General features: G+C 37.1%; 43 protein-coding genes and 4 pseudogenes. 30 read left to right on the forward strand and 17 right to left on the reverse strand.

Features of this window, described 5'->3' with window-relative positions; all coding sequences use genetic code 11:
• Positions 1–132 (reverse strand): annotated as a pseudogene (locus H9631_RS17070) (IS110 family transposase); the annotation flags it as partial.
• Positions 133–295: 163 nt separating this feature from the next.
• The gene (arsR, locus tag H9631_RS17075; protein WP_191814936.1) at positions 296–607 is read right to left on the reverse strand and encodes an arsenical resistance operon transcriptional regulator ArsR; all 312 of its coding nucleotides are present in this window, start codon (positions 605–607) and stop codon (positions 296–298) included.
• Positions 608–1,335: 728 nt separating this feature from the next.
• Between arsR and dapA the strand changes: the two genes are divergently transcribed.
• A complete protein-coding gene (gene dapA / locus H9631_RS17080; RefSeq protein ID WP_191814937.1) occupies positions 1,336–2,235 on the forward strand; it encodes a 4-hydroxy-tetrahydrodipicolinate synthase in 900 nt (299 codons plus the stop codon).
• On the opposite strand, the gene H9631_RS17085 is transcribed toward dapA, so the two are convergent.
• The gene (locus tag H9631_RS17085) at positions 2,232–2,750 is read right to left on the reverse strand and encodes a hypothetical protein (RefSeq protein ID WP_191814939.1); all 519 of its coding nucleotides are present in this window, start codon (positions 2,748–2,750) and stop codon (positions 2,232–2,234) included. The two genes, dapA and H9631_RS17085, sit on opposite strands and share 4 nt — an antisense overlap.
• A gap of 155 nt (positions 2,751–2,905) precedes the next feature.
• Between H9631_RS17085 and H9631_RS17090 the strand changes: the two genes are divergently transcribed.
• From H9631_RS17090 to ccsB, 3 genes and pseudogenes are all read left to right on the forward strand, one after another.
• A complete protein-coding gene (locus tag H9631_RS17090) occupies positions 2,906–3,523 on the forward strand; it encodes a histidine phosphatase family protein (RefSeq protein ID WP_191814941.1) in 618 nt (205 codons plus the stop codon).
• 243 nt (positions 3,524–3,766) lie between these two features.
• Positions 3,767–4,351, forward strand: a complete 585-nt coding sequence (locus tag H9631_RS17095) for a GNAT family N-acetyltransferase (protein WP_191814943.1) — start codon at positions 3,767–3,769, stop codon at positions 4,349–4,351.
• Positions 4,352–4,354: 3 nt separating this feature from the next.
• Positions 4,355–5,351: pseudogene (ccsB, locus tag H9631_RS22985) on the forward strand (c-type cytochrome biogenesis protein CcsB); the annotation flags it as partial.
• Between the two features lie 631 nt (positions 5,352–5,982).
• Here the strand turns inward: ccsB and H9631_RS17110 are convergent.
• From H9631_RS17110 to H9631_RS17120, 3 genes are read right to left on the reverse strand one after another with little or no spacing between them, the layout of a single operon-like run.
• Positions 5,983–7,107 (reverse strand): Ger(x)C family spore germination protein, encoded by a 1,125-nt coding sequence (locus tag H9631_RS17110; protein ID WP_191814945.1) that lies wholly within the window; start codon positions 7,105–7,107, stop codon positions 5,983–5,985.
• Entirely contained in the window at positions 7,104–8,201 is a 1,098-nt protein-coding gene (locus H9631_RS17115) for a GerAB/ArcD/ProY family transporter (protein WP_191814946.1), read from the reverse strand. The genes H9631_RS17110 and H9631_RS17115 overlap by 4 nt, the downstream gene beginning before the upstream one ends.
• Entirely contained in the window at positions 8,191–9,750 is a 1,560-nt protein-coding gene (locus H9631_RS17120; RefSeq protein ID WP_191814948.1) for a spore germination protein, read from the reverse strand. The genes H9631_RS17115 and H9631_RS17120 overlap by 11 nt, the downstream gene beginning before the upstream one ends.
• Positions 9,751–11,056: 1,306 nt before the next feature.
• Here H9631_RS17120 and H9631_RS17125 point away from each other — a divergent pair.
• From H9631_RS17125 to H9631_RS17155, 7 genes are all read left to right on the forward strand, one after another.
• Positions 11,057–11,281 carry a hypothetical protein gene (locus H9631_RS17125; protein ID WP_191814950.1) on the forward strand — a complete coding sequence of 75 codons (225 nt, stop codon included), beginning with the start codon at positions 11,057–11,059 and terminating at the stop codon, positions 11,279–11,281.
• A 4-nt stretch (positions 11,282–11,285) separates the two neighbouring features.
• Positions 11,286–12,515, forward strand: coding sequence for an efflux RND transporter periplasmic adaptor subunit (locus H9631_RS17130; RefSeq protein ID WP_191814952.1), 1,230 nt, complete (start codon positions 11,286–11,288; stop codon positions 12,513–12,515).
• Positions 12,516–12,520: 5 nt separating this feature from the next.
• Entirely contained in the window at positions 12,521–13,222 is a 702-nt protein-coding gene (locus H9631_RS17135) for an ABC transporter ATP-binding protein (protein WP_225221126.1), read from the forward strand.
• Entirely contained in the window at positions 13,209–14,363 is a 1,155-nt protein-coding gene (locus H9631_RS17140) for an ABC transporter permease (RefSeq protein ID WP_404801754.1), read from the forward strand. The genes H9631_RS17135 and H9631_RS17140 overlap by 14 nt, the downstream gene beginning before the upstream one ends.
• 72 nt (positions 14,364–14,435) lie before the next feature.
• Complete coding sequence (locus tag H9631_RS17145; RefSeq protein WP_191815012.1) at positions 14,436–15,107, forward strand: response regulator transcription factor; 672 nt, start codon at positions 14,436–14,438, stop codon at positions 15,105–15,107.
• 11 nt (positions 15,108–15,118) lie between these two features.
• Entirely contained in the window at positions 15,119–16,393 is a 1,275-nt protein-coding gene (locus H9631_RS17150) for a sensor histidine kinase (protein ID WP_191814954.1), read from the forward strand.
• 164 nt (positions 16,394–16,557) lie between these two features.
• Entirely contained in the window at positions 16,558–16,890 is a 333-nt protein-coding gene (locus tag H9631_RS17155; RefSeq protein ID WP_191814955.1) for a hypothetical protein, read from the forward strand.
• Positions 16,891–16,958: 68 nt separating this feature from the next.
• Here H9631_RS17155 and H9631_RS17160 read toward each other — a convergent pair whose 3' ends face one another.
• The 4 genes from H9631_RS17160 to H9631_RS17175 all read right to left on the reverse strand — a co-directional run bounded on the left by H9631_RS17160 (position 16,959) and on the right by H9631_RS17175 (position 20,094).
• On the reverse strand, positions 16,959–17,981 hold the full coding sequence (locus H9631_RS17160; protein ID WP_191814957.1) for a glycosyltransferase family 2 protein: 1,023 nt from the start codon (positions 17,979–17,981) through the stop codon (positions 16,959–16,961).
• Positions 17,978–18,475, reverse strand: coding sequence for a hypothetical protein (locus H9631_RS17165; RefSeq protein ID WP_191814959.1), 498 nt, complete (start codon positions 18,473–18,475; stop codon positions 17,978–17,980). The genes H9631_RS17160 and H9631_RS17165 overlap by 4 nt, the downstream gene beginning before the upstream one ends.
• Before the next feature lie 56 nt (positions 18,476–18,531).
• Entirely contained in the window at positions 18,532–18,912 is a 381-nt protein-coding gene (locus H9631_RS17170) for a hypothetical protein (protein ID WP_191814960.1), read from the reverse strand.
• A gap of 210 nt (positions 18,913–19,122) precedes the next feature.
• A complete protein-coding gene (locus H9631_RS17175) occupies positions 19,123–20,094 on the reverse strand; it encodes an exosporium glycoprotein BclB-related protein (protein ID WP_191814962.1) in 972 nt (323 codons plus the stop codon).
• Positions 20,095–20,766: 672 nt separating this feature from the next.
• Here H9631_RS17175 and H9631_RS17180 point away from each other — a divergent pair.
• Genes H9631_RS17180 through H9631_RS17200 form a run of 5 tightly spaced genes read left to right on the forward strand, consistent with a single transcriptional unit; the run spans position 20,767 to position 25,911 of the window.
• On the forward strand, positions 20,767–22,080 hold the full coding sequence (locus tag H9631_RS17180) for an NtaA/DmoA family FMN-dependent monooxygenase (RefSeq protein ID WP_191814964.1): 1,314 nt from the start codon (positions 20,767–20,769) through the stop codon (positions 22,078–22,080).
• On the forward strand, positions 22,077–23,069 hold the full coding sequence (locus H9631_RS17185; RefSeq protein WP_318246829.1) for an ABC transporter substrate-binding protein: 993 nt from the start codon (positions 22,077–22,079) through the stop codon (positions 23,067–23,069). The genes H9631_RS17180 and H9631_RS17185 overlap by 4 nt, the downstream gene beginning before the upstream one ends.
• 11 nt (positions 23,070–23,080) lie before the next feature.
• On the forward strand, positions 23,081–24,088 hold the full coding sequence (locus H9631_RS17190) for a FecCD family ABC transporter permease (RefSeq protein WP_191814966.1): 1,008 nt from the start codon (positions 23,081–23,083) through the stop codon (positions 24,086–24,088).
• Positions 24,081–25,118: a FecCD family ABC transporter permease gene (locus H9631_RS17195; protein ID WP_191814968.1), complete on the forward strand. Its 1,038-nt coding sequence runs from the start codon at positions 24,081–24,083 to the stop codon at positions 25,116–25,118. The genes H9631_RS17190 and H9631_RS17195 overlap by 8 nt, the downstream gene beginning before the upstream one ends.
• Before the next feature lie 16 nt (positions 25,119–25,134).
• Positions 25,135–25,911, forward strand: a complete 777-nt coding sequence (locus tag H9631_RS17200) for an alpha/beta hydrolase (RefSeq protein WP_191814970.1) — start codon at positions 25,135–25,137, stop codon at positions 25,909–25,911.
• Positions 25,912–26,020: 109 nt separating this feature from the next.
• On the opposite strand, the gene H9631_RS17205 is transcribed toward H9631_RS17200, so the two are convergent.
• Entirely contained in the window at positions 26,021–26,536 is a 516-nt protein-coding gene (locus H9631_RS17205; RefSeq protein ID WP_191814972.1) for a GNAT family N-acetyltransferase, read from the reverse strand.
• A 323-nt stretch (positions 26,537–26,859) separates the two neighbouring features.
• Between H9631_RS17205 and H9631_RS17210 the strand changes: the two genes are divergently transcribed.
• Positions 26,860–27,930 carry a D-alanyl-D-alanine carboxypeptidase family protein gene (locus tag H9631_RS17210; protein WP_191814974.1) on the forward strand — a complete coding sequence of 357 codons (1,071 nt, stop codon included), beginning with the start codon at positions 26,860–26,862 and terminating at the stop codon, positions 27,928–27,930.
• Positions 27,931–28,198: 268 nt separating this feature from the next.
• Here H9631_RS17210 and H9631_RS17215 read toward each other — a convergent pair whose 3' ends face one another.
• Entirely contained in the window at positions 28,199–28,603 is a 405-nt protein-coding gene (locus H9631_RS17215) for a DUF1801 domain-containing protein (protein ID WP_225221122.1), read from the reverse strand.
• A gap of 324 nt (positions 28,604–28,927) precedes the next feature.
• Here H9631_RS17215 and H9631_RS17220 point away from each other — a divergent pair.
• The 6 genes and pseudogenes from H9631_RS17220 (at position 28,928) to H9631_RS17245 (ending at position 34,594) form a co-directional block, all read left to right on the forward strand.
• A pseudogene (locus H9631_RS17220) lies at positions 28,928–29,850 on the forward strand (IS1595 family transposase).
• Positions 29,851–29,938: 88 nt separating this feature from the next.
• Positions 29,939–30,166 carry a hypothetical protein gene (locus H9631_RS17225; protein WP_191814976.1) on the forward strand — a complete coding sequence of 76 codons (228 nt, stop codon included), beginning with the start codon at positions 29,939–29,941 and terminating at the stop codon, positions 30,164–30,166.
• Positions 30,167–30,915: 749 nt separating this feature from the next.
• Positions 30,916–31,285, forward strand: a pseudogene (locus H9631_RS17230) (SMI1/KNR4 family protein); the annotation flags it as partial.
• Positions 31,286–31,504: 219 nt separating this feature from the next.
• Positions 31,505–31,744, forward strand: a complete 240-nt coding sequence (locus H9631_RS17235) for a hypothetical protein (RefSeq protein ID WP_191814980.1) — start codon at positions 31,505–31,507, stop codon at positions 31,742–31,744.
• 540 nt (positions 31,745–32,284) lie between these two features.
• Positions 32,285–33,253, forward strand: a complete 969-nt coding sequence (locus H9631_RS17240) for a helix-turn-helix transcriptional regulator (RefSeq protein ID WP_191814982.1) — start codon at positions 32,285–32,287, stop codon at positions 33,251–33,253.
• Positions 33,254–33,403: 150 nt separating this feature from the next.
• On the forward strand, positions 33,404–34,594 hold the full coding sequence (locus H9631_RS17245; RefSeq protein WP_191815017.1) for an MFS transporter: 1,191 nt from the start codon (positions 33,404–33,406) through the stop codon (positions 34,592–34,594).
• 432 nt (positions 34,595–35,026) lie between these two features.
• On the opposite strand, the gene H9631_RS17250 is transcribed toward H9631_RS17245, so the two are convergent.
• The 3 genes from H9631_RS17250 to H9631_RS17260 all read right to left on the reverse strand — a co-directional run bounded on the left by H9631_RS17250 (position 35,027) and on the right by H9631_RS17260 (position 37,796).
• Positions 35,027–35,869 carry a fumarylacetoacetate hydrolase family protein gene (locus H9631_RS17250; RefSeq protein WP_191814984.1) on the reverse strand — a complete coding sequence of 281 codons (843 nt, stop codon included), beginning with the start codon at positions 35,867–35,869 and terminating at the stop codon, positions 35,027–35,029.
• A 1-nt stretch (position 35,870) separates the two neighbouring features.
• Positions 35,871–36,776, reverse strand: coding sequence for a VOC family protein (locus H9631_RS17255; RefSeq protein ID WP_225221123.1), 906 nt, complete (start codon positions 36,774–36,776; stop codon positions 35,871–35,873).
• A 282-nt stretch (positions 36,777–37,058) separates the two neighbouring features.
• A complete protein-coding gene (locus H9631_RS17260; protein WP_191814988.1) occupies positions 37,059–37,796 on the reverse strand; it encodes an IclR family transcriptional regulator in 738 nt (245 codons plus the stop codon).
• Positions 37,797–38,037: 241 nt separating this feature from the next.
• Between H9631_RS17260 and H9631_RS17265 the strand changes: the two genes are divergently transcribed.
• The 7 genes from H9631_RS17265 (at position 38,038) to H9631_RS17295 (ending at position 44,558) form a co-directional block, all read left to right on the forward strand.
• Positions 38,038–38,808, forward strand: coding sequence for an SDR family NAD(P)-dependent oxidoreductase (locus H9631_RS17265; protein ID WP_191814990.1), 771 nt, complete (start codon positions 38,038–38,040; stop codon positions 38,806–38,808).
• 28 nt (positions 38,809–38,836) lie between these two features.
• Positions 38,837–39,868, forward strand: coding sequence for a TRAP transporter substrate-binding protein (locus tag H9631_RS17270; protein WP_191814992.1), 1,032 nt, complete (start codon positions 38,837–38,839; stop codon positions 39,866–39,868).
• Between the two features lie 22 nt (positions 39,869–39,890).
• On the forward strand, positions 39,891–40,409 hold the full coding sequence (locus tag H9631_RS17275; RefSeq protein ID WP_191814994.1) for a TRAP transporter small permease subunit: 519 nt from the start codon (positions 39,891–39,893) through the stop codon (positions 40,407–40,409).
• Position 40,410: 1 nt separating this feature from the next.
• Positions 40,411–41,724 (forward strand): TRAP transporter large permease, encoded by a 1,314-nt coding sequence (locus H9631_RS17280; protein ID WP_191814996.1) that lies wholly within the window; start codon positions 40,411–40,413, stop codon positions 41,722–41,724.
• Between the two features lie 317 nt (positions 41,725–42,041).
• On the forward strand, positions 42,042–42,728 hold the full coding sequence (locus H9631_RS17285; protein ID WP_191814998.1) for a CoA transferase subunit A: 687 nt from the start codon (positions 42,042–42,044) through the stop codon (positions 42,726–42,728).
• Entirely contained in the window at positions 42,721–43,371 is a 651-nt protein-coding gene (locus tag H9631_RS17290; RefSeq protein ID WP_225221124.1) for a 3-oxoacid CoA-transferase subunit B, read from the forward strand. Before H9631_RS17285 ends, H9631_RS17290 begins: the two co-directional genes overlap by 8 nt.
• Entirely contained in the window at positions 43,368–44,558 is a 1,191-nt protein-coding gene (locus H9631_RS17295; protein WP_191815000.1) for a thiolase family protein, read from the forward strand. The genes H9631_RS17290 and H9631_RS17295 overlap by 4 nt, the downstream gene beginning before the upstream one ends.
• 267 nt (positions 44,559–44,825) lie before the next feature.
• On the opposite strand, the gene ctaG is transcribed toward H9631_RS17295, so the two are convergent.
• Together ctaG and H9631_RS17305 are read right to left on the reverse strand one after the other, a co-directional pair.
• Positions 44,826–45,752 (reverse strand): cytochrome c oxidase assembly factor CtaG, encoded by a 927-nt coding sequence (gene ctaG / locus H9631_RS17300; protein WP_191815002.1) that lies wholly within the window; start codon positions 45,750–45,752, stop codon positions 44,826–44,828.
• A 64-nt stretch (positions 45,753–45,816) separates the two neighbouring features.
• Entirely contained in the window at positions 45,817–45,978 is a 162-nt protein-coding gene (locus H9631_RS17305) for a hypothetical protein (RefSeq protein WP_191815004.1), read from the reverse strand.
• Positions 45,979–46,351: the final 373 nt, after the last annotated feature.

Below are 46,351 nucleotides of genomic sequence, written 5' to 3' on the forward strand. Positions count from 1 at the left end.
GAATGATTTTTGGAGCACTCGTCCTCGATCATCTACAAAACAAGCGTAATGTGTGCGCTTAGCAATATCGATTCCGACGACTAGCGTTTTTTCGGTAACTTGATTTATCTTTTGATTTTGTTTAAAATCCATTATGAGTCCTCCTTGGTTACAAATTAGGGGTCAATTCGACGTGATTTGACACCCCGCATCATACCAAGAGGGCTTTTTCTGTTCAAGTCCCCGAAAATCCTTCTAACAGGAATGCTCCTTATTTTTAATAAATCAAAAAAAATTGATGTATAGTGCGGAAAAATTAGCAACAGCTTCCTTTTCCTGTTTTTCTAAAAATGCAGCACAATTCTTCTGATAATAATTTGTTTACTTCCGTATCATTTAAATCGTAATAACTCCATGTACCTTTTGTTTCTTTAATAACTAATTCTGCATCCAACAAAATTTTTAAGTGATAGGAAAGTTTGGATTGTGTCATTTCAAAAATATCTGTTAAGTCACATACACATGTTTTTCCCCTTTGACAAAGCTCATACATGATTTCTAATCTTTTCTCATCTGCAAGAGCTTTAAATTTTCGTTCATACTGTTTAAAAGTTGGTCTCGTAGTCATTGAAATAATTACCCCTATTAATCAATTTTTTTTGATGTATTCATTATATGCAGGCTCAACATTAAATGCAACTAATAAATCAATTTTTTTTGATTAATTATTGTTTATGTAGGCTAACAATTTAATAATACCTTTAAACTCTAAACGTGATTATCATTATTAATGAGCTAAAACATCCCGTAGCAGGCTTTTGGCAATTCTTATGATGTGGTGCAAAGTAAAAACAATCATATTTTCTGAAAAGCTCAAAGTTTATTTTGATACTATACATATCAACTGAAAGGGAAAAAGTTCATGTGGAAATCAAGGTACTGTAAAAGTTAGTGTTTTATATTAAGCAGTCAAGTTATTTGTGTGAGACGCCACTAAACCAGACTCATGCCAGCCAATTTCAGTTTAATGCGTTTACTGTTTTAGTAATGCATTCATATCTTGATTTTCCTTTTTAATTCTTCATATATGCAAGTTGCTTCTCCTCATACATCTCCTGTTTCAATAGGTCAAACTGTAGATGTCAAAAGTAGTTCCCATTCTTGTATGCCCGCTTTTGCATTGCTTTTAGCCGTATCCCTCTAGGTTTTCCAGCTAATAACGGTATAATACTTCTTGGATAAAGTGGACGGGAAAAAAATCACTGAAGTGGGCGGTGAATGCTACAAGTAAATAAGATATGATTATACCGGAAATGAAACAATTTTGACTATTCAAGCGAAAGGAGGCCGATAATAATGAGTGATTTTGGGCGTCTATTGACAGCGATGGTTACACCTTTCAATGCTGAGTTTGAAATTGATTATGAAAAGACTGAGGAATTGATTGAGCATTTAATCAAAACAGGAACTGATACGATTGTTGTCGGTGGATCTACTGGTGAGCCAGCCAGTTTATCAATGGATGAAAAGTTAAGGTTATTTAAATTTGCAGTTGAGCGAGCACAGGGGAGGGTGAAGATTATTGCGGGGACTGGGACAAACGATACTCGTTCCTCCATTCGTTTAACTCGAAAAGCGCAACAAACTGGTATTGATGGAGTTTTACTTGTTGCACCTTACTACAATAAACCATCCCAGGAAGGTTTATACCAGCATTTCAAATCTATAGCGGCGAATACTGATCTCCCAGTCGTGCTTTATAATATTCCTGGAAGGTCTGCTGTCAACATATCTACAGAAACGCTTTTGAGGCTTTCTCGTATCGAAAATATTACAGCGATAAAGGAAGCAAGTGGTGATCTTTCAAAAGTGGGTTACCTAATAGAAAACGTTCCACCGGGATTTAAAATATATTCGGGGGATGATAGTTTAGCTCTGCCAATCCTTAGTATTGGAGGATATGGAGTTATAAGTGTGGCGAGCCATATTGCCGGGTCCGAAATCAAAGGTTTGATCACGGCTTATTTGAAAGGGCGAGTGAAGGAAGCTGCGGAAACACACCGTCAATTGCTTCCAATTTTTGAGGGTCTCTTTATCGCCGCTAATCCCTCACCAGTAAAATTTGCTTTAAGTGAACATGGTATCAATGTTGGGACAGTGAGGTTACCGCTTGTTTCATTAACTGAAGGCGAGGCTAAACATATCACAGAGATCATGGGACAATTGAAAGAGGTTGGGAGGGGTATCTCCCGCTAAGAGTGATTCTCTATTAAGAAAAATTCAGGGCAAGCAAAAACAGTCTTTTCTGTTTTTGCTTGCCCTGTCCTTTTGATAGTAAGTAATAGACCTTTACGCTTAGTAATTTTAGCAGGGTACGAATGATAGATTTTTGCCTGTGAGAGGTAGATGATAACAGCAAATCCGAGAACCATCTTCACATTGAATAGTGGCATTGTTCCGTTTGTGAAGTCGATGTTTTGGTTTTTCACTGGATTTGGATTTAGCTGGCATTGGTTAACTATATCCGGCCTAGTAGCAGTTGTATGCTTGTTCATTCTAAAAATAGCTCTTATTCCTATTGGTGTTGGATATGTCATATTTGTGCTGAGGGCGGGGAATGGTTTTCTTTCCGAGCTAGCCCATAAAAATCGGTTGAGTCTAAAGAAAAATGATTGGATGGTTACGTAAGAAAAAAAAGGACTTACACTAAAAATAAGTAAATAAGCTTGGAAATTTATTTTCTGAGTAGACATGTTAATATCTGAAAACATAAACGACACAGCCACGTAACTGATAGCAAATATTTGGTAAGTGAAGCCTATCAACGGCGTAGGGACGTAGGATCGTTACGAGGTATTGATTCAATAGAACCAACATCCTGTATTAGCAAGGATAACAAGAATAGCTCATAGGAGGTCTCTTATTCATGGAAACTACACTTTATTTGACCCGTCACGGCCAAACTGAATGGAACCTAATAGATAAAATGCAAGGGCATATGGATTCCCCTCTTACAGAATTAGGTATACAACAGGCTGTATGGTTAAAGGTGCGTCTAGAAGATGTTCACTTTGATGCAATTTATTCTAGTTCAAGCTCAAGAGCAATAAACACCGCTCGAATTCTATCGAACAACCGACCAATTGAAATTCAAACAATTGATTCACTAAGAGAAATTAACCTAGGACTGTGGGAAGGTCAACAAATAGAGCATATTCAAAGAAAGTGTCCTATTCAATATGCTCAATTTTTAACCAAGCCTCATTTATACAGTCCTATTGGTCATGGGGAAAGTTATCTCGAATTACTCGAAAGAACGATTCCATTACTTGAAGACATCATTTCAAAACATAAAGGAGAACAAGTACTTATAGTCACTCACCGTATCACGTTAAAAGTGATTATGAGTTTCTTTATGAAAAAACGGTTGCATGAAATTGGAGACATGCCTGACATCTATCATACAGCATTGTGCAAGATTAGTATAAATGATGGTTCGCCAAAAGTGGTTTTGTATGATGACATCTCTCATTATCAGGAATAGATCTTACTAAACATGTCTCAATGGTGCTTGTTTTGCCATGATTTAAAAGAGGCGAGTAAATTATCCACCAGAATTGTCCAATTTACAATGCTACTGTTCCATATGAAAAGCTTCTTTCTAGGTGAACGAATGCAATTAAAGCAACAAACGAATATTTTAATGTAAATACTAACCTAAATATGTAAGGGTTTTTCATATAATCATGTTAATATATGTTTAAAAATAGATGGGAGAACGAACAATATGTTTGATGAATTGGTAGGAGAGAAAGTTCGAATTGTTCCAATGGAAAAGAATCATGTTCGAGGTCTATATGAAATCGGAAATGATCAAAAAATTTGGAATCATTTACCAAAAGCTATTTTTACACCAAATGATATGCAAGATTTTGTGGAAGAAGCATTATGCCAAAAAGAAGCGGGAACAGAATTTCCATTTATTGTGTTGCAACGTGAAAATGATAAAATTATTGGTACTACACGATTTTTTGATATTTCCATCCAAAATAAAAGTTTAGAAATAGGGTGGACTTGGTACACTCCAGCTGTATGGGGAACACATATTAATACAGAATGTAAATACTTGTTACTAAAATATTGCTTTGAAACATTGAAACTTATACGAGTTCAATTTAAAACCGATGAACGAAATATTAGGTCTCAAAAAGCAATCGAGAAAATAGGAGGCGTAAAAGAAGGGGTTTTAAGGAATCATATGATTCGTAAGGATGGAACTTTCCGTAACTCCGTATTTTATAGTGTTATTGAAAGTGATTGGATTTCAGTCAAGAATAAATTAACAAATATGTTAGAAAACCCCTCAGATTAGAATATTTGTAGGTGGATAGCAATTGAACATGCGCCTGTTAGTAATATGAGTTTATGACGTTTTTTAGCGTTATGTTGGTTGGTGCAGTCCTTATCATTCATTTTTTATATAGACAAACGATTATATGATTATTTGCTATTCCAATATCTTTATTAATACTAGGTTACGGGAACGCTTTTTCAAATGAGGTGTCTCCGCTAGTACCTAGTCTTCAAAGTAATTGGTTAACTATCCATGTCATTACAGTTGCTGCTTCAAGTGTCATTTTATCTATTGTATTTGTAACGGGTGTTATTTATTTACTATCTACACTAGATACACATAAAAAATCAAAAAGCGCAAGCAGCTTAGAAGCTGTCATGTATTTTTTAGTTGTTGTTATCGGTTTTATTTTAAGTTTATTTATAATTATTTATATTTAAATTTATTTTTAGATCCGCAGACTGTTGAGGTGAAAAATATCGAAAATGGTATAACTGAAGAAGCAACTTATACAATGCCAATTATTGTGGTGAACAAAGAGATTTTACACAATGTGCAGGCGGGTATGATTTTCGTATCGAATACAATTGATGCGAAAAAGTTAAACACGATTCTTTGGTCTTTTATCGTGGGAAGTGTTTTATATCTTCTTATCAGAATAATGACGCGTAAAAGAATAATTGAACTCTTAAAAAACAAACATTAAAAGTAAATCCTTTATGAATGGATGAAATTTCATACCGTGTTGTCTTAATCGGTTTTCCAATGTTTTCTCTAGGCGGACTATTTTTTGCTATGATTTGGGCTCAAACTGCTTGGGGAAAGTTCTGGGGATGGGACCCAAAAGAAGTTGGGGCTTTAATTACCTGGCTTTTGTATGCTGCTTTACTGCACTTACGTCTGTCTAAGGGGGGAGGACGAACGTACAGTCTGGCTTGCGATAATTGGATTTGGTACGATTATCTTTAACGGAGTGTTTGTTAATTTAGTAATCGCAGGCCTTCATTCGTATGCCTAAACTATATAGAATGTTCGCATAGGTTTTTATACGAGTATTTGAAGGTTCTCGGAATATCCAACAAGGGTAAGTGACCAAACGATAAGTGGCTAATTACTAAAAGAACACCTGCTTAACAAACTAGTCGCTCTCTGTTCAATCGTTTATATTTACAATGTTCTTACAAACCCTCCTTATATTTCAATATGTCTTACATCTTTTGATGGGCTTCTAAAACAAAATTTGATTTAAAAATTTAAGAAGATGCTGTTTATAGAATAATAAGGTCATCAAAAAGGATGAATCTCAAGTTGGATTTTCTTAAATCAGATAAAAAATCTACATGAAATCTATAATTACATTGCATTGAATAACCCTCGTCTTGGCGAATCAATATGTACTAACTACATTAAAATTGAAGATGAGGTCGCAAGCATACGGATACACCCCATGCAGAATCATATCCGTCAGATATCAAAGTGCTCCAATGAATAAAAGTCATTACTCATAAACGGTTTCTGATACTGATTGTATTATTAAACAAGACCGTAAGTGTCACAGCACTTGCGGCTTCTTTTATTTTGTATTTAATTTTATTGATATTACAAATTTGTAAAAAATTCCCAAAATAGAATAACGTAGCCTTGAACAATCAATTAATAATCCCGTGTCGGACGATTTTAACGTTAAATGTTGCATCAATCGGAGTTTCAGGGTAAATTTTTTTCCAATCGATTTTTTTCCATGTGGAATGATGATAGGCTTTGACTCTCTCTCCTAACCCTAAGGAATCATTTTTGGCTTCTTGCATTTTCGTCAACGTTTTATTCGCCAATTTACTTAATCGGCTTTCTATACGTTTAGCCAGGGCTTTCACTTCTTTTTCCTCATTTAAATGATCTAATGCATATTCATCAACCTCCACCTCAAGATCTACAATTACTTTTGCAGTAATATGCCCTTTATTTGTGTTTATATCTACTTTTCTCGTGTTTTTACGTACGGCGACGTTCACAAAATTTTTATCAGGGTCTTTTTGATCATTCCTTATCTTAAAGTTTAATGTTACGCCTTTTGTCTTTTGATCCGATAATATCAGGAATATGCCTGTTTCCTCGATATTTAATTGGCCTGTCAGACGATCACCATGAAACAAAGCCAATCCTTTTACAATTACTTCTTTTTCGTTTCTTAAGCCAACATAAGGCAGCACAAGATCTTTGCCTTTTGATAAAATAATCGGACAAGCGGTTTGCACATTTTCATTTTTGGTAACTCCTCCTTTTTCAGCACTGTCAAGAAGCTCTGAATAAACATCACTGACAAGCATAGAATTACCTGTCTTAACTGACAAGCCATCTTTTGCATTTCCGTCAAAGATAGCCAAATTGGCATTTAATGGACCTCTCAAATCCCGATAGATGGAATCCAAAGTTGAAAAAATACCTTGGGAAGCCAAGCGTTTGCCCAAAAGTATGACTTTTGCTTTGGACCTGTCAAATTTTTCGGGAATGCTTTGGTCCATATGTTTTTCGGCATCTTTGACTGTATCCCCAGTCATGGATAAAACGTTACTTTTATTTACAGGTGCATTTAGTTGGCTCGTATCACTATTATTTTTGGGAAAAGTCACAGTTTTGATTAATTTGTTGTCGTTTCCCCGGTCATATCCAATAGCTAATACTAAGCTGTGTTCTTTTAATAAGCGCTGATCCCAGCATCCAGCAAGAATGATGGATAATATGGCTGCCCAAATAAAGGTTAATCGATAATTCATCCGCTATCCCCTCGCTCTTTTTTGTTGAAAATGATGGATATAAGTAAAAATAAAATGGGTAGACCTAAAGCGAAAGTAAAAACCAGGAATTGATTATAAATCATGAATTTGGATGTTATCTCATACTTGCCATGTAAAAACATCGCTAACCCAAAGCATAGGGCTGCAGTGAGAATGACGAATTTTTTTATTTTATTTGAATTCATGGCGACCGAGAGCCCCAATGAGGAAGCGTATAACGCAGTCATAAGTGTAGTGGCAACCAAGACAATCCACATGGAGGTAAAGAGTAAATCCGGCCTTTCAATAATTCTGAAAGTAAATGCCTTTATTAGATATAAAACCGGTTCAGGTACAAGCTTAAATTCTTCCGGACTAAAAAAAAGCAAGCATGTTAAGGTCAAAAACAAATAAAAAAATGTGACAAAGATATTGGCAATCGTTGCGGCTTTTATTACTCCCTTTTTATCTGATTGAACAAAAGAATGGGTGATAAGTAATAACTCGAATCCCTGAAATGCATAAAAACAGGGGAGGATTCCTTGAATCATTGGCATGACTCCACTGGTTCCAACAGGCAAAATAAATGTAAGATTTGCATCTTTTAACGCATAAGCAGCGAAGCCTATAAATCCGATTAAAACAACAGAGGCAAGAAGAAAGAAACGAGCTATGAGCTGAAGATTTCCTATTACAATATAAACCGCAGTAACCACCATTAGTATGAGCAGCAGCCATTTTGGTGTCAGCGGCATCATCCAAGCCTTGAGGATATAGGAAAAATTCTCTAGAACCAAACTCCCGAAGTAAATAAAATATATGCTATATAAGATGACGATCGTTTTTCCGATTATGTTTCCAAAAAGAGATTGGGCAATCCCATACAAATGTTTTGAAGGAAAACGCACTATTAATGCTCCAAATAAAAGAATTGCAATTTGGATGATGACACCCGTTAGCAATATAGATATCCAACTATCCCCCTTTGCTTTTATAAAAACATCGAAAGGTAAAGAAACCACACCTACTCCTACTTGGCTGTGAATTAATAAAAATATCAACTGAAACTGAGTAATTTCTTTTTTACTGCCCATTCTTTTCCCAATCCCTTGATGCCCTTTGCTTTAACTGCTTTTGAGCTCGTACATTTTTTGAGCGGCTGTTAAGCGCCCAAACTGGAAAACGCACTATAGCATCTTTTAAATCTTTCACATCTAAAGGGGCCAGAGGAGCAATATACGGCGTCCCAAAGGAGTCCAATTTACACATATGGATGATGATCATCATCAGAACAAACACAATCCCCACAAATCCAAGGGTGGCAGCGGCAATCATGATTGGCAATGACAGAATACGGACGGTGTTTCCCATTTCATAAGAAGGGATACAAAATGACATAATCGCAGTTAAAGCAATAACAATGATCATCATGTTTGACACTAGACCAGCATTAACGACCGCATCCCCGATAATCAGGCCTCCGACTATGCCAATCGTCTGACCAATTGGGGATGGAAGCCTTATTCCCGCTTCCCGTATTAGTTCAATGGTAATTGCCATGAAAAGAGCTTCGAAAAATGGGGGAAATGGAATATTTTCAATCGAACTTTTTACAAGTGTTATCAGATCATATGGAATGATTTCAAAGTGAAAGCCGACAACAGCAATGTATGTGGCCGGAAAAGTGAGTGCCCCCCAAAAACTGAATAACCGGATCAAACGAAAAATGGATCCCCCGTAAAATCTGATATTGTAATCATCAGGCGTCTGGAAGAAGGAAAAAAACGTGACGGGTACAATCGATGCATCTGCCGAACCTTCGCTCAAAATGACTACTCGTCCCTCCATTAAATGAGCTTCAGCTCGATCAGGTCTTTCAGTAAATAGAATTTGCTGAAACGGGGAAAGCGGATAGTCTTCAATGAACTCTTCAATATATCCAGGACTGAAAACCATGTCGGTTGAGATCGATTCAATACGTTTTTGAACTTCCTCAACGACCGAAGGGTTTGCGAGCCCATTCATATAAACAATCGCTACTTTCGAATCTGTTTCCTTTCCCAATGTAAAATATTTGATCATCAGTTGGGTGTTTTTCACACGTTCCCTGATCAAGTTTAAATTGATGTTTAAATTTTCTACAAATCCTTCGTGGGACCCGCGCACAACTTTTTCATTTTCGGGCTCCTCTGGTGTCCGGACATTCACTTGAATTGTATTGGATAAAAAAAATTCAGTCCTATCCATAAAAAAAAGGGCACAGCTTCCCATCAGCAGCGCAGATACCGCCTCGTTTAAGTTGTTTGAGAATTTGAGCTCAGGGCTCGTTATGATCTCTCTGATGTTTCGAGTTCCCTCAGCTTCAGATAACGGAATGAGAATGCTTTTCTGAATTTCTTTTGTGTCAGCCATTGTCTCCAAATAGATAAGCTTACCCTTACTGCCATCGAGGGTCATATCACGCACTTTTAAATCATTCGTATAGCAAAAGGCCTCGTAAATATATTTGATATTATCCTCAAGAACAGGATGAACTGTGGCTTCAATTTCTTGGAGGGTATTCTGTTGTTCCGGAATTTGCACGATATTTTTCTGTTGTTTTTTTCGTTTTTTCTTCAATAGCTTTTGTATATTCCGAATCATGTCAGCCCTCTCCTCACAAAATTTTTATTATCTTTTCCCAATTCAGCAGGCTGCATACAAGAAATTGCAATGAATAAATATAGTTATGACACAGCAATGTTGCTTAGGAGCGGAAATATAAAAAGGATCAATTCAAAATGTAATCTTTTAAGTTATTGTAAAAATAAAACGAATGATAAAGAGACTTTTAACAATATACAGCAAGAAGAAACGGTTGAATTGAAGAAGCTAAAGTTATAGAAATTCTGGTTTGCTAAAGGATTTAATGTGGAAACAGATACAAAATCATATAGATTTGGACAAAAAGTTTTTTGACGACAATATACTTGTTATCTAAATTGTAATCGAATGGTGAGAATTAGAAGGGGAAACTATATAAAGGTAGATGATAGATCACATTTCATGTGATGAAGAAGAGACTGTTTGATAATTTTGCCCACTGATGCGACGAAATGAGTTTCGGGTCGAACTTTCGGGGGAGGTACCTGGTACCATCTTGCTTCACAGTTTAGTTTTTTATTTTGCGCTACACAGGAAAGGGAGGTATAAATCTTAACAAGAAAAATGAATGAGCGTACCAACGCCGAGGGAAATTATAAGACTTGATAGGTTTCAAAAGTATCATTTATTTTAAAGTCATTTGTGTTCATTTAAATAGATCCAATTGAAAATGATTATCATTTTTTATAATGATATTGTTAGTTTCTTACCTTAATCCAATTTTGATAATGAGGGATATTATGAATGAAATGTATTATTTGTAGGAGTTATCGACTGCATTCGAACAAGGAAAATTAATCGTAAACAATGTAGTTAAATTTGATATAAAGTTAACAGAACAAATTCCAGAGTATCAAACAGTTGTTTATCCCATTTCGAACAGGTTTGTCAATCAAGCCAGCCAAAAAAGACTAAGTAAGTTTAGTATGAAAGCAAGAGGGAAACGATTCCCGTAAACTGCTTTGGGTCAGATCAACAGAGATCTGAAATCTGCTATAGTAGTGGACTTCATCTTGGTCACGAAAGAACATATTATCGTTGCACCTTACAATTGAAAAATCCTCAATAACATCAGTTTCCGTAATAAATCGCGGGTTTTAAGCACATTAGACCGAAAATAATCCAAGACACCTCCAAAATGAAGGCTTTCTCGATTTTATTGAGGAAGCCTTCACTTATCTGTTTAGAGATCCTTTGAAGCTCTTTGCTGCAAAAAACTTCCGTATAATTACAGCTGAAATTTTAAGGGAAAATTAAGGAACGAATTTCATAATGGGTTCACCAACAACAGTAAGGAGGAATCAAAATGGAACAAACCAAACAAAATCTAATAAAAATTTTACTCATGGTAAATTTGGTGATAAGTACGTGCACAGCTGTTGGGGTAGGATATATAGCTTATAAACAAAGCACAAGCCCTGATTTTTCAGAAATGGGGCCAAGAGAGGATGGTCAGATGTTTCCGGGCAATGGTCAATTTCAACCAAATCAAGATCAATCAGACCAAACTCAATCAGGGGGAGGAGAATAGAAATTTGAAAAAGTGGATGGTGATATCAGTCATTATAGTTGTTATAGGGGGAGCGATTGCTTGGTTCTTATTAGGCAAAAAAGACGAACCCCAAGATGTTGCGGTTGCAGCACAAACAACGGTGCAAAAAGGAAAATTAGAAGTAAAAGTCAGCGGTTCAGGTTCAGTTACAGCCAAGACAGATCAAGATGTAACAGCAGAAAATACAATACTTAAAGTAGATAGCGTGAGTGTAGTACCTGGAAATACAGTAGATAAAGGAGCAACACTCGTAACGTTTAAAAATGGTGATGTTGTTACGGCACCATATGGTGGAGAAATCGTATCGGTTAGTGTTAAAAGCGGAAGTGGAGCTTCACAAGGAACCATCCTTCTTCGGATGGAAGATGAGGATGGATTCATATCACCTATAACAAGAGGAAACAGTAGTTCAGATATGGAAGTTGGTGGAAGTAGCTTGACTGTGGATACTGTCAGTGTAAAGGAAGGGGATGTGGTAAAAAAATTTTCAACGCTTGTCACTTTTACAGATGGAAGTATCATACAAGCTCCTGTAGCTGGTACAATCACAAGCCTTTCTGTTGCGAGCGGGGATTCTGTGCCAACTACTGAGACAGTTGCACATATAACAAATTTCAGCACGTTGCAAACAACTATTAGTGTTGATGAATTAGATATATCTAAAGTAAAAGAGGGTCAAACGGCTGAAATAACAGCAAGTGCATTTGAAGATGAAACATTTAATGGCAAAGTTATGAATGTAGCATCAGCAGGTACATCAAATAATGGAGTTTCTTCATTTGATGTAACGATTCAAATCACAGAGCCAAAAGGTTTGAAGATTGGTATGTCTACGGAAGCTAGTATTTTAATTGAAAGTAAAGAAAATGCACTATACGTTCCAGTTGAAGCAGTATATACAAATGGAGATGAAAAGTATGTAATCGTTCCGGAGTCTTCAGGAAAATCTACACAATCACAATCACAAAATAAAGTAACGGTAAAAACGGGTATTTCAAATGATACTTATGTAGAAATTACAAGCGGTTTAGCAGAAGGAGATACTGTGCAAATACCGAGAGTTCAATCTAGTGGTAATTCTTCTCAAGAACCTATGATGATGCCTGGCGGCGGTGACTTTCCAAATGGCAACTTCCCAGGGGGGCCTAGCGGTGACTTTGGAGGAAGAAATGGAGGCGGGCCTCCATCAGGCAGTGGACAAGGAGGAAATTAATGACTATGGCAGAGCCAATTATTCAAATAAAAAGCCTGAAGAAAGTGTATAGACTGGGTGGTGAAACAGTAGTGGCTCTTCAAAGTGTTTCTCTCGATATCCAAAAGGGCGATTTTATCTCTATTATAGGTCCGTCTGGCTCCGGAAAATCAACATTTATGAATATGATAGGTTGCTTAGATCGACCGGATTCAGGAAAATATCTATTAGATAATGAAGAAATTGGGAGAATGAAAAGTTCCCAGCTTGCGACCATTCGAAATGAAAAAATAGGTTTTATTTTTCAAAACTTCAATCTTATACCGAAGTTAACAGCATTTGAGAATGTTGAACTTCCCCTCATTTATCGAGGAAAGAAGGTTTTGGAGCGAAGAGAAACTGCATTAGAAGCATTAGAAAAAGTAGGGTTGGCAGATAGAGCCGGTCATTTGCCTTCTCAACTGTCTGGTGGGCAGCAGCAACGTGTCGCAATCGCACGAGCGTTGGTTGGACACCCTCCAATATTACTGGCAGACGAGCCCACTGGAGCACTTGACAGTGAAACAAGTAAGGAAATTTTGGCGATTATGAATTCGCTAAATGAACAGGGGCATACCATCATTCTCATTACACATGATTTAGATGTTGCCAAAAAAGCCAAACGTGTTATTCGTATTCACGATGGACAACTCTATGAAAATGGAGGTGAATGGTTTGCAAACAGTTAAAATGGCACTGAAAAGCATAAAAGCAAATAAAATCAGAGCATTCCTAACGATGCTGGGGATTATTATCGGTGTTTCCTCTGTTATAGTCATGATTGCGATAGGGCAAGGGTCAACAAAAGAAGTACAAAATCAAATTGGCAGCCTGGGTACAAATGTATTAACTGTAACAGTTACGGGTTCAGATGTGACATTTAAAGAAGAGGACGCGGAACAAATTCAGGATATTAATGGTATTGAAGAAACTGCACCAACAGTCTCAGGAAGAGTAACAGTCAAAAATGGAAAAACAACCGCCCAAGTCTCAATGATCGGAACTACTTCTTCTTATATAGGTGTCCGTGATTTACAGCTGCAATCCGGTCGCTTTCTTGCAGACTTGGACCATGATAATTATTCAAAAACTGCCGTGCTTGGCTCAGATACAGCACAAACATTATTCGGTTTAGGAGATCCAGTGGGTGAATCAGTAAAGGTGAACGGAACGTCTTATAAAGTTGTTGGAGTTCTTGAGTCAGTTGGAAGTTCATTAGGAACAAGCGGAGATAATACAATTATTGTATCTCTTAGCACAGGGCAACGTTTAGCTTCTACTACTAATATCGGGACAACATATGTGAAGATAGAAAATGAGGATATGATAAATTTCATATCAAGCCGTATCGAAAGAACGATGTATTCAATTGTGGGTGATGCGGATAGTTATAGTGTTTCAAGTCCAAAGGATTTAATGGAAACAGCATCATCTGTCAATAACACCATGACATTGATGTTAGGTGGAAGTGCGGCGATTTCTCTTATCGTTGGTGGGATTGGTATAATGAATATTATGCTTGTATCAGTTTCTGAACGTACAAAAGAAATAGGTATTAGAAAAGCAATTGGAGCAAAACGTAAAAATATTCTTCTCCAATTTCTTATTGAAGCTGTTGTAATAAGTGCATTCGGTGGGATTATTGGAGTAGGAATTGGGTTAATCAGCGCTCAAATATTTGCTTTGGCCACTAGTACAGCAATAGCATATTCCATACCTGTTATGTTGTTATCATTTGTCTTCTCTTTATTAGTTGGAGTTGTATTCGGTGTATTTCCAGCGAATAAAGCATCCATGCTTGATCCAATTCAAGCTCTTCGGTATGAATAGAAAAAACAAAGCGATTCGTTTATGCGAACGCTTTGTTTGTTTTGTTGCTATGTAAGAAAGGAGTGACATATGGTGCGTATATTAGTTGTAGAAGATAACGTAGCCTTGCTGCGATCTATTAAACAAATTTTATCTGAAGAATTTGAAGTGGATTGCGCGGAAAATGGAGAAGAAGGCCTGTTTATGGCCATGCAAGATATATATGATTTGATTGTCCTTGATGTTATGCTTCCGGGAATGAACGGATTTGAGGTTATACAGAAGATACGCGGGGAGCGCATTCAGACGCCTGTTTTGTTTTTGACTGCAAAAGATTCATTAGAAGACCGGGTCAGAGGATTGGACTTTGGAGGAGATGATTACCTGATTAAGCCATTTCAAGCACCGGAACTTGAAGCGCGTATTCGGGCGTTGTTAAGAAGGAGCGGCAGTCTAACGACAAATCAAACGATTCAATATCGAGGGATTGAACTATATGGAAAAGAAAAAGCTATTTTATTAGACGGCCATCCTGTGAAGTTAACGTTAAAACAGTATGAAATGCTGGAATATATGATTCAAAATAAAGGTATAATTTTGACGAAAGAGCAGCTTTATGATCGAGTCTGGGGATTCGATTCTGACACAACTATCGGCATAGTAGAAGTATTTGTCCATCATCTTCGTAAAAAGATGGAACCGTTCGGATATCATAAGGATATCCAAACGGTACGTGGTATTGGATATATGCTAAAGAAACAGTAGGGGAGAAGGGTATGTTTCAACGAACTCGTATCAGACTCACTATTTTAAATTCATTAGTCTTTATCATTTTAATCGGAGTTCTTGTAACCGTTATTTATTCTTATGCTCAATCGCGTTTGTATCGGGATGTAAACAGTGACTTACTGGAGGCGGTAGAACGTATAGCTGAGCCAGAACAACGTGGCCCGTTGGAACAACCGGATCGTTTGCCTAAAGGACCTAGAGACCCCCGCATTGCTTTACTGATATGGAATAATAATAATGAACTAATGACCTTAAATGAGGACGTGACACTCTTTACAGACAATGAATCCAAATTTCGGCCAAAAGAGTTAATGAAGCTTCAGGATATAGAAGCAGAAGGATTTCACTTTAGAACAATTGCAATAAATGTAGAACATCCAAATTTTGGAGAAATAACAATCCAATTTGTTCGAAACATTACTTCCGAAAAAGACATGCTTCAAAAATTATTATTAATTATGGTAATTGGCTGTTGTATTGGAAGTGTCTGTGCTGTTGGTGCCGGATTCTTTTTGGCCGGAAGAGCGCTGATTCCTATTAAAGAAGCTTGGAAAAAACAACAGCAGTTTGTTTCAGATGCTTCACATGAATTAAGAACACCTTTAGCTGTTATCCAATCTAAGATAGATTTACTGTGGCGGTCTCCGGCTTCTACAATACAAGAAAAGGCGGTAGATATCTCCGTTATATCAAAAGAGGGGCGGCGATTGTCAAAACTTGTTGCCACTCTGCTTACATTAGCTCGTTCTGATTCAGATCAACTAGAAATAGAAAAGAAAGAGTTTTCAATTACCAAATTACTAAAGGAATTAACTGAACATTACTCAGAAATAGCCTCATGTCAAAACAAAGAACTTGTATTGGATGTCCCATCTTCGGTCTTTTTTACGGGAGATAGAGAGAGAATTCATCAATTAATGGTCATTTTATTGGACAATGCTATGAAGTATACGGAAGAGGGAGGAAAAATTTTAATCTCTTGTTCTAAATCCTCTCATACTGTTTTGATTAAAATACAGGATAATGGCATTGGCATGGCCGAAGAGAATATCCCCAAAATATTTGATCGATTCTTTCAAGTGGATAAGTCCAGAACAGAAGAGGCAGGAGCTGGGCTTGGGCTTGCTATTGCAAAATGGATTATTGACAAACATCATGGCAAAATAACAGTCCAAAGCCAAGTGGGCGTTGGAACATGTTTTGAAGTTAGTCTTCCAAAGAATAAAAAATATAAAGAAATCTCTACAAATGACGGTTCATGAGGCAGATTTGCACTATGATAAAAAAGAATAAAATTCCTCTTGTCAGCCGAATTTTTTGGTTGACCGTTGTTGTTATTTTTGATTCGCCTATATAGTTAATTAAAATTTATCACAAACACTGTATTAAAGAACTATTTGTAGAATCAAAGGAGTAGCAGATCAAGATGCATTGTTTATGTGGAGAACAAACCTCCGAATTGAAAGTTGAGGGTGACATTGGAGCTGACCCGATATGGTGCAGTCAATGTGGGGCTAACTGTGATTTAGAGGAGATCCCGGTTTCAAAAGAGTTAAAAAGAGAATTAAGGGAATGGGCGTCTATGTATGGTGAATGGACAAATTGGGATTTAGATAAATTAATTCCTAATGGCGTCGAAATGGAAAACGAGCATAATATTCAGGGGGCTAAATTAACGGAAAAAGTACATGGTGTGCTTAAAGGAAGATACGAGATTGTATTTGTCCCTTCAATAATGGCACGAAGTTATTGCTTATAAAAAATTATAAAAGAAAGGACCCAATTCTATTACAGAATTGAGGTTCTCTAAATGGCTAAATTGCACATTTATTGATTGTTCAATTTAGCCATTTGCTCTGCGCATAATTTAATATAATTTTGAGCTCTAAAACTACCAGCTCCATTCAATATTAGATAATCACTATGATCATTTCCCAATTCTAGACATTTGTTAAATACAGAAAGGGCCTCTTTATAATAGCCAATATTGTATAATATACACCCCTTATAATAATGTAAATCTACATAATCTGGGTATAATAGAAGAGCTTTATCAATACTTTCTTTGGCACCTACCCAATTTTCGGTAGTGATTAATATTTGATACTTTAGTTTATATAATATGGCTGGCGGATGAACTTTCTTATAAATAAATTCTAAAATGGATTGATTGAGAAATTGAAAGGCTAGCTCGTAATTTTGTAAGCTACTAAGTTCGCTGGCAATATAGTATTTTATCCAAGGACTATGATCCGGGTTGCTAAGTTCTTCTTTTAAAATATTTAAGTTGCGCTGTGATTTCTGCTTTTTTAAAATAGCCTCATCAGTATAACCATAATGGTGTATGGGTACATTTAATGTCAGCAGATCGTTTTCCAATAAATCATTTGGATAAACAATGGATTCATGTATTTGATTGCTGAATATTATGTCTATATGATTTAGAAATAGCCGTGGCTGATATAAAAGGTGAAAATCTTCCTTTTTAAGCTTTTCCATACTTCCAAAATAATTAAAAACTGGAAGTGATATAACTTTAGCTGCTGTGTTTTGTAACAGTTCATGTATTTTTTCTTTGTTTGTATCGTCTAATTCCTCGTCAGCATCTAGCCATATGATCCAATCAGATTGACATAACTGCAACCCAAAGTTTCGGGCTTCCGAAAAATTATTATCCCACTCATATTGATAAATCGTTGCTCCTAATCGTTCGCATATTTCTTTTGTACGATCAGTTGACCCCGTATCAACAATAATCATTTCATGTACAATGTTCCTCACACTTAATAAACATTTTTCAATATAAGCTTCTTCGTTTTTCACAATCATACATAAGCTGATTGTTTTCATTCATCCACCCGCTTGCCATTTATTTTTGTATTAACTGAGAAATATTTGTTAGATAGCCAAGGCTTGGGATAGGCGTCTTTCACAATAACAATATTTTGATTAGTATAATAATGCAATACTTGATCCAATAGATTTACATACATGATTTTGTCAATTGATTGTAAAAAGGGATATTTTTCGGCAATTGCTTTTGTTTCGGTCAGTAGAGTTATTATATGTTTTGTTTGCTTTTCATTAATGGCATCGTCTAAGAAATACTGGTTTTGAGCTTTTAGAAAGAGAGACTTTATGGAGAAGATGGCTACATGCATTTGCCATAAGAGTGTGAGTGATTGTACTAGACTGCTTTCCAAGCGACGGCGAAAAGCGGGTTTATCCAATTGATTCATATCGAAAAATTTAAATAGGTATAAATGAAATGTGAGGATAGAATCGAAGAAGTAAAAATATTGTTCCTCTTTTTTATTGTTGATTGGCTGTTTCAGCGGGTGCATCGCTTACAGCCCCCTTTCAAAAGGTGAGAACAGTCACAATCGAGATTGTTTCTATATTATTCATCATTGAAACAATCACATTGATCACTGCATTCATTGCAATCATGCTGATGATGTTTGTCATTGCAATCACAGGTACCATCGCAGCACACCGACTGTTCTGCCAAACTCACTACTTCTTCCAGTTTCAAAACGAGCAACATTTGAGATTTGACAATGGTTTGTAATGTTTTATTTATACTGTGATTCATGTTTAAAAAATCATCAATACACACTGGTTTCTGTTTTAAAAATTGCTGGAGCTTTTCCCCTTCAGCATTGAGTAGATGAGATAGGCTAATTTCCTCAAGTGCAATGGAAGAAAGCAAGAGGTTAATCGTATCACAGCGGTCTAAAGAAATTAATGGGGTAATATTGGGGATATTTGGCAGCGACATATGTTCCACCACTTTCTAAATGTTATTTACCTATCTGCCACAATGCGATCATGATGATACTTAACCATGATTCTTTGAATACTATATTCAGCATGTGGGGCGAAAGTGAATATTATCTAGATGGTCCATTGTCGCAATTCGTGACATAAAAAAGGGGACTCGTCCTTAGATCCAAAGATGAGTCCTTCGTCAGTTTACCATATTAAAAAATCAGCTGATCGCCACACCGGCACTTGCATATCCTGTTACGGCAACAGCAAGCGCTGCGGTTGCACCAAATACGACTAAGAGACGATCTCCCTGACTAACTGGGATATTTAAACTGGTATTTCCCGTACATGTTTGCCCAACTGTTAATATCGTATTGAGTGTGGGGGATAGGTCGAAAGAGGCTATTTCTGTAAAAATATTCGAGGTAGCTGATTGAGATTTTAATAATCTTGCTCGGATTGTAGGTGCACTTAACAAAGTAGCTCCCAATGCAACACTGAAAAAAGCTGAGAAATCTGTGATGGTGCCATCACGGGGAATAACTGTTGCAAAGTTCAGCAATGTACCGGAAGAGCCTGTCAAATCTACTGTAGTCGCTGAAAAAACAACACTGGCAGCTGACGCCCCCATTCCAACTCCTGCTGAGGTCCCAAGAAGACCACCAACCAGTCCAGTAATCGCAACGGGTGTACCAGATGCATAAGGTAGAATTGCACCAATTCCGTTTACTCCATCAGTACCATTTTGCCCAGGTTCTCCTTGTATTCCTTGTTGCCCCGGTGGTCCTTCTGGTCCTTGTTCTCCCTGAGGACCGGGAGGTCCAGGCGGTCCGGGTTCCCCTTGAGCCCCTGGTGGTCCGGGTGGTCCTTGAGGTCCAGCTCCTCCATCGTCATCATTCGCAATGATATCTGTTACCTTCGCTAACTTGCTCTCTAAAAAAAATTCCTTTTTCATCGAAAGCTCCAATAAATCTTTCACACTATCATTGACTTTTAAAATATCCTCCAATGTAGCTGGCTCATCATTGTCATTCAATGTGCCCAGTGCAAATTGAATTTTTTCCCCTTCAGCATTTAAAATATGTGCCAGACCTAATTCTTCCATCGCTATCGATGCTAATAATAAATTGGTAGCGTCATATCTTGTCACTGAAATATAGGGACTAATATTAGGAAGGTTGGCTTGTGACATATAATGATTCTCCTCTAAAGTAATTTTGAAAACACTGTAGTTCAATACAATGTATTCAGGGGACAAAAAAATGCACATCTTTTACAACCCATTTTGCAAATGATAAAGAAACCTAATCAAAAATACTTCGATATTTTTAATTGACAGGAAATTGCTGGGGGATAAACCATAAATGATGTGGCATCTCTCTTGTATGTTACTTATTGCAAACAAATAATGATCGCTTGTTTTGGGGCGGATTTGGGTTGAAAGCTTGCTTAAATGTAAATACTCTTTTGAAATTTTGAAATGAGTATTAGAGGATGTGTATCTGTCTTTTATTCATCGAGGCGAATGTCGATGAATTTGTTTTGGATAGAGTTTAAAAAAGTGATATTTAGTATCCCTGGACTGTCGAGGGTTTCTCGACAGCCTGATCATACACTAGGCGTATGCTTCAAGAGAGTTTAAAAATATCATTTGAAGATTCGTTAGTAGAGGTAGTTCTTTGAGAATAACTTTAAACTACTTTCACTTAATTTGACAATGAGAATCATTATCAATATAATCTAATTGATAGTATTTCTCAATTATGTGATGAGCTGAATTACATACTATAGGAGAAATGTGTTTCTCAAATGAAGATCATTTATGGCTAAAGTAAAATGTAGTGGCAATGGAAGGAATGAAAGAATGAAAAAAAGACAGCGATTGATCATTGGACTGACATTAGGAAGGCGCCAATTCAAAGGCACTGCCAACGAACAATATTTAGGGTTGGAGGAAGATTATGCGAACAGTATTCAAGAACAAATTGAGATTGCTCAACAAGCAGAGAGTGCAAAACTAGATTTTCTATTTAAAGCGGACTATGTAGTTGCTCACCCTGAGTTAATGAAAAAAAGTAGAGGAATTGCGACAGATCCTACGCTATTATTCAGCATTATTAGTCAATATACAGAGAAAATTGGGATTGTCACAACAGCTTCCACCTCATTTATTCCTCCTTATTTATTAGCAAGACAACTGCAATCATTGCAATGGTTAAGTAGTGGGAGGGCAGGCTGGAATGTTGTTACCTCAATCGAAGGGTTTGATAACTTTAACTATGAAAAACGTCCAACATCGAAGGAACGTTATGAAAAAGCGGCAGAATGTACACAAGTTGTGAAGAAATTATGGACCAGTTATCCCTACGAAGAGATGACGGGAGGGTCTTCTGATAGTTTCATAGAACCCTTGAATCATAAAGGTTCCTACTTTGCCGTAAAAGGTCCATTAAACATCATTTCCCACCCGAAGGGTATGCCTCCTTTATTTCAAGCTGGTGCATCCGACGAAGGAAGGGATTTTGCAGCATCGATGGCAGATGCCATTTTTGCGGCGACGCCAGAATTGTCAGTAGCGATTGAATTAAGAGCTGACTTGAGACGCCGTGCAGCAGCAAGAGGACGTCAGGTTGAGGATATACGCCTTTTGCCTGGTTGTTACTTCTTTGTTGGGGAAACAAGAGAAGAAGCTCTAGAGATGCATCGTAAAGCCCATGCTCACATCACAATGGAACAAAAATATCAAAGGGCTGAAGAGTTGCTGCGTGTTTCGTTACGAAATTATGAATTAACTGACGTTATTACTGAGGAGGTCTTACCCGTTCTTGATTCAACTATCCGAAGCCGTACACATAGCGAATTGTTATACCAATTTATTGAAAAAAACCATCCGACTGTTGAAGAAATTTTGAAACGGCCGGAAGTGATGAACTCTGCTCATTGGGTAGTCATCGGAACTGCAGAAGAAGTTGCTGAAGAGATTATTCAGTGGTATGAAGCGGAAGCGATAGATGGAATAATCGCAGTGCCCGGAGGATCGGACAGTTCGTTAACTCTATTTCTAGAAAAAGTGATACCATACCTTGCAGAGCGCGGTTTATTCCGTAAAGAGTACATAGGTTCAACGTTGCGAGAACATTTAGAGATGGATAGGTCTTTTAAAGGAGAAGATGAATGATGATAAAAAGAATAAGTTTGTTGTTAGTTGTATTGATGTCTGTTTTTGCTCTTATTGCATGTTCGGGTACATCGTCATCGAAAGAAAAACCGCAGAATGAAGAGAAGGAGTCTACTGAAGCAAAGGATAGTCAAGCTCCAAATAGTATGAAAGAAATTACATACTTAGGAGAGACATACTCAGTACCAGAAAAAGTAGATCGCATTGTCATTACAGGAGCGATGGAGGCGATGGAGGATGCTACAGTTCTGAACCTAGAGCCTGTTGGAGCTATCACAGTTGGAGGAGAGTTTCCAGAAGTATTTAAAACAGCGATGGGGAAAGCAGAATCTATCGGTGAAAAGCAAGAACCGAACTTCGAAAAAATCCTAGAGTTACAACCAGATGTTATTTTAGGAACGACTAAATTTCCGGATGAAGTGGTTCAAAAATTAGAAGAAGTCGCTACTACTATTTTAGTGTCTCATATCTCAACTGATTGGCAAGATAATCTTATGCTGATGGCTCAATTAGGGGATAAAGAGGAAGAGGCGAAAGCACTATTAGCTCAATACGACAAAGATATCGAATCTGCAAAGCCGTCATTAATGAAAGAATTTGAAGGCGAAAAAGTCATGGCGATTCGTATTCGTGGTGGCCAAATGTTTGTTTATCCAGAGGATGTATTCTTCAACCCGTCTTTATACAATGAGCTTGGATTAGAAGCACCAGAAGTAGTCCAAAAAGCCAAAACACAAGAAGCGATTTCAATTGAGCAGTTAGCAGAAGTCAATCCTGATCGTCTCTTTATCCAAGTTCAACAAAGTGGAAATCAAGAAAATGAGCAGGCTTATGAGGAGTTGAAAAAGAACCCAATTCTTCAAAATATTACTGCTTTCAAAAATGATCAAGTCTATATCAATATTGTCGATTCATTATTAGAAGGAGGCACCGCATTTAGTAAAATTGAATTTTTAAAAGCATTACAGCAAAATGTATTAAAGAAATAGAGGAAAACTAAATGTTCGCAATTCGACAGAAACAGATTTTGATAGGTCTCTTCTTATTAGGTTTATTTTTAATTACAATTGCGTGCTCGACAATGTATGGTGCTACAATCTACTCGGTTTCTACAATTTGGGAAGCATTCGTTCACTTTGATTCGTCGAATATGGAACACTTGGTCATCCGAACGGCAAGGATCCCCCGAGTGTTAGGTGCTTTATTAGTTGGGGCTTTCATCGCAATCTCAGGGGCGCTTATGCAAGGGATGACAAGGAACTATTTAGCTTCACCTAGTATTATGGGGGTAACGGATGGTTCGGTTTTTGTCATCACAGTATCCATGATATTTCTGCCGAACCTCCAGCCTCTTACTCTTGTTTTATTTTCATTTATAGGCTCTATTTTAGGAGTAGCATTTGTTTTCGGAATCGCTAAAATCGTACCCGGCGGACTGTCCCCATTGTCGTTCGCGATTATTGGGACGATATTAGGAATGTTTTTGAACGGTGTTTCTCAAGCTTTAGCTACCTATTTTCAAGTCTCGCAAAATATTAGCTTCTGGTATAACACACGACTTCATCAAATTGATCCAATCGTGATTAAGTGGTCTATCCCTTTTGCTATAATTGGACTCGCACTTGCTCTGTATGTTGCAAAGTCTGTTACTGCCATCTCATTAGGAGACGAGGTGGCGCAAAGCCTGGGAATTAACATTGGAGCAATGAAAACATTAACATTGGTGAGTGTCGCGTTATTAACTGGTGTCTCTGTAGCTTTAGTTGGTAAAGTAACATTTATCGGTTTAGTGATTCCACATATAACTCGCCTATTGATTGGTGAAGATTATAGGAGGATCATTCCATTCGCGGGATTATTTGGAGCGCTATTTTTTGCATGGGCAGATATCATAAGCCGTTCCATTAATCCGCCTTTTGAAACGCCAGTAGGCGTCATTACAGCACTTGTGGGTGTCCCTTATTTCCTTTATCTCATTCGAGTAAAGGGAGGGAAGCAGTATGCCTAATCGAAAGCTAAATGCCCGATTTTTTATAGTAGGGTGTATTGGCATTGCCATTGCTCTACTTATGTTCTATATCAGTTTAACAAGTGGCACGTATCCATTGACTACGCCCGAAACGTTTCGAACGTTATTTGGTTTAGATCACGATCCTAATCATGAACTGGTTATTTTTGGCTTCAGAATGCCGAGAATTGTCATTGGGGCACTGGTTGGTTTAACACTTGGAATGGTGGGGGCCGTACTACAAGGAGTAACGAGAAATGATTTAGCAGATCCGGGGATTTTAGGTATTCAGTCTGCTGTAGGGTTGGCAGTGGTACTTTACATGTTTGTTGTTCAAGGGAATATAAAAGAAATGTCGAGCTTCTCGATTGTCGGAATGTCGGTATGGGGTTGGATTGGTGGAATGATAACAGCGGTGTTACTCTTTCTGTTTTCACGTGATCGTGGGGAGCTTGATCCGAAAAGACTAATCCTTGTAGGAATTGCGTTGAACGCAGGTTTTAGCGCGCTTACACTTTTCATTTCACTAAAGATGAACCCTCAAGACTTCGAGATGGCAACAGTTTGGTTATCTGGAAGTATTTATAGCGCCTCTTGGGAACAAGTAATATCTTTATTGCCATGGGCTGTCTGTATCATCCCATTTCTGATTTGGAAGGCACCCATTCTCAATGTTTTACAGTTTGATGAAGTTACAATTACTGGTTTAGGAGTTCGAGCGAACCGTGAACGTATCATATTATTATTCGGAGCAGTTGGCTTAATAAGTGCAAGTGTTATTGTCTCCGGAAGTATTGCATTTGTTGGATTGCTGGCTCCGCATATTTCGAGAAGATTGGTTGGTATTCATCATCAGCATATTATTCCGATAAGCGGGGTTGTGGGTTCTATTCTTATTTTAACAGGTGATTGGATCGGTAAAACGTTATTTGCACCTGCAGAATTACCAGTTGGAATTGTCATTTCTATTATCGGGGTGCCTTATTTCATTTATTTACTGATCCGAAACAGTAGAAAAGTGACAAGCTAAAGAATTGAGGTAAGTGATGAGTTACACATATGTTATGAAAACAATGCGTCATCCATTGTCGCAAAGTGCCTATCGAATTACACTTGCTATCCCGAAGGAAAAAGCACCGAAAGAAGGATATCCAGTTCTCTATGTTTTGGATGGAAATGCTTATGGAGAACTGTTCGAACAGGTTGTGACCCTGCAGTCGCGACGTCCTGAAAGAACAGGAGTGTCCCCATCGGTAATCGTATCTATTGGATATAATGAGGAAGATGTCTTCCCGCCTCTCCGGGTCTACGACTTTACACCGAAAAGTGAGACGCTCAGTTTGCCGGAACTTCCTTCTGGAAAGCCTTGGCCTATTTCTGGGGGAGCGGAGTTTTTTTTGGACTTATTAAAAGAAGTGAAAGAAATGGTTCGACGAAATGATGTGAACGAAAAACAACAGCTGATTTTTGGACATTCTTTAGGTGGGTTATTTCTCGTTCAGACACTTGTCAAAGAACCACAATTATTTTCACACTACTATATTTGCAGCCCCTCTCTCTGGTGGAATCAAGAGCAAGTTTTACAAGAGGCTTTGCGAATCTCACAATTAGAATGTGCAATTTTTATTGCAGCCGAGCAAGAACAAAAACATCAGATGTATGAAAATGCTAGATGCCTGTTCCAACATTTGGACTCATTTCCTTTGGTATCGGCGCAATTTTATACATCACCAGATGAAAATCATATGTCCATCGTTCCAACGACTATAAGTCAAGCGTTACGATTTTTAATGAATTCTCATCAAGCAGAAGAGCACCTGTAAGGGGTGCTCTTTTTATGATCAGATTTTTTAATCAAGAACGGAGATTTTTCTCATTTTCATGGAGTAATAAAAAATCATTTTACCTACTGGATATTGAAGCAATGTCTTTCTATTTAGCTGTCCACTTATAATTTATAAACCTTACACTTACTCCATTGAAGTGAATGGTGTCATCACTTATATCTAGCCGCTCAAACCCATTTTTCTCTAAAACCCTTTGAGAAGCAATGTTATTAGTTGTTGTTTTAGCTTTTACTTGTTTTACAATACCTTCCTCTGAAACTTGTTCTAATAAGAGCTTTAATGCTCTACTTGCGATTCCCTTTCCAGCATATAATTGCCCCACTCTATAGCCAAGATGGCCAGTAGCTTGCGCCTTTTCTATGTCCACTAAGTTCATTCGTCCCACAATAGAATGGTTTATATCCTTAATGAGGTAAAAATTGGATATTCCATGATTTTGCTCATCTATTAAGGAATCTAGCTGATTTAGAAAAACGTCGAAATGATAGTATTCGTCACCTCTAGGTGGAACTGTTTTTTCAAAATAAGTTTTGTTGTTTAGTTCAAATTCAAACAATGCTCTAGAATCCTCAATGCGTAACTTCTCTAATGATAAGTTCATAGGTGGGCGTCACCTTTCTATAAGAATATTCACTTTTATTAAATACTATAACACAAGCTCTTGTTTTTCTTTTAATCCATCTGAAGAAGGGGAGAGTTCATTTATTCCCATTCACTCTTGCCATATAACAACTTGTAGCAACCCTAATCGAGCATTGATATCTTTCTAAAATCGTTGGCTGATGCCGTGCATAAATTAGTACGGAAAAGATACCCGGAATCAATAATACTCCTAGAGAAAATGGTTATGAACAACAATGTATAGAATTTGGAAAGGAGAAATTTGTATATTAATAATTATGTGATTTTAGAAAGGAGATTAATATGTTTGCGAAAAAGGTTCAGAGAAAATCTATCGTTATGATTAGTGTAATAGCATTGATATTAAGTCTATTCGCTAGTCCAATAGGATCTTATGCTAGTAAGAATTTGAAAGTATCAAAAGCAAGTGGAACCTATGTTGTAACAGCTTCAACGTTAAATGTAAGAACAGGCAATTCAACAAAGTATAAGCGTCTCGGTTATTTGAAAAAGAATGAGCAAATAAATGTAACTGGCACAACATCAAATAATTGGTACAGGATCACGTTCAAGGGAAAGACAGGTTACGTTAGTGGAGCCTATTTGAAAGCGGCACCCAAGAAAAAAACACCAGCTAATGACGGCAAAATTATAAAAGCAAGTGGAGAATATACAGTAACTGCCAGCACATTAAATGTCCGTTCAGGAGCAAGTATAAAGCATAAAAAGATTGGTTCTTTGCGTTTGGGGAGTAGGATCAATGTAACTGGCACAACATCAAATGCTTGGTATCGCTTCAACTATAAAGGTAGAGCAGGCTATGTAAGTGGTTCTTATATTAAAAAGACAAATAGTGCGCAAATAAAGCCAACATATATCAAAGGTGTTTTGATTGTAAATAAAAAATATTCACTTCCTGATAGTTATGCACCAGGTGAAAGTACGGCGGCGCGAAAAGCGTTTAACGTGATGAAAAACGATGCGAAGAAAAAAGGGTTGAACTTAACGGTATTCAGTGGCTATCGCACTTACAGTTATCAGAATCAGCTTTATCAGCATTACGTTGCACGGGATGGAAAAGCAGCTGCTGATCTTTACAGCGCTAGACCGGGGCAGTCGGAACACCAAACAGGATTATCATTTGATATTGGTGAAGTTGGAAACGAAAATCAATGGTTTTCTGAAACCCCGGCGACCAAGTGGATGGCGAAAAATGCTCATAAATATGGTTTCATCGTACGTTATCCGAAGGGCAAAGAGCATATCACTGGGTATAAATACGAACCTTGGCATCTGCGATTTTTGGGAAAAGATCTGGCAACAAAAGTATATAAAAGTGGATTAACTTTGGAAGAATATTTAGGGATTAATTGACATCAGTATTGTCCCAGCAATTGATGCAGAAGTGAAAAAGAGCTTATCCAAGTCAGGAATTGGCTTGGATAGGCCCTTTTATTCTAAATATCAGCACATGATAAATGAGAGATAAAACTGATATTTTCAGTCCTCATGAGCTGGTGGATGCTGAACAACATGAGTTCTTTGTTAGAAATTGGTGCATCTACAATTTTTCTCACATGGCTAACTTTGCTACATGGACTGGTGTCATCCGCTTCAGCAAAGGGCAATATAAGAAATTTGGTCAAATCGTTGAGTGGATCCACTGATTGATTACTTCTCGAAGGTCATTTTCCTTATCCTTCACATCATCCATATTGGTGAATTTCGCTATGGCTCTGTCATTCGTGACCCACTCCAATATCCCGCTGTTATCAATAAATATTGGTGTATTGGGCGAACCATCCTTAACCTTTGCGCCACAATGAAAAATAAGTCGAAAAAATCCTTTTCCGTGAAGGTTAAACGTTATCCGATCATAACCGTCGACACAGAAGCTGGGAGCATTCCATTTAATTTTTTCTGTAATATTACTGTTCGTTTCTAAAATGATTTTTCTAATTTCTGTGATCTCCTCTTTAAGTGGATGTTCAAGGTTGTTCATAAATTCAACAACCTGCTCAGTGCCTGATAATTTTTTGTTTGGCAACAATCCTCACCCTTTCTTTCATTCCTATTTACATTAATATTTTGACAATAAATAGAAAAACTCCTTTAAAAATGAGGAATTTAAATGTGATTCATAAAACCGCTTAAATTGTCTTCATAATTGATCCCTATTTTTCAGGTATTTCAGCGTTTCTATTATATGGAAATATAGTTGATTTCTTTGAAAGAAATGACCATATTTAAGAGTGAGGAATATGTTAACACCCAGACATTTTTAATTTAAGGCTCTGTTAAAGTTAGTTGTTGATTATTGCTTTTCGAGAACCAACGTTCTATAGTTGGGCTAACTATAATAGAGCTAATGATGACTGTAAGAGCAACTGAAATTCTTAAAGCCATTCAAAAACTAAATCCAGCAGAGAAACACCGATTACGAGAATATTTAATTGATGCACTTACTGCATCAAGCTCGACTGGAACCGTTCTTCACGAAATATCTGAACATGAAAACAAGAATGGTTATGAATGCCCAGAATGCGAATCGGAACATATTGTCCGATTCGGTAAATATCCAACAATCGTTGATGGCGAAGAAGTTAAAAAACAACCTATTGCTGTAAAATTTGTAAAAAGACATTTACTGACCTCACAAATACAGTTCTATATCGAACTCGTCACCTTACTCACTGGATTAAATTTGTTGAGTGTATAATAGAAGGGTACTCCCTTCGTATGTCCGCCGATTTTATTGGAGACACAAGCTTTTGTCCTCGTTAAAACAAATCAAAATACCAAATTTTGAAGGTATTCTTGAAATGGATGAGACCTATTTCTTGTACTCAGAAAAAGGACAAAGAAAAATCAAAGACGCAAACATAGTGATTCAGCAAAAAAGCGTGGTATAAGCAATGAACAAGTATGTGTATTGGTTCCGAGGGGCCGTGACAAGATGACTGTTTCGAAGGTATTGGGAATGGGAAGATTAACAAGAGAACAATTGGATAAAGCTATCAGTCATAAACTTTCAAGTGATAATATATTATGTACCGATTCATGGCGTGCTTTTAATGCTGCCGAAAAGAAAATGGATAATCAATTCAAATCAGACGGAAAGATTCGCACAAAAGGTCTGTACCACATTCAGTATGTTAACAATTACCCTTGCTTGGTTTCAGGTATTAGAAAGCAAGAAATGAAGTTACTAGGAACGACTTGATTATTAGAGGGGATTTGATAAGAAAAACGGAAAATTATGATGCGATTAGATTTACTAAATTTATGATTTAACATTATATCTCATTCAACGAACGGGGCAGGATAATTGAATAAAGAAGATGGAAAGGGAAGAAATTCACAAAAAAGGGAGGTATAAAAGGTGGATTTATTACTCTGGATAACTATTGGTTTCATAATAATCGGATTTGTTGTTCTCATCTCTATGAAAAAAGGTATGGAAAGTAAGCTCGCTTTTATAACAGCAAATATGGAAGACGAGGAAAGTTCAACAAAAGCTAAATCCATAATTTGGTGGATAGTGAGTACCACAGCTTGGGGAATAGTAAGTATGATTCTTATTGTTTGGTGGTTTCATAATCACTTTTGATAACTGTTGGTTTTAATTGTACTTAAACAAACGGGTGAGTTGAAGAAGACTATACTAAGAATTAGAACTTCCAGATAATCGGAAGTTCTGTTTTTTTAATACATTAAACTTTAACAGAGCCTAATTTAAAAGGCTATTTCTATATGGATACTGAAATAAAATTAATGAGGAGTCGACTCGTGATACTATGAAGAAAGAGCACGCATATCAATATTATAAAGCTCGTTGGATTTAGTCCAAAGTATGCTTCACCGTAGAATAGAGATGTGAACACAGGACAAAACTTTAGAAACGAAGCCATAAAACTTCTAACTGTAGGAACTATATGGAAAGCCTAGTGAAACCGTTCGGTTACGAAGCAGTTCTTAGGAATCCCCCAATTCAAACAATTCGTAGGGGGGGAGGGAGTGGCGAGAGGTTCAAAAGGAGTACATAGGAATGACCGAGAAAGAATGGCAAGAATTTAGATAAGCAATAGAGGTTGAAGAGCAGGAATTGGCCTTCTATTATAAAGATGAGCAATGGTAGATTAGCAGGCTTTATGGTGAAGAAAAAAGCTATCTACTCACACGTTCAAAAAACTCAAATACTCAAGAGCTTAGCACCACCGCAGAATTATTCAACAATGGGATTGTTGATAGAAAACCTTTCATCGAAGGGGTGACAGATTTTTTTTGAAATAAAGGTTGCCCGTATGGTCAGATTTTTTGCATCTAATTCATTAACATGTCTAGAAAAGGAGAAATAATATGTTTGACTATATTTTTGATACCGAAATTGCCATAGATTCTCAAACCCTCGATGATTTAACAGATGAAAAGTTGAATCAAGTAGAGAAAAAATTAGGAGTCGAATTGCCAGTAGCTTATGTTGAGCTTATGAAGAAACAAAATGGTGGAGCATTATCTTATAATGAGTGGTTTCATTCCAATAAAGTACCTGATGGTGAAGTTGATATTGATTCTATTATGGGTATAGATGTGGGGGATGGGATTGGGGAGTCTAATTATCTTGTAGCAGAATGGGAAATAGAAAAAGGTTGTCCTTTTTGCTGGAGATGGTCATGAATGGTTTGCTTTTGATTATCGTGAATATAAAGGAGATAATCCATGTGTATTTTACATAACAGATGAAAGTAAGCCAAAAAAAGTCGCAAAGGATTTTGAAAGTTTCTTAAAAAATTTAAAAAAACCTGAGTCTGATGATGAAGTTGAAGACGATGATGAGGAATTCAATCGAGTTTATACAAAAAAGGAAGTAGAAGAATATATCGAAGAAGGTTCGTCTCATTTTGATATTTCTGCGGGATTAGAGCAATTTGCTAAGGAAAAAGGGGATATGGAGTGGTTTTTAAAACAATCTCTTAAAGCAATTAACATAGAGGGCATTGAAGATATTTCTTGGACTGTTGGTGAATGCGTATTGATTAAATTAAGAGTGGGGCCAAGAGAAAATTGGCCGGCTGATTCTTTGCAAAAGATAGTAGATCGTTTGATGGCAGTAACTGAGTATGAAGGAGTACCTGATATAGTTGCACAGCGTTTAGGAAAAAGAATTCAAAGGAATATTTTAAAATAAGAAATTGATTTTTTACTCGACTGGGGGAGTAAAAAATCAATTTCTTATTTTATAGTTTGATTGTTCTTTCATTTTTTTTATCAATCTATGTTGCATCCAAATACTTAAGCCTAACGTTTATAAGTTTAGGCATTTATTTCTTATATGATTTGGTTTACAGCAAAAGAAATAAAAAAACACAAGAAAAAATGATTCAAATGATTTTTAGTGTCTTTTTAATTGGTTTTTCTGTTTATTTTTTTATGACCAAGTAATTTAATTAACGCATGGTTAAAATTTGAGCTTACTGCAGAAATAGGGTGACGTTCTTGGCAAAAGTATTTTAAGCGCCATAAACATCGTCCTATTTTACACTTGTTTGACATTGAGAATCGTTATCAATTAAAATGAGCAGTAACAAGTATTATATGCTATCTATTTTTACAAAATCAGGTCATTAAATTGGGATGAATTGAAATTTTAAAGAAAGTTTGGAATAAGGTAAATCTGCGTTTGTATATAACGGGGGCTTGCTTTCATGAAAAAGAAAGGAGAACGGATTTGAATCTGCAAATGAATACTCAAAACTTGGGGTGCCTCTTTGAGAAATTAAACGATGTCACTTCGCTACCGCAGAAGCAGAACTATCAGAAATATAGACTTCCGCTACAGAGCGGCGCGGGGCATGTAAAAAGGATTTGCTTAAGAGATGGCATGGAGATTAATTGGTTCGACGCAAGCTTTGATGAACCTGTCTCCTTAGATATTGATGTTCAATATCCTCACCTAGAAATCGCTTATACCCTAGAAGGTCAGGCCTACTGGGAGGCAGCCGGCGAACCTAGAAGCTATGATTTATCCGCAGGCGTTTCCACATTCTCTTATATTCGCGATAAAAACCTTCATACCGAGTTTTCGCCATCTGAACGGATGTCGCATATGGAGATTCGCATCGATATTCGGAAGCTCAATGAACTGCTTCCAGAGCTTAGCGGTATTTCGAATAAAGCTTTTTTTTGCAGGCAGCTAGCTGGTTCTCCTCATATTGCTCGTATCGTGAAGGAAATGAAACAGTGTCCGTATACCGGAACTCTCCAAAAGCTTTATCTAGAGGGGAAAGCTTTTGAGCTATTGGTCTATCACTTGGATGGTGTGCAAAAGGAAGAGCAAAGCCAACCAGTTTCCAAGCTGAAAGTCGACGATGTTCACTGCCTTCAACAAGCGAAAGAAATTCTGTCCCATACATGGAAAGAACCGCCCAGTTTGCTTGAACTTGCTAGAATGATAGGACTCAATGATTACAAGCTCAAACTAGGGTTCAAAGAACTGTTCGGTACGACAGTCTTTGGTTATGTACGTGGATTACGAATGAATGAAGCTCATAAAATACTGGAGCAAGGGAAGGTGAATGTAAGTGAGGCTGCCAGTATGGTAGGTTATAGCAATTTAAGTCACTTTGCCAAACTATTCCGGAAAACCTATGGATACAACCCGAGTGAAGTTGAGAAAAGCTGTAATTTTTATAGTTGATAGTCCCATTAAACCCAAAGAATCCGTTTTGCATTAAGAAAAATCCGTTAGCAGGCGGCAAAACATGCCATTTTCATTGATAATATATCTCAATAACTCGCTAGTTTATCAATCAAAAGAAGCGTCTTGTGAAAGGAGATAGATGTGAAGATGGTACGAGTACGATTCAGCATTTTTTTCAGTGTTTTTGTTGCCATGGTTGGCTTGATGATCATCGCTCCCGTCATGCCCCCGCTTATTCGAGAGTTGGGCTTGAGTGAAACTCATTCAGGTTTAATCATTTCTTTGGGGTCCGTTGCGATGGCAGTGATGGCTCCAGTGTGGGGAAGGTGGAGTGATATAAAAGGTAGAAAACCCGTCATATTGATTGGCTTTATAGGGATGTTTGTGAGCTATGTTTTATTCACAGCAACAATGTATGCAGGTTTGACGAAGCTTATCAGTGGCGGACTCTTAATTATATTACTGATTGTCGCCCGCAGTTTGGTTGGATTGTTTATTCCTGCTGTTCCATCATCGGCACAGGCGTATATGGCTGACGTCACAGATGAAAAAGGACGATCAGCAGGTATGGCTTTAATCGGGGCCGCCAATGGGATGGGGCTTGTGCTTGGTCCTGCAATTGCCGCAGTGTTTGCACTCATAGGTTTAATTTGGCCACTTTATATAGGGGCGATGCTGCCGCTTGTCGCCTTTATCGTCGTACTGTTGTTGATCCCAGCTCAAAAACCGGTTATTCAGGAAAAACCGCCGAGAGTCAATCCATTTCAAAAAGAACTTCGTCTTTATTTGTTTGCTGGTCTGGCAACAATGCTCAGCGTCATCACTTTGCAGGTGGTGGGAGGTTTTTATTTCCAGGATCAATTATCTTTGACTACGAAAGAAACAGCAAGAATGGTTTCCATGGGTCTTATGTTTAGTGGAGTTGCGATGATTGTCACACAAGGAATCCAAATGAAAAAAACGAAATGGCAGCCAAAGCCTTTGATCTTGGTTGGATCATTGCTTCTGATTGTAAGCATGCTGCTCTTTTTGTTCATCATAAGTCTGATTGGTTTTTACGTGGCTTTCGTCTTTTTTGGCATTGGGGCCGGTCTGATGATGCCTGGTTTTATGGCAGGTTCTTCACTTGCCGTTGCACGTGAGCAACAAGGCGGCGTATCCGGGTTAGTGGCAGCTGTTCAAGGGATTTCTGCTATGATTGCACCCATTCTCAGTACAACTCTATACCAAGTGGATAAACATCTCCCCTTTGTGGTTGTGGCTGCGCTTGTGCTGTTAATGGCTATTACGTTATTTTCTGTGAAAAGTAAAACCGCTGCAAGCATGTCAGTACAATAATGCGTGGGTTGAAAAAACGCTCTGTTTAGCATATGACGCCATGTAAAGTATTAATCTATTAAGAGAAGGTGTTACGATAAAAAATCTTCAGTAAACTTTTTATCGTCATAACAGGTAGAGAATTAACGTCATAATAAAAAACTTCAGAACGGATTCCATTCTGAAGAACTTTTGAGACTGCATTGTCCATTTAAGATGCGAGATAAACCGCCTGTGAGAGAGTTCTTAATCATTCTCAAAGGCGGTTTATCAATTACTTTTCAAATGTGCCTTGGTGTATTTGCGCCTAGATTGTATCAAGCCCGACCGGTACATTTCCTCTGAAAATCTCTGGCATCCACCGGAGGCTTTAACTTTATTCAGCCAGGCTTTGAACCGGATATCAATCCATCTCACCACTTACAGAAAGTGGGAGACTTTTGCTGAATGAAGTTAAATTTCTTGTTTAACAGGGTTAGTTAAAATTCCAATTTTACTCACTTCAACTTCTATTTTGTCCCCGTCTTTCATAAAGACAGGTGGTTTACGTTTGGCACCAACACCGCCTGGAGTACCAGTTACAATGACATCCCCCGCTTTTAATGTTGTAAAGGTTGAGCAGTATGCGATTAACTCCGGAATGGAGAACAATAAAAGGTTAGTGTCTGCTTTTTGCATAACTTGACCATTTAAACGTGTTTCTAATGTTAAAACTTCCCCATCAGCAATTTCATCCTTTGTTACTAACCATGGACCAAATGCTCCCGTGGCTTCGAAGTTTTTACCCGGGCCCCATTGAGATGTATGAAGCTGATAGTCACGAACGGAACCATCATTATAAATAGAATATCCGGCAATATAATCATAGGCATCTTCTTCAGGGATACGTCTTCCTTCTTTAGAAATTACAATCGCAATTTCGCCTTCAAAGTCCAACCTATCTGATTCTATAGGTATGAGCATAGGGTCGTTATGTGCAATCTGTGACTGTGCCACGCGGAAGAATATTGTAGGATTTGCCGTTACATCACGATTGGTTTCTAAACGGTGATCGTCATAATTTACGCCTGCACAAAAGATTTTATCTGGGTTTTCGATCACTGGTAAGAGTTTAATCTCTTCTATTTTGTAATCCGGTTGATCGTTTTTAAATTGTTTTACACGATCTAATAGGTTTAATTCAATGAGATTTTTTAAATCTTTGGCCGGGATCTTTGCCGTTAAATCAACGACACCATTCTCTGAAACTAAGCCAAATTTCTTTTCATTTTTATAAAGATATGTAATTAATTTCATGTCAGTTCCCCACTTTCACTTTTTTCATTACTGAATCGATAATATCGTTTTCAAATTTTGTAAACCAAGTACAGTTGAAATCCCAATTGCGTGGTTTTAATGGTAATTCTTCATGCCATGGTCTTGGATCAAAACAATCTAATTCCGGTATATATTGATCCATTTCAGTGTAAAGTTCAATGACATTTAGCTCTGGATCATGATGATAGGATGCAATATTATGTCCAGCTGTATGGCGGGAAGGCCCCCATAAAATTTCATGTTTTTTGCTTGCTAGATAATCAGCACTGGAAACATGGTGGGCAGAATCTTTTAATTCAAATGCTACATGGTGCATCATCTTATGTTTGAAATTAGAAATATTGAGCACATGATGATCTGAGTTACATGTTAGAAAAGTGGCTTTGTCGCCAATTCTATCAGTGTAATGGAAATTTAAAATGTTCATATAGAAATCAACTGAATCCTTTGGTTTCAATGACCCCAATGCGATATGACCTAGCTTATGAGGTGACACTTTATCTAGCTTATAACCGGGAGCCGGCATTTCCATCTCTTGAAAAAGGTGGATAATATACTCATCTGGATCTTTAAATTCCAATAATTTTGAAACTCCAGGTTGAAAATCTGTCTTAATCTCAGAAGAAATCCCTTTAGTTTTTAAATATTTTTGAATATCAGATAAGGATTCGTTTTTCGCAATTTGATAGCCAATTGTATTCAAAGCACTTGTACTGCTAGAACGAAGAATGACATTGTGATGATCTACACCTGCACTAATATAATAAGCTCCATTTTCACCAACCTCGACTGTAGTGAAACCTAAGGTATTTTCATAGAAATCGGCCATACGATTGACAGAAAGACATCCAAAATCGGCATACCCTAATTTAAATGGTTGAATCATGCTCTTCATACTTTTTTCATCCCTTTCCTGCTTGAATCTATCATTCAATTTTTTTGTTGCTAATTTAGATTATTTTTCAAAAAAGAGGATTTGTCAATTAAAATTATCATAATACGATAAAAATATGATTAAAAATTGTTATTATTTTTCGATATTATCTTATTTTGATTTTAGTGACGAGGTTGTGGGAATGGCATCTGGATCTTGATTTTGGGAAGGGGGTTTTGCAAAAAAAAAACAGGAATGCTTTTTAAAAGAGACATTCCTGTAGGTTATTTTTCTTTATTTCAATTGTTCGGTTAGCTTGCTTGCGGATAATTTAACGAATTGCACCAAGTTTTCTTGGTCATAAATTCGTAAACGATGATTAGGTAAAACTAAGGTAATGGCGCCTACAACCTGATTGTTTAAAAATACTGGAGCAGAAATACCGACAAAATTATCATCCAATTCTCCATTGGATATCACATGACCCTGTTTTTTAAAGTTAGATAACTCTTTTTGGAACGACTTAAAATCAAAATTTGGTATTTCTTTTAAAATTGTTTGCTCATGTTTCTCAAAGAGTTTATTTAACTTACTTTTTGATAAGTATGCAGTAATGATTTTGGAGGTGGCACCTTTAAATACAGGGTGCGGGTTTCCTCTGCTGTAGGTTAACTCGTATTTGAATTCCCAAGATTTTTCTGAGTAAACATTAATAATTTCGTCATTGTAGATCGTACTTAATAAAACCTCTCCACCAGTTAAGTACACAAGTTCTTTTAGTATGGGTTTTCCTAACTTGATAATTGGATCAGTATTTCGGATTTGATAATCTAACTTTATAATTTTGGGCCCTAATATATAAGAATTAGATTCAGACTTAGCTAATAAACCTGCTTCACAAAGTTCTTTTAAGTATCTATATCCAGTGGGAACCGAGACACCTAATAGCTCAATGACTTCTTCTAAAGTGATTGTCGCCTTCTCATTTGTAAACATATCCAAAATCAACAACATTTTTTTAGTGCTAGACAATTTTGACATCCTCCAATTTATAAATTCCCTATAAAACAGTTTATTATCTATAAATAATAGCATGTTTATGGTAATTAGATGCTATTCTTAAAGAATCATGATAAAAAAATGTATTTACAAAAGAATAAATAGGATATATTATCGTATTATGATAAAAAATACATAAAGGTTTTGACGAGAGTAACTTCAACGTAAAAGTATTTTTGAAAGCGATTTAAATTTAATTATAAGAGGAGACGGGATGAAATTGCACGCTTTTGAAGAAAAAATCGTTTTAATTACTGGAGCTGCAGGTGGTGTAGGACAGAGAGTAGCCCTAGATTTTTTAAATCAAGGAGCCAAATTAGTATTAGTAGATTTAAACATAGCCCTTTTAAAAAAGCAATATAAAAATCGTGATGATATTTTAATCATCCAAGCAGACGTTACAGAAGAGGGTGGAGTACGAAATTATGTACAAGAAGCTTTGAATAAATTTGGACGAATTGATATTTTTTTCAATAATGCTGGAATCGAGGCACGGAATAATTTAATAGAGGATCAGTCTGTAGAAGATTTTCTTAAAGTATTGCATGTGAATACATTAGGTGTTTTTTTAGGGCTAAAATATGTGATTCCAGTTATGAAAAAGCAGAATGAAGGAGCAATCATTAATACAGCTTCCTCAGTTGGATTAGTTGGTTCTATTGGAATTTCTCCTTATGTTGCAGCAAAACATGCTGTTGTTGGACTAAATAAATCAGCTGCTTTAGAATGTGCTGATTATAATGTTCGTGTTAATGCAATTGCGCCTGGGTTTATTGAAACAAATTTAACGAAACGATTAATAGAGGATACGAAAGAAAATCAAAAAGCTTCAGAGCGTGAACAACTGTTTCTTAATAATATTCCTTTAAAACGATTCGCTAAAGTGGAGGAAATTTCAAATTTAATTCAGTATTTAGCTTCACCACTCTCAAGTTACATAACAGGTACATGTGTAGAAATTGATGGTGGAAGGGCTGCAAAATAAATTAATGATTGTAAAGGGGAGAAGGATTATGAAAAATCAATTGATGTTTATTCTGATACTAGTGTTGGTGCTAATGTTGGCTGCTTGCTCAAGTGGTCAAAGTGGGAAGAAAAGTCAAAGTGATGAGGACGTATATAAATTAAAAATGAATGTAGCATTTCAAAAAGGTGATGAAGGGGATGTCGTTTCGTTAAGTACAGAGAAATTTGCAAAAGAAGTTTATAAACGTACAAATGGCCGTGTAGATATTGAAGTCTTTTACAGTGCTCAGCTGTTGCCTGTTGACCAAATGTTAAGTGGACTTGAAAAGGGAACCATTGATTTAGCATATACATTACCTGAATATTACGGAGAGTATGCACCGACTGGTTATTATGGAAGTTTGCCTTTTTTAGGAAAAGATATTGATGAATTTATGAAACTACTTCGTGAAGATGGAATTGCTACTATTTTGGAAGAAGAATTTTCTGAGCATGGAGCTAAAATCCTTTTATACGGAACTCCTGGAGAATATGGAATTCTATCTAATAAGCCTATTAAATCAATTGAAGATATGAAAGGGTTAACAATTCGTGCTGGTAACTCCTTATGGGTAAATTGGTACCAAAGCCTAGGGGCGGCGCCTGCCAACATTCCAACCACTGATGTTTATCAAGGACTACAATTAGGCACAATTGATGCTGTCCCATATTCTTTAAATACAATTGAATTCTATAATTTCCATGAAGTTGTTTCTTCAATGACTGCAGGAATTCGAGTAAGCGCACTTTCTTCTGTCATGATTAGTAACAAAACATGGGAGAAAATCCCCGAGGATTTACAGTCTATTATTTTAGAAGTTGCTGCTGAAACAGAAGAAAAAAATATTCAATTTTACCGAGACACATTGGATCGACCGTATGAATTTGCTGCTGAAAAAGGTGTGGAAGTGAATACATTAAATGAAAAAGAATATGCACGATTTGTAGAATCTGGCCAAATTGTTTGGGATGAATTCGCTGCATTAAGTGATCGCACTAAAGAGATTAGCGATATTTTAAAAGAAAAGCTAACTAATTAATGAAGATCAAGGGGAGGATTTAATGAAGGGATTTATTTCATTGATTTATAAAATCAATGAGTTATTTAAATGGATTATAGGTAGTGCCATTGTGCTTCTGGGTTTCCTCATATTTTATACAGTTATCATGCGTTATATCTTTTCTAAGCCGCCTATCTGGTCTTTTGATTTATCAGGGTGGCTTACAGGGATGATTGTGTTTCTAGGAGGGGGCTACGCCCTCCTTTCTGATTCACATGTTAAGGTAGATTTATTTTACGAAAAATTCCCGCAAAAGTTAAAAAGTGTAGTCGATATCATTACTTATCTCGTCGTTATAGGGCTTGCTGCGATTTTTATCTGGAAAGGTATGGATCAAGTTATTGCTAATTTCCAATCTGGCACTGTAGCCCAAAGCGGGTTCAATATTTACATGTGGATCAAATGGGCAATCGTTCCATTTGGGGCCTTGCTGCTTGGATTACAGGCCTTTGTGCAAATGATTGAACGTATTTATTTCTTGATTAAGAATGAAGAACTGTTAAAAAAGGGGGAAGCATAGTATGGATGCAGGTATAATCGCTTTGCTCTTATTCGGTTCATTATTAGTGGTTATGGCTAAAGGAATTCCAGTTGCCTTTGGTATGGGGATTGTATCTGTTATATTCGGAATACTTTTTGCGGGTGGTTCCGTAAGTATTGATTCTTTTATGCTAGGTTCCTATTCAAAAGCAATAGAGTTCACATTAAGTGCAATTCCATTATACATCTTAATGGCCGCCATTCTTCAATACAGTGATATAGCAGAAGATATGTTCGAGTGTGTTTACAGATGGCTAGGTGGAGTACGCGGAGGCCTTGTCGCAGGCACAACAGCAATTTCCTCTATTTTTGCTGCTATGGTCGGTATTGCAACCGTTGCTACTGCGACATTAGGAATGACTGCACGCCCAGCGATGCTTCAACGCGGTTATGATAATAAGTTGATCATGGGCTCGATTATAGCAGGTGGTGCTCTAGGTATTTTAATACCACCAAGTGTTTTAATGATTATTTATGCTTCTGAATCGAGAGTTTCGGCCGGAGCAATGTTTATGGGAGGGATTCTTCCTGGGATCCTTGCTGCTTTAATTTTTGTGTCTTATGCTTTAATTCGTTGTTGGATTAATCCTTCATTAGGTCCAGCTGTGCCAGAAGAAGAACGTTATACCTTTAAAGAAAAAGTATCTGCTTTAAAGTCAATCATCCTTCCGTTACTTGTAGTGGCTGGGGTATTAGCTTCAATTTATACTGGTATCGCTACACCTTCAGAAGCTGCTGCTTTTGGGGTAGTAGGATCGTTACTTTGCGCTGCAGCAAAAAGGAAGTTAACTATAACTAATATTAAGAGTATTTTAACTATGACGGTGAATTTAAGTGTAATGGTACTTTGGATTGTGATGAGTGCCGCTGCGTATTCAAGAATCGTAACTGTAACAGGGGTAGGTTCCTGGTTCGCGGAATTAATTACTGGGTTCGATACAACCCCATGGGTTATTTTGTTATTAATGCAAGTTATTTTCTTTTTCCTAGGTATGTTTATTGATCCAACGGCTATCGTTCTCATTACGGGCCCATTATTCTTACCTGTTGTAATGGCTTTAGGGTATGATCCAGTTTGGTATGGAGTGCTGTTTGTCATCAATATGTGTATGGCCTATATGACTCCGCCATTTGGCTTCAATTTATTTGTAATGCGTGGAATAGCAAAAGATACGAATATAAATGAAATATATAAGTCAGTATGGCCATTTGTAGGATTATATGCACTTGTTCTATTAATTGTAGCTTTGTTTCCGCAATTGGTACTTTGGCTTCCTGGGATTATGGGCTCATAGTATCTATTTGCTTAAAACTCGTTGGATGATCAGCTACATTTTTCAACATCTATTATACATCTAAATGACGATAGGCGGCAGCTATATTTACCTTCATTCAGCAGAAGTCTCCTACTTCTGTAAGTGTTGAAATGAATGCGTATTAGTATTCTATTAAGTGGGGGACCCCCTGCTTAATGAAGTTAAAGCCTCCGGCAGATGCCACAGATTTTCAGAGAAAATGTAACGGACGGAGCTAGATACAATCTGGGCACAAATACGGTAAGGAGCATTTGATATCAAAGAAATAATAAATGTAAAACAATGGAGTTGTAAATATGAAAATATTTAAGAATGCTACTGAAGCATTAGAATGTGTAAAAAGCAATGATACGATTATGGTTGGAGGATTTGGTTTAATCGGAGCTCCACTAACGTTAATTGATGGGTTAGTAGAAAAGGATATAGATAATTTAACGATTATTTCTAATAATTTAGGAGAAAGAGGAAAAGGCTTAGGAATTTTGCTACAACAAAAAAAAATAAAAAAGGCAATTGGCTCTTACTTCACAAGTAATCGTGATGTTGGCGCGGCGTATCAACGTGGCGAGATTGAAATTGAATTATTGCCACAAGGTACATTGGCGGAAGCTATTCGGGCTGGAGGGGCCGGGATCGGAGGCTTTTATACCAAAACATCAGCAGGGACAGATTTAGCTAAAGGAAAAGAAACAAAAATAATCGATGGTGAAGAATATATATTAGAAAAGCCTTTAAAAGCAGATGTCTCTATTATTAGGGCGCATAAAGCCGATACATTAGGAAATTTAATTTATTATAAGACTGCGCAAAATTTTAATCCATTAATGGCGACTTCTGCAAAATATGTTATTGCAGAAGTCGATGAAATTGTAGAAGTAGGTCAGTTAAGTAGTGAAGAAATTACAACTCCGCATTTGTTTATAGATGGTGTAACGATTGCTAAAAAACTACTTACGAAAGATGGGGTCATAGAAATTGATTAATGAAGTCCAAGAAAGAATTGCGCACAGGGCAGCTCAGGAATTAAAGAATGGGCAAGTTATTAACTTAGGCATTGGGATTCCAACACTTATTTCGAAGTATATAGAGGAAAAGGAAGTTTTTTTACATACTGAAAATGGAATGTTAGGAGTAGAAGATATAGAAGATGAAAATATTGATCCCAATTTGGTGAACGCTGGGAAAATACCAGTAGGTGAAGGGATAGGGGCTTCATTCTTTCATAGCGCGGATTCATTTTCTATGATTCGGGGAGGTCATATTGATGTAGCTGTTTTAGGTATCCTACAAATTGATGAGCAGGCCCGGATTGCGAACTGGGCGGTTCCAGGGAAAACAATTATTGGTGTCGGTGGTGCGATGGATTTGTTAGTTGGTGCAAAAAAGGTCATAGTCACAACCACACACACATCGAAAGATGGTAAAAGCAAATTGTTAAAGGAATGCACTTACCCGCTTACTTCAACGCGCTCTGCAGATATAATCATTACAGAGTTAGCTGTGTTCCGATACATTGAAGGAAAGCTACACTTGGTAGAACTGATGCCGGGTGCGACCTTGGCTGACATAGAAAAAAATACTGAGGCCGAATTCGTTAACTCAATGCAGGGTGGTGTTAAATATTGAGGGAAGCAGTTATTGTTGATGGGGTTAGAACTGCGATTGGAAAAATAGGTGGTTCTTTAATAAATGAAGCACCTGATTTTTTAGGGTCATCAGTAATGAAAGCATTAACAGAGCGAACAGGGATAAAAACATCTGAAATTGATGAGATTATTTTAGGTCAGGCAAAACAAAGCGCTGATCAATCGAATATTGCCCGTCTTGCAGCTTTACGAGCAGAGGTGCCATTGCAAGTACCTGCGTATACAGTACATCGCCAATGTGGTTCAGGGCTGCAAGCAATTAATAATGCTGCACAACAAATAGCACTTGGATTAAGTGATGCCATTATTGCAGGTGGAACAGAATCTATGAGTACATCTCCTTACTATATTCGAGGGGCCCGTTATGGATTAGAATCAGGTAATGGATTATTACTTGACCCCAATACAGAAAGTCAACCAGGTTCTCAACCGGAGTATTTTGGAATTAAAACAATGGGGGAGACTGCTGAAGTTTTAGCTCAAAAATATAATATTTCACGGGAGCGCCAAGATGAGTATGCTCATTTAAGCCAACTACGGACGGACAAAGCAATAGAGAAGGGGTATTTTAAAGAGCAAATTACTCCGTATGAGATTAAAAAGAAGAAGGGGTCTATTTTATTTGAAGTAGATGAGCATCCGCGATTAAGTTCTATAGAAAAATTAGCTTCGTTAAATCCTGTGTTTGTTAAAGATGGTACGGTAACAGCTGGAAATAGCAGTGGCCGAAATGATGGTGCAGCCGCTTTGCTTATAACGTCAACAGAAAAAGCGGATAAATATGGCTTAACGCCGAAAGTGAAAATAATAGCACAGGCGGCTGCGGGTGTTAATCCAAGAGAAATGGGAATAGGGCCAGTACCTGCAACACTAAAAGCTCTGGGGCAGGCTAATTTAAAAATTGAGGACATAGATGTTATTGAATTAAATGAAGCTTTTTCGGCACAGACGCTCGCTGTAATCGATGTACTAGGGTTAGATATTGAGAAAGTTAACCCTAATGGAGGCGCAATTGCACTAGGACACCCTATTGGAGCAACTGGCGCCATTTTAATGACTAAATTGATTCATGAACTAGAACGTACAGAAAAGCGTTATGGCTTGGTTACACTTTGTATTGCTGGAGGTTTAGGTATCGCCACAATTGTAGAAAACTGTCGAATTTGAATTTTTAGGGGATGGATATCTCCACATTAAGACATCAGCTATCAATTGAAGTCAGCGGAGCGACAACATTAAAACAGTATCAAGCTGATGGTAGAAGCCGTATCCCCCTTCTTTTTAAAAGGAAGGGGGATTTTAATGAGCGGTTTTATATAAGATTATTGGGATTGTCCTAGTATATCCTATATCTGATCTTATTTTCGAGTGTCCATTTGAAAAGTATAGAGAAAATGGTTCAGGCAGCTATCAAATAAATGGACCCTGGAATCATTATTTAAAAGTGTCGTTATTGTTTTGGGCTTGTGAGAAGTTCAGCGTTTCCTTGAATGCTTCTTCTTGGTCCTTTCGATACCACTCGAAGAAAATTTTAGCAATAATGACCCCATATACGATTTCCTGGACAACTTTCATGATGATCCCGCCAAGTTGCTGATCTTGAAGGACGCCTAAAGGATTGAACAACGATATCAGTTCTGGTGATGATGAACCTAATCCTGATAATGAGGCTGGTGTTGCGCATAATGTCAGTGCATTTAGCCACGCTTCAGGATCGGAATATGTTTGATACATGGGGTCGTTTGCAAAGATGATGAGCGCGCAAGCTGGCAGCATGAGGACTCCATTCGCAAACATATATCCTGTTTTCAGTATTCCAGACATCTTATCATATTCATTAAGAGGATTCATAACAGGCCAAAACATGAAAAGAGCTAGACAAAATAATAATGTGTGGATGGAGGCGTGATAAAAGCTAGTTGTTTTTGAGAAATCAAGAATTAATGGAACATGATAAACCGAAAAGCCCACATTGAATAGCAGAAGTGCCACTACAGGTTTTGTCAAATGATGAAATAAGAATTTGATTACTCTAATATTCAACATTGCCCTCCACAGCCAAGCTGGTATCAAATGAATAAAAAGAATAGGCATTATTAATAGAAGGAATGCCATTTGAATCATATGCATCGTTAACATCATGTGACTCATTAAATCGATTGGTGATCCTTTAATGATATAGAGGATCGTGACAAAGCCGAAGAACGAAGCTATTTGCTTTTTGTTAAGAGGCCTGCTCCCATTAAAGAAGTGCCGATACTTAACTGTAATGAGATAATAGATAATAGTAATAAAGAATAAAAATACCGCAAAATATGGACTCCACAATGAGCTGAAGTCAAATAAATAGAAGATAGGCATAAGTCACCTCGCTCGCTCTATCAATATTGGTGTAAAATCTATCATTTAATGACTAAGTAAAAGATTATTGATAATAGCCGACTGTTCTCTTGTCATCCGGATGTGGATCGATCAATTCTTTTGTATCGGTTGGAAAAGCATTTATCACTTCGTACATTACAATTAATCCCGGAATTAGAACCACCGTCACAAGTATACCGATCACCATCATTAAAAATTGAGTCATAAACTCATCCCCATTTAATTTTTTTGAAGACACTTTATTGAACATGATTCATCTTCACAAAAAAATTCTAAAGGAAAAAATATCAACTGTGACCATCCAATCTTTATTAAAAAACCCCATCCAGCTTCTGAGTTAAATGCATCATTGTCCATGTGTAAATACGACGTGAAAAAAGTTTTTTAGCCTCATTCAGCAGAAGTTTCTCACTTTAGTAAGTAGTGAGATGAGAGTATATTTGGTATTCCGTTTCAGTTGGGGTTCAAATTTAGGATGAATAAAGTTAAGCCTCCGGCGTAGATGCCAGAGATTTTCAGAGGAAACAATCGGGCGACGTTTCTCGTCGCCACCGTCTAGAATGAAAACTGATTCTTAC

It is taken from the genome of Bacillus norwichensis (genome assembly GCF_014836955.1).
In the GTDB taxonomy this organism is placed as follows: Bacteria; Bacillota; Bacilli; order Bacillales; family Bacillaceae_C; genus Siminovitchia; species Siminovitchia norwichensis.

What these genes read in the sequence shown, in the direction of transcription:
- arsR (WP_191814936.1), bottom strand. Translation starts at nt 607, where the DNA reads ATGACTACGAGACCAACTTTTAAACAGTATGAACGAAAATTTAAAGCT.
- dapA (WP_191814937.1), top strand. Translation starts at nt 1,336, where the DNA reads ATGAGTGATTTTGGGCGTCTATTGACAGCGATGGTTACACCTTTCAAT.
- H9631_RS17085 (WP_191814939.1), bottom strand. Translation starts at nt 2,750, where the DNA reads ATGTTTTCAGATATTAACATGTCTACTCAGAAAATAAATTTCCAAGCT.
- H9631_RS17090 (WP_191814941.1), top strand. Translation starts at nt 2,906, where the DNA reads ATGGAAACTACACTTTATTTGACCCGTCACGGCCAAACTGAATGGAAC.
- H9631_RS17095 (WP_191814943.1), top strand. Translation starts at nt 3,767, where the DNA reads ATGTTTGATGAATTGGTAGGAGAGAAAGTTCGAATTGTTCCAATGGAA.
- H9631_RS17110 (WP_191814945.1), bottom strand. Translation starts at nt 7,107, where the DNA reads ATGAATTATCGATTAACCTTTATTTGGGCAGCCATATTATCCATCATT.
- H9631_RS17115 (WP_191814946.1), bottom strand. Translation starts at nt 8,201, where the DNA reads ATGGGCAGTAAAAAAGAAATTACTCAGTTTCAGTTGATATTTTTATTA.
- H9631_RS17120 (WP_191814948.1), bottom strand. Translation starts at nt 9,750, where the DNA reads ATGATTCGGAATATACAAAAGCTATTGAAGAAAAAACGAAAAAAACAA.
- H9631_RS17125 (WP_191814950.1), top strand. Translation starts at nt 11,057, where the DNA reads ATGGAACAAACCAAACAAAATCTAATAAAAATTTTACTCATGGTAAAT.
- H9631_RS17135 (WP_225221126.1), top strand. Translation starts at nt 12,521, where the DNA reads ATGGCAGAGCCAATTATTCAAATAAAAAGCCTGAAGAAAGTGTATAGA.
- H9631_RS17150 (WP_191814954.1), top strand. Translation starts at nt 15,119, where the DNA reads ATGTTTCAACGAACTCGTATCAGACTCACTATTTTAAATTCATTAGTC.
- H9631_RS17155 (WP_191814955.1), top strand. Translation starts at nt 16,558, where the DNA reads ATGCATTGTTTATGTGGAGAACAAACCTCCGAATTGAAAGTTGAGGGT.
- H9631_RS17160 (WP_191814957.1), bottom strand. Translation starts at nt 17,981, where the DNA reads ATGAAAACAATCAGCTTATGTATGATTGTGAAAAACGAAGAAGCTTAT.
- H9631_RS17165 (WP_191814959.1), bottom strand. Translation starts at nt 18,475, where the DNA reads ATGCACCCGCTGAAACAGCCAATCAACAATAAAAAAGAGGAACAATAT.
- H9631_RS17170 (WP_191814960.1), bottom strand. Translation starts at nt 18,912, where the DNA reads ATGTCGCTGCCAAATATCCCCAATATTACCCCATTAATTTCTTTAGAC.
- H9631_RS17175 (WP_191814962.1), bottom strand. Translation starts at nt 20,094, where the DNA reads ATGTCACAAGCCAACCTTCCTAATATTAGTCCCTATATTTCAGTGACA.
- H9631_RS17180 (WP_191814964.1), top strand. Translation starts at nt 20,767, where the DNA reads ATGAAAAAAAGACAGCGATTGATCATTGGACTGACATTAGGAAGGCGC.
- H9631_RS17185 (WP_318246829.1), top strand. Translation starts at nt 22,077, where the DNA reads ATGATGATAAAAAGAATAAGTTTGTTGTTAGTTGTATTGATGTCTGTT.
- H9631_RS17190 (WP_191814966.1), top strand. Translation starts at nt 23,081, where the DNA reads ATGTTCGCAATTCGACAGAAACAGATTTTGATAGGTCTCTTCTTATTA.
- H9631_RS17195 (WP_191814968.1), top strand. Translation starts at nt 24,081, where the DNA reads ATGCCTAATCGAAAGCTAAATGCCCGATTTTTTATAGTAGGGTGTATT.
- H9631_RS17200 (WP_191814970.1), top strand. Translation starts at nt 25,135, where the DNA reads ATGAGTTACACATATGTTATGAAAACAATGCGTCATCCATTGTCGCAA.
- H9631_RS17205 (WP_191814972.1), bottom strand. Translation starts at nt 26,536, where the DNA reads ATGAACTTATCATTAGAGAAGTTACGCATTGAGGATTCTAGAGCATTG.
- H9631_RS17210 (WP_191814974.1), top strand. Translation starts at nt 26,860, where the DNA reads ATGTTTGCGAAAAAGGTTCAGAGAAAATCTATCGTTATGATTAGTGTA.
- H9631_RS17235 (WP_191814980.1), top strand. Translation starts at nt 31,505, where the DNA reads ATGGAGTGGTTTTTAAAACAATCTCTTAAAGCAATTAACATAGAGGGC.
- H9631_RS17245 (WP_191815017.1), top strand. Translation starts at nt 33,404, where the DNA reads ATGGTACGAGTACGATTCAGCATTTTTTTCAGTGTTTTTGTTGCCATG.
- H9631_RS17250 (WP_191814984.1), bottom strand. Translation starts at nt 35,869, where the DNA reads ATGAAATTAATTACATATCTTTATAAAAATGAAAAGAAATTTGGCTTA.
- H9631_RS17255 (WP_225221123.1), bottom strand. Translation starts at nt 36,776, where the DNA reads ATGATTCAACCATTTAAATTAGGGTATGCCGATTTTGGATGTCTTTCT.
- H9631_RS17265 (WP_191814990.1), top strand. Translation starts at nt 38,038, where the DNA reads ATGAAATTGCACGCTTTTGAAGAAAAAATCGTTTTAATTACTGGAGCT.
- H9631_RS17270 (WP_191814992.1), top strand. Translation starts at nt 38,837, where the DNA reads ATGAAAAATCAATTGATGTTTATTCTGATACTAGTGTTGGTGCTAATG.
- H9631_RS17275 (WP_191814994.1), top strand. Translation starts at nt 39,891, where the DNA reads ATGAAGGGATTTATTTCATTGATTTATAAAATCAATGAGTTATTTAAA.
- H9631_RS17280 (WP_191814996.1), top strand. Translation starts at nt 40,411, where the DNA reads ATGGATGCAGGTATAATCGCTTTGCTCTTATTCGGTTCATTATTAGTG.
- H9631_RS17285 (WP_191814998.1), top strand. Translation starts at nt 42,042, where the DNA reads ATGAAAATATTTAAGAATGCTACTGAAGCATTAGAATGTGTAAAAAGC.
- ctaG (WP_191815002.1), bottom strand. Translation starts at nt 45,752, where the DNA reads ATGCCTATCTTCTATTTATTTGACTTCAGCTCATTGTGGAGTCCATAT.
- H9631_RS17305 (WP_191815004.1), bottom strand. Translation starts at nt 45,978, where the DNA reads ATGACTCAATTTTTAATGATGGTGATCGGTATACTTGTGACGGTGGTT.